The 54,253-nt window shown below is 60.0% G+C and carries 59 protein-coding genes (1 of these 59 cut by a window edge); 34 read left to right on the top strand and 25 right to left on the bottom strand.

Annotated features, from left to right (window positions below):
* On the top strand, window positions 1–518 hold the 3' portion of the coding sequence (locus AC3ZU9_RS24245) for a FadR/GntR family transcriptional regulator (RefSeq protein ID WP_012722208.1). The gene continues 232 nt to the left of window position 1, outside the view; 518 of the gene's 750 nt are visible here — the last part of the coding sequence; its start codon lies off the left edge, out of view; its stop codon occupies window positions 516–518.
* 24 nt (window positions 519–542) lie between these two features.
* Here the strand turns inward: AC3ZU9_RS24245 and AC3ZU9_RS24240 are convergent, their stop codons facing one another.
* Both AC3ZU9_RS24240 and AC3ZU9_RS24235 read right to left on the bottom strand, forming a co-directional pair.
* Window positions 543–737 carry a hypothetical protein gene (locus AC3ZU9_RS24240; RefSeq protein WP_102061581.1) on the bottom strand — a complete coding sequence of 65 codons (195 nt, stop codon included), beginning with the start codon at window positions 735–737 and terminating at the stop codon, window positions 543–545.
* A 186-nt stretch (window positions 738–923) separates the two neighbouring features.
* Entirely contained in the window at window positions 924–2,081 is a 1,158-nt protein-coding gene (locus AC3ZU9_RS24235; RefSeq protein ID WP_093542196.1) for a phospholipase, read from the bottom strand.
* A gap of 244 nt (window positions 2,082–2,325) precedes the next feature.
* Here AC3ZU9_RS24235 and kdgD point away from each other — a divergent pair, with 244 nt between their 5' ends.
* The 4 genes from kdgD (at window position 2,326) to garD (ending at window position 7,812) form a co-directional block, all read left to right on the top strand.
* Window positions 2,326–3,237 carry a 5-dehydro-4-deoxyglucarate dehydratase gene (kdgD, locus tag AC3ZU9_RS24230; RefSeq protein ID WP_012722210.1) on the top strand — a complete coding sequence of 304 codons (912 nt, stop codon included), beginning with the start codon at window positions 2,326–2,328 and terminating at the stop codon, window positions 3,235–3,237.
* 54 nt (window positions 3,238–3,291) lie between these two features.
* Window positions 3,292–4,737, top strand: a complete 1,446-nt coding sequence (locus AC3ZU9_RS24225) for an aldehyde dehydrogenase family protein (RefSeq protein WP_012722211.1) — start codon at window positions 3,292–3,294, stop codon at window positions 4,735–4,737.
* A gap of 145 nt (window positions 4,738–4,882) precedes the next feature.
* Entirely contained in the window at window positions 4,883–6,247 is a 1,365-nt protein-coding gene (locus tag AC3ZU9_RS24220; RefSeq protein WP_012722212.1) for an MFS transporter, read from the top strand.
* 11 nt (window positions 6,248–6,258) lie between these two features.
* On the top strand, window positions 6,259–7,812 hold the full coding sequence (gene garD, locus AC3ZU9_RS24215; protein WP_043204782.1) for a galactarate dehydratase: 1,554 nt from the start codon (window positions 6,259–6,261) through the stop codon (window positions 7,810–7,812).
* Window positions 7,813–7,827: 15 nt separating this feature from the next.
* Here the strand turns inward: garD and AC3ZU9_RS24210 are convergent, their stop codons facing one another.
* Genes AC3ZU9_RS24210 through AC3ZU9_RS24200 form a run of 3 tightly spaced genes read right to left on the bottom strand, consistent with a single transcriptional unit; the run spans window position 7,828 to window position 10,017 of the window.
* Complete coding sequence (locus AC3ZU9_RS24210; protein WP_012722214.1) at window positions 7,828–8,532, bottom strand: HAD-IB family phosphatase; 705 nt, start codon at window positions 8,530–8,532, stop codon at window positions 7,828–7,830.
* Window positions 8,529–9,392, bottom strand: a complete 864-nt coding sequence (locus AC3ZU9_RS24205; RefSeq protein WP_012722215.1) for a 1-acyl-sn-glycerol-3-phosphate acyltransferase — start codon at window positions 9,390–9,392, stop codon at window positions 8,529–8,531. Before AC3ZU9_RS24205 ends, AC3ZU9_RS24210 begins: the two co-directional genes overlap by 4 nt.
* Window positions 9,393–9,417: 25 nt before the next feature.
* Window positions 9,418–10,017 (bottom strand): GNAT family N-acetyltransferase, encoded by a 600-nt coding sequence (locus AC3ZU9_RS24200; RefSeq protein ID WP_012722216.1) that lies wholly within the window; start codon window positions 10,015–10,017, stop codon window positions 9,418–9,420.
* A 308-nt stretch (window positions 10,018–10,325) separates the two neighbouring features.
* Here AC3ZU9_RS24200 and AC3ZU9_RS24195 point away from each other — a divergent pair, with 308 nt between their 5' ends.
* Entirely contained in the window at window positions 10,326–11,267 is a 942-nt protein-coding gene (locus tag AC3ZU9_RS24195) for an AEC family transporter (RefSeq protein WP_490091445.1), read from the top strand.
* A gap of 107 nt (window positions 11,268–11,374) precedes the next feature.
* On the opposite strand, the gene AC3ZU9_RS24190 is transcribed toward AC3ZU9_RS24195, so the two are convergent.
* The 6 genes from AC3ZU9_RS24190 to gatC form a co-directional block, all read right to left on the bottom strand.
* Window positions 11,375–11,758 (bottom strand): carboxymuconolactone decarboxylase family protein, encoded by a 384-nt coding sequence (locus tag AC3ZU9_RS24190; RefSeq protein ID WP_012722218.1) that lies wholly within the window; start codon window positions 11,756–11,758, stop codon window positions 11,375–11,377.
* Window positions 11,755–12,801, bottom strand: a complete 1,047-nt coding sequence (locus AC3ZU9_RS24185; protein ID WP_012722219.1) for a calcium/sodium antiporter — start codon at window positions 12,799–12,801, stop codon at window positions 11,755–11,757. Before AC3ZU9_RS24185 ends, AC3ZU9_RS24190 begins: the two co-directional genes overlap by 4 nt.
* 58 nt (window positions 12,802–12,859) lie before the next feature.
* Window positions 12,860–13,231 (bottom strand): septal ring lytic transglycosylase RlpA family protein, encoded by a 372-nt coding sequence (locus AC3ZU9_RS24180; RefSeq protein WP_012722220.1) that lies wholly within the window; start codon window positions 13,229–13,231, stop codon window positions 12,860–12,862.
* Window positions 13,232–13,403: 172 nt separating this feature from the next.
* Window positions 13,404–14,849, bottom strand: coding sequence for an Asp-tRNA(Asn)/Glu-tRNA(Gln) amidotransferase subunit GatB (gene gatB / locus AC3ZU9_RS24175; RefSeq protein WP_046034322.1), 1,446 nt, complete (start codon window positions 14,847–14,849; stop codon window positions 13,404–13,406).
* Between the two features lie 10 nt (window positions 14,850–14,859).
* A complete protein-coding gene (gene gatA, locus AC3ZU9_RS24170) occupies window positions 14,860–16,311 on the bottom strand; it encodes an Asp-tRNA(Asn)/Glu-tRNA(Gln) amidotransferase subunit GatA (protein ID WP_012722222.1) in 1,452 nt (483 codons plus the stop codon).
* A 16-nt stretch (window positions 16,312–16,327) separates the two neighbouring features.
* Window positions 16,328–16,615, bottom strand: coding sequence for an Asp-tRNA(Asn)/Glu-tRNA(Gln) amidotransferase subunit GatC (gene gatC, locus AC3ZU9_RS24165; RefSeq protein WP_012722223.1), 288 nt, complete (start codon window positions 16,613–16,615; stop codon window positions 16,328–16,330).
* A gap of 210 nt (window positions 16,616–16,825) precedes the next feature.
* Here gatC and mreB point away from each other — a divergent pair, with 210 nt between their 5' ends.
* The 8 genes from mreB (at window position 16,826) to tldD (ending at window position 28,016) form a co-directional block, all read left to right on the top strand.
* Window positions 16,826–17,863 carry a rod shape-determining protein MreB gene (gene mreB, locus AC3ZU9_RS24160; RefSeq protein WP_002555108.1) on the top strand — a complete coding sequence of 346 codons (1,038 nt, stop codon included), beginning with the start codon at window positions 16,826–16,828 and terminating at the stop codon, window positions 17,861–17,863.
* Window positions 17,864–18,003: 140 nt separating this feature from the next.
* Window positions 18,004–19,104: a rod shape-determining protein MreC gene (mreC, locus tag AC3ZU9_RS24155; protein ID WP_490091447.1), complete on the top strand. Its 1,101-nt coding sequence runs from the start codon at window positions 18,004–18,006 to the stop codon at window positions 19,102–19,104.
* Window positions 19,104–19,592 carry a rod shape-determining protein MreD gene (gene mreD, locus AC3ZU9_RS24150; RefSeq protein ID WP_003171788.1) on the top strand — a complete coding sequence of 163 codons (489 nt, stop codon included), beginning with the start codon at window positions 19,104–19,106 and terminating at the stop codon, window positions 19,590–19,592. Before mreC ends, mreD begins: the two co-directional genes overlap by 1 nt.
* Window positions 19,593–19,643: 51 nt before the next feature.
* Window positions 19,644–20,240 carry a Maf family protein gene (locus AC3ZU9_RS24145; RefSeq protein WP_231809526.1) on the top strand — a complete coding sequence of 199 codons (597 nt, stop codon included), beginning with the start codon at window positions 19,644–19,646 and terminating at the stop codon, window positions 20,238–20,240.
* Window positions 20,241–20,310: 70 nt separating this feature from the next.
* Window positions 20,311–21,768 (top strand): ribonuclease G, encoded by a 1,458-nt coding sequence (gene rng / locus AC3ZU9_RS24140; RefSeq protein ID WP_012722226.1) that lies wholly within the window; start codon window positions 20,311–20,313, stop codon window positions 21,766–21,768.
* Window positions 21,769–21,844: 76 nt separating this feature from the next.
* Window positions 21,845–25,660, top strand: a complete 3,816-nt coding sequence (locus tag AC3ZU9_RS24135; protein WP_122810018.1) for a YhdP family protein — start codon at window positions 21,845–21,847, stop codon at window positions 25,658–25,660.
* 48 nt (window positions 25,661–25,708) lie between these two features.
* Window positions 25,709–26,557: a carbon-nitrogen hydrolase family protein gene (locus AC3ZU9_RS24130; protein WP_012722228.1), complete on the top strand. Its 849-nt coding sequence runs from the start codon at window positions 25,709–25,711 to the stop codon at window positions 26,555–26,557.
* A 16-nt stretch (window positions 26,558–26,573) separates the two neighbouring features.
* Window positions 26,574–28,016 (top strand): metalloprotease TldD, encoded by a 1,443-nt coding sequence (gene tldD / locus AC3ZU9_RS24125; protein WP_012722229.1) that lies wholly within the window; start codon window positions 26,574–26,576, stop codon window positions 28,014–28,016.
* A gap of 45 nt (window positions 28,017–28,061) precedes the next feature.
* Here tldD and yjgA read toward each other — a convergent pair whose 3' ends face one another.
* Window positions 28,062–28,583, bottom strand: a complete 522-nt coding sequence (gene yjgA / locus AC3ZU9_RS24120) for a ribosome biogenesis factor YjgA (protein ID WP_043204785.1) — start codon at window positions 28,581–28,583, stop codon at window positions 28,062–28,064.
* A gap of 108 nt (window positions 28,584–28,691) precedes the next feature.
* On the opposite strand from yjgA, the gene pmbA reads away from it, so the two are divergent.
* The 6 genes from pmbA to AC3ZU9_RS24090 all read left to right on the top strand — a co-directional run bounded on the left by pmbA (window position 28,692) and on the right by AC3ZU9_RS24090 (window position 33,951).
* A complete protein-coding gene (gene pmbA / locus AC3ZU9_RS24115) occupies window positions 28,692–30,038 on the top strand; it encodes a metalloprotease PmbA (RefSeq protein ID WP_043204787.1) in 1,347 nt (448 codons plus the stop codon).
* A 152-nt stretch (window positions 30,039–30,190) separates the two neighbouring features.
* Window positions 30,191–30,586, top strand: coding sequence for a hypothetical protein (locus AC3ZU9_RS24110; protein ID WP_012722232.1), 396 nt, complete (start codon window positions 30,191–30,193; stop codon window positions 30,584–30,586).
* Window positions 30,579–31,955 (top strand): class II fumarate hydratase, encoded by a 1,377-nt coding sequence (locus AC3ZU9_RS24105; protein ID WP_012722233.1) that lies wholly within the window; start codon window positions 30,579–30,581, stop codon window positions 31,953–31,955. Before AC3ZU9_RS24110 ends, AC3ZU9_RS24105 begins: the two co-directional genes overlap by 8 nt.
* A gap of 27 nt (window positions 31,956–31,982) precedes the next feature.
* The gene (locus tag AC3ZU9_RS24100) at window positions 31,983–32,411 is read left to right on the top strand and encodes a DUF2753 family protein (protein WP_012722234.1); all 429 of its coding nucleotides are present in this window, start codon (window positions 31,983–31,985) and stop codon (window positions 32,409–32,411) included.
* 1 nt (window position 32,412) lies between these two features.
* On the top strand, window positions 32,413–33,024 hold the full coding sequence (locus AC3ZU9_RS24095) for a superoxide dismutase (protein ID WP_012722235.1): 612 nt from the start codon (window positions 32,413–32,415) through the stop codon (window positions 33,022–33,024).
* Window positions 33,025–33,057: 33 nt separating this feature from the next.
* A complete protein-coding gene (locus tag AC3ZU9_RS24090) occupies window positions 33,058–33,951 on the top strand; it encodes a ZIP family metal transporter (RefSeq protein WP_490091444.1) in 894 nt (297 codons plus the stop codon).
* A gap of 36 nt (window positions 33,952–33,987) precedes the next feature.
* On the opposite strand, the gene AC3ZU9_RS24085 is transcribed toward AC3ZU9_RS24090, so the two are convergent.
* The 10 genes from AC3ZU9_RS24085 to AC3ZU9_RS24040 all read right to left on the bottom strand — a co-directional run bounded on the left by AC3ZU9_RS24085 (window position 33,988) and on the right by AC3ZU9_RS24040 (window position 41,084).
* The gene (locus AC3ZU9_RS24085) at window positions 33,988–34,260 is read right to left on the bottom strand and encodes an HPr family phosphocarrier protein (protein WP_012722237.1); all 273 of its coding nucleotides are present in this window, start codon (window positions 34,258–34,260) and stop codon (window positions 33,988–33,990) included.
* A 16-nt stretch (window positions 34,261–34,276) separates the two neighbouring features.
* Window positions 34,277–35,134: an RNase adapter RapZ gene (gene rapZ, locus AC3ZU9_RS24080; protein ID WP_012722238.1), complete on the bottom strand. Its 858-nt coding sequence runs from the start codon at window positions 35,132–35,134 to the stop codon at window positions 34,277–34,279.
* Between the two features lie 2 nt (window positions 35,135–35,136).
* The gene (gene ptsN / locus AC3ZU9_RS24075) at window positions 35,137–35,601 is read right to left on the bottom strand and encodes a PTS IIA-like nitrogen regulatory protein PtsN (RefSeq protein ID WP_012722239.1); all 465 of its coding nucleotides are present in this window, start codon (window positions 35,599–35,601) and stop codon (window positions 35,137–35,139) included.
* Between the two features lie 10 nt (window positions 35,602–35,611).
* A complete protein-coding gene (gene hpf, locus AC3ZU9_RS24070) occupies window positions 35,612–35,917 on the bottom strand; it encodes a ribosome hibernation-promoting factor, HPF/YfiA family (protein WP_003171804.1) in 306 nt (101 codons plus the stop codon).
* 162 nt (window positions 35,918–36,079) lie between these two features.
* Window positions 36,080–37,573 (bottom strand): RNA polymerase factor sigma-54, encoded by a 1,494-nt coding sequence (locus AC3ZU9_RS24065; RefSeq protein WP_012722240.1) that lies wholly within the window; start codon window positions 37,571–37,573, stop codon window positions 36,080–36,082.
* Between the two features lie 185 nt (window positions 37,574–37,758).
* Window positions 37,759–38,484 (bottom strand): LPS export ABC transporter ATP-binding protein, encoded by a 726-nt coding sequence (gene lptB / locus AC3ZU9_RS24060; RefSeq protein WP_003171806.1) that lies wholly within the window; start codon window positions 38,482–38,484, stop codon window positions 37,759–37,761.
* The gene (gene lptA / locus AC3ZU9_RS24055; RefSeq protein ID WP_012722241.1) at window positions 38,484–39,017 is read right to left on the bottom strand and encodes a lipopolysaccharide transport periplasmic protein LptA; all 534 of its coding nucleotides are present in this window, start codon (window positions 39,015–39,017) and stop codon (window positions 38,484–38,486) included. Before lptA ends, lptB begins: the two co-directional genes overlap by 1 nt.
* On the bottom strand, window positions 39,004–39,576 hold the full coding sequence (gene lptC / locus AC3ZU9_RS24050) for an LPS export ABC transporter periplasmic protein LptC (RefSeq protein WP_012722242.1): 573 nt from the start codon (window positions 39,574–39,576) through the stop codon (window positions 39,004–39,006). Before lptC ends, lptA begins: the two co-directional genes overlap by 14 nt.
* 8 nt (window positions 39,577–39,584) lie before the next feature.
* Complete coding sequence (locus tag AC3ZU9_RS24045; RefSeq protein ID WP_010213109.1) at window positions 39,585–40,109, bottom strand: KdsC family phosphatase; 525 nt, start codon at window positions 40,107–40,109, stop codon at window positions 39,585–39,587.
* A complete protein-coding gene (locus tag AC3ZU9_RS24040; protein WP_012722243.1) occupies window positions 40,110–41,084 on the bottom strand; it encodes a KpsF/GutQ family sugar-phosphate isomerase in 975 nt (324 codons plus the stop codon). It abuts the gene before it with no gap.
* Between the two features lie 322 nt (window positions 41,085–41,406).
* Between AC3ZU9_RS24040 and AC3ZU9_RS24035 the strand changes: the two genes are divergently transcribed.
* From AC3ZU9_RS24035 to hisC, 10 genes are all read left to right on the top strand, one after another.
* Window positions 41,407–42,216 carry an ATP-binding cassette domain-containing protein gene (locus tag AC3ZU9_RS24035; protein WP_012722244.1) on the top strand — a complete coding sequence of 270 codons (810 nt, stop codon included), beginning with the start codon at window positions 41,407–41,409 and terminating at the stop codon, window positions 42,214–42,216.
* Window positions 42,216–43,013, top strand: a complete 798-nt coding sequence (mlaE, locus tag AC3ZU9_RS24030; RefSeq protein WP_012722245.1) for a lipid asymmetry maintenance ABC transporter permease subunit MlaE — start codon at window positions 42,216–42,218, stop codon at window positions 43,011–43,013. Before AC3ZU9_RS24035 ends, mlaE begins: the two co-directional genes overlap by 1 nt.
* Window positions 43,013–43,480, top strand: a complete 468-nt coding sequence (gene mlaD / locus AC3ZU9_RS24025; protein WP_012722246.1) for an outer membrane lipid asymmetry maintenance protein MlaD — start codon at window positions 43,013–43,015, stop codon at window positions 43,478–43,480. Before mlaE ends, mlaD begins: the two co-directional genes overlap by 1 nt.
* An 11-nt stretch (window positions 43,481–43,491) precedes the next feature.
* Window positions 43,492–44,139 (top strand): MlaC/ttg2D family ABC transporter substrate-binding protein, encoded by a 648-nt coding sequence (locus AC3ZU9_RS24020; protein ID WP_012722247.1) that lies wholly within the window; start codon window positions 43,492–43,494, stop codon window positions 44,137–44,139.
* Entirely contained in the window at window positions 44,136–44,441 is a 306-nt protein-coding gene (locus tag AC3ZU9_RS24015) for an STAS domain-containing protein (RefSeq protein ID WP_490091443.1), read from the top strand. Before AC3ZU9_RS24020 ends, AC3ZU9_RS24015 begins: the two co-directional genes overlap by 4 nt.
* Before the next feature lie 114 nt (window positions 44,442–44,555).
* Window positions 44,556–44,795 carry a BolA family protein gene (locus AC3ZU9_RS24010; protein ID WP_003188597.1) on the top strand — a complete coding sequence of 80 codons (240 nt, stop codon included), beginning with the start codon at window positions 44,556–44,558 and terminating at the stop codon, window positions 44,793–44,795.
* A gap of 23 nt (window positions 44,796–44,818) precedes the next feature.
* Window positions 44,819–46,084 (top strand): UDP-N-acetylglucosamine 1-carboxyvinyltransferase, encoded by a 1,266-nt coding sequence (gene murA / locus AC3ZU9_RS24005; RefSeq protein ID WP_024073479.1) that lies wholly within the window; start codon window positions 44,819–44,821, stop codon window positions 46,082–46,084.
* Between the two features lie 234 nt (window positions 46,085–46,318).
* Window positions 46,319–46,954, top strand: a complete 636-nt coding sequence (gene hisG, locus AC3ZU9_RS24000) for an ATP phosphoribosyltransferase (RefSeq protein ID WP_003188599.1) — start codon at window positions 46,319–46,321, stop codon at window positions 46,952–46,954.
* A 374-nt stretch (window positions 46,955–47,328) separates the two neighbouring features.
* Window positions 47,329–48,651: a histidinol dehydrogenase gene (hisD, locus tag AC3ZU9_RS23995; protein WP_012722250.1), complete on the top strand. Its 1,323-nt coding sequence runs from the start codon at window positions 47,329–47,331 to the stop codon at window positions 48,649–48,651.
* 3 nt (window positions 48,652–48,654) lie between these two features.
* Entirely contained in the window at window positions 48,655–49,707 is a 1,053-nt protein-coding gene (gene hisC / locus AC3ZU9_RS23990) for a histidinol-phosphate transaminase (protein WP_320400239.1), read from the top strand.
* 66 nt (window positions 49,708–49,773) lie between these two features.
* Here the strand turns inward: hisC and AC3ZU9_RS23985 are convergent, their stop codons facing one another.
* Window positions 49,774–51,048 (bottom strand): uracil-xanthine permease family protein, encoded by a 1,275-nt coding sequence (locus AC3ZU9_RS23985; RefSeq protein WP_012722252.1) that lies wholly within the window; start codon window positions 51,046–51,048, stop codon window positions 49,774–49,776.
* A gap of 2 nt (window positions 51,049–51,050) precedes the next feature.
* Window positions 51,051–51,689 (bottom strand): uracil phosphoribosyltransferase, encoded by a 639-nt coding sequence (gene upp, locus AC3ZU9_RS23980; protein ID WP_012722253.1) that lies wholly within the window; start codon window positions 51,687–51,689, stop codon window positions 51,051–51,053.
* A gap of 164 nt (window positions 51,690–51,853) precedes the next feature.
* On the opposite strand from upp, the gene AC3ZU9_RS23975 reads away from it, so the two are divergent.
* From AC3ZU9_RS23975 to AC3ZU9_RS23960, 4 genes are all read left to right on the top strand, one after another.
* On the top strand, window positions 51,854–52,411 hold the full coding sequence (locus AC3ZU9_RS23975; protein ID WP_012722254.1) for a hypoxanthine-guanine phosphoribosyltransferase: 558 nt from the start codon (window positions 51,854–51,856) through the stop codon (window positions 52,409–52,411).
* 3 nt (window positions 52,412–52,414) lie between these two features.
* Window positions 52,415–52,882 (top strand): WbuC family cupin fold metalloprotein, encoded by a 468-nt coding sequence (locus tag AC3ZU9_RS23970; protein WP_093542176.1) that lies wholly within the window; start codon window positions 52,415–52,417, stop codon window positions 52,880–52,882.
* Between the two features lie 35 nt (window positions 52,883–52,917).
* Window positions 52,918–53,403, top strand: coding sequence for a hypothetical protein (locus AC3ZU9_RS23965; protein ID WP_093542174.1), 486 nt, complete (start codon window positions 52,918–52,920; stop codon window positions 53,401–53,403).
* Between the two features lie 130 nt (window positions 53,404–53,533).
* On the top strand, window positions 53,534–53,821 hold the full coding sequence (locus AC3ZU9_RS23960; protein WP_012722257.1) for a PA4642 family protein: 288 nt from the start codon (window positions 53,534–53,536) through the stop codon (window positions 53,819–53,821).
* Between the two features lie 69 nt (window positions 53,822–53,890).
* On the opposite strand, the gene AC3ZU9_RS23955 is transcribed toward AC3ZU9_RS23960, so the two are convergent.
* On the bottom strand, window positions 53,891–54,253 hold a 363-nt coding region (locus tag AC3ZU9_RS23955), incomplete at its 5' end, for a malate:quinone oxidoreductase (protein ID WP_490091442.1).

Genomic DNA, 54,253 nt, shown 5'->3' with positions numbered 1-54,253 from the left:
CTTTTGTGCTCGACACGCCAAGCCCGAGCGGCTTTCGCATCGATCCGGCCACGGTCGTTACCCTGCGCGATGTGCTGGCGATTCTGGAGCTGCGGATCAGCCTGGAAGTGGAGTCCGCCGGCCTCGCCGCGTTGCGCCGCAACGATGAACAATTGGCCGCCATGCGTGCGGCGCTCGATGCCCTGAATGAGAGCGCGGCCCACGCCGGCGATGCGGTGGCATCCGACTTTGCGTTCCACCTGGAAATTGCGCTGTCCACCGGCAACCGCTACTTCACCGACATCATGACCCACCTGGGCACGAGCATCATTCCGCGTACCCGCCTGAACTCGGCGCGCTTGGCCCATGACGACCAGCAGCACTACATGGGGCGCTTGAGTCGTGAGCATGAAGAGATTTACGAGGCGATTGCGCGTCAGGATTCGGATGCGGCGCGGGCGGCGATGCGGTTGCATTTGACGAATAGTCGGGAGCGGCTGCGCCATGCCCATGAAGAGGCGGAGGCGCAGCGGGGTTGATTCTGTCGGTTGGGGCTGGGTTAGTTAGGCCAAATCGAAATCGATTTGGTCGACAGCGCCATTGTTGATATGGAAGTTTTTGCCCACGACTTCCAGAGGTGGATCACCGTCAAGTTGGATGGTGTCACCAATATTGGGGAGATCAACAGCGTCAATGTTCTGAGTTCGCCCTTTTGATTTATTGGAGCGGGATTTAAAGGTGCACTTTTTAGTAGCCATGATATGCCTCATTGATTTCAAGATGAGTAAATGGCCTCCAAGGTGACAGCGCCTCTGAGTCGTGCAGAGGTAACCCGGCGGTCGAATGCAAGCTACTGGAGTTTTATTGGCTCTCGATACTGTCAGAGTTGACAGTGGCGATGAACGGGCCCATGTGTGCGTTTACACACATGGGCACTGATTAGCTCAAGTCTGCGGGGTGTTCGGCTTGTAATCCTTGAGCAACAAATACGTACTCCACCCCCACCAATCATTCGTCCAGTGCTTGTCGTTCAGGTCATTCACCTCCTTGCGGCGCAGCACCTTATCTCCCTCCATCTTGAACAGCGGCGAGAAGTTATTCGCCGGGTTCTGCGCCGCATTCAGGTCCGGAACATACAGCGGCGCCTTGAAATTGGCCGGGGAGGGCGCGACACCGCTGATAAATGTCTCGAAGACCTCATCCGCCGAAGCCTGCACCGCACGTTTGACCTGCACCCGATTGTCCGCATCAATCGCGTCGAAGTAGCGTTTATCCCCATAGGCGTGCCACTGATCGCCCATGGCGTTACGCACCTTGAGCCCGAACTTGCTGTCTTCGTCATGCATGAAACGGCTGATCAGCGAACCCAGTTCACCGGGTGTCACCACCGCTGCGAGTTGTTTGCGCGGCACACGTAAATGGCCTGCCGAAAACAGATCGGTCAAAAAGTGATCAGCAAAACCGTTCATGGCATACGCCAGTTCCAGCGCCTGATCGGTGCCGGTCTGGTGAGCCACGACAGCTTGCTGCAACGCCGCCGTATGCCCCGCCAGATAGGCCGACAGCGCCCACTCGCCGAAGTGGTCGGCATTGTCCGCCGCCAACTTCAAATAGCGCCCCAGTGGAATCAGCGCCGACACTGCGCTGCCTCCGCCGGTGATACGGTTCCATTCTCCAGACAACGTATCGCCCAGCGCGTCGTAAGCCTCATGGGCCTGCTTTCCCTCCTTGACCGCCTGCTGGACCGCAGAAATCTCCTTTTGCATCACGGCAAGGATCTTGTGTGCTTCTTCGCGCGCGGCGGGCAGCACGGCCAGGGAGTTGAAGGCTGCGGTAAAGCGTTGCACGCGTTCGGCAGGGGAGGTGCCATCGCTGATGGGCTGGCCAGGAATGCCATAGAAGTCGCCGCCCAGGGCGATGACTTGGCCATACGTCAGCGCCAGTCCGTTGGGCAGGTGCAGTTCGATCTGGCGCGCGGGAATCGGCGCGGCATCTTTGACGAAGCGCAACAGGGTGTCATCGCCGATGGCGGTGTGTTCACCCCCTTCAAAACGCAGGGTGGGCGGTTTTTTTTCGGGTGCTGCGAGTTCAAGACCTGACATGTTAGCTCCTTGCTATGTCGTATGAATCTTCCTTAAATGCTGTATGTATATACAGCTTTAGCGAGCATAGAGGAAAAAAGTCCCACGTCAAGAACAGCGGTTTTGAAGTGTTCCGCCCCTGCATCTGCGAACGGTCGATGAATTGCAGTTGACGAAATTATTTATAGTTGTACGATGACGTACGACATCACCAAAACCAACAACAACCTTTCAATAGAAAGTCTTCGCCCAGGGTGTTCGAATAATGAATCCACAAGAACTGAAGTCCATCCTCTCCCACGGTCTGCTGTCTTTCCCGGTGACCGATTTCAATGCCCAGGGTGACTTCCACCAGGCGGGCTACATCAAGCGCCTGGAATGGCTGGCCCCTTACGGCGCTACCGCCCTGTTCGCTGCCGGCGGTACCGGTGAGTTTTTCTCCCTCGCTGCCAGCGAATATTCCCAAGTGGTGAAAACCGCCGTTGATACCTGCGCCACCAGCGTGCCGATTCTTGCCGGTGTCGGCGGTGCAACCCGCCAGGCCATCGAGTACGCCCAAGAGGCCGAGCGCCTGGGTGCCAAAGGCCTGTTGCTGCTGCCGCACTACCTCACCGAAGCCAGCCAGGACGGTGTTGCCGCCCACGTTGAAGCCGTGTGCAAGTCGGTCAAGATCGGCGTCGTGGTCTATAACCGCAACGTTTGCCGCTTGACGGCGCCCCTGCTGGAACGCCTGGCCGAGCGCTGCCCGAACCTGATCGGCTACAAAGACGGCCTGGGTGACATCGAGTTGATGGTGTCGATCCGTCGTCGCCTGGGCGACCGTTTCAGCTACCTCGGTGGCTTGCCGACTGCAGAGGTTTACGCCGCTGCCTACAAGGCACTGGGCGTGCCGGTGTACTCCTCGGCGGTGTTCAACTTCATCCCGAAAACCGCGATGGACTTCTACCACGCCATTGCCCGCGACGATCACGCCACCGTCGGCAAGATCATCGACGACTTCTTCCTGCCGTACCTGGACATCCGTAACCGCAAGGCCGGTTACGCCGTGAGCATCGTCAAGGCCGGCGCGAAAATCGCCGGCTATGACGCAGGCCCGGTGCGCACCCCGCTGACCGATCTGCTGCCGGAAGAATACGAAGCCCTGGCCGCGCTGATCGACAAGCAAGGTCCGCAATAAATTATCCACAAGGCCGCTGAGCAATCAGCGGCCTTTTGCGTCAGGAGAAGATTCGTGTCTCAAGCTCAACGTTTTGATAACTACATCAATGGCCAGTGGGTGGCCGGCGCTGACTATTGCGTCAACCTCAACCCGTCGGAGTTGTCCGATGTCATTGGCGAATACGCCAAGGCTGACGTTGCTCAAGTCAACACCGCCATCGATGCTGCCCGCGCCGCGTTCCCGGCTTGGTCCACTTCCGGGATCCAGGCTCGCCACGATGCCTTGGATAAAGTCGGCAGCGAAATCCTCGCCCGCCGCGAAGAGCTCGGCACCCTGCTGGCCCGTGAAGAGGGCAAGACCCTGCCCGAAGCCATTGGCGAAGTGACCCGCGCCGGTAACATCTTCAAGTTCTTCGCCGGTGAGTGCCTGCGCCTGTCCGGTGACTACGTGCCATCGGTTCGCCCGGGCGTCAATGTCGAAGTCACCCGCGAAGCCCTGGGTGTGGTCGGTTTGATCACGCCGTGGAACTTCCCGATCGCCATCCCTGCGTGGAAAATCGCCCCGGCCCTGGCCTACGGCAACTGCGTGGTGATCAAGCCCGCCGAGCTGGTACCGGGCTGCGCCTGGGCGCTGGCAGAGATCATTTCCCGTGCCGGTTTCCCTGCCGGTGTATTCAACCTGGTAATGGGCAGCGGCCGTGTGGTCGGTGATGTGCTGGTCAACAGCCCGAAAGTCGATGGCATCAGCTTCACCGGTTCGGTGGGCGTCGGTCGCCAGATCGCCGTCAGCTGCGTGTCGCGCCAAGCCAAAGTGCAGTTGGAAATGGGCGGCAAGAACCCGCAGATCATTCTCGACGACGCCGACCTCAAGCAGGCCGTCGAGCTGTCCGTACAGAGCGCGTTCTACTCCACCGGCCAGCGTTGCACGGCGTCCAGTCGCCTGATCGTCACCGCCGGTATCCACGACCAGTTCGTCGCGGCCATGGCTGAGCGCATGAAGTCGATCAAGGTCGGTCACGCCCTCAAAAGCGGCACCGACATCGGTCCGGTGGTTTCCCAGGCCCAGTTGGACCAGGACCTCAAGTACATCGACATCGGCCAAAGCGAAGGTGCGCGGCTGGTCAGCGGTGGCGGCCTGGTGACCTGCGATACCGAAGGTTACTACCTGGCGCCGACGCTGTTTGCCGACAGCGAAGCCGCCATGCGCATCAGCCGTGAAGAGATCTTCGGCCCAGTGGCCAACGTAGTGCGCGTCGCGGACTACGAGGCGGCGCTGGCCATGGCCAATGACACCGAGTTCGGTTTGTCGGCGGGCATTGCCACGACGTCGCTGAAGTACGCCAATCACTTCAAGCGCCACTCCCAGGCCGGGATGGTGATGGTCAACCTGCCAACCGCCGGTGTGGACTATCACGTTCCGTTCGGTGGCCGTAAGGGTTCATCCTATGGTTCGCGTGAGCAAGGTCGCTATGCGCAAGAGTTCTACACCGTGGTGAAAACCAGCTACATCGGTTCGTAACACGCAACATCTGTGGAACCCGCTTTATGTTGGAGCCGGGCTTGCCTGCATCGCGGGTAAGCCCGGCTCCCACATAGGTCGGCACCCACAACAAAAACAGAAAACAATTACCCGCAAAAAAAATAATTAGTGGGAGTACTTCTAGATGCAAGCGACCAAGCCGACCCACGTCCGCTATTTGATCCTGCTCATGCTGTTCCTGGTGACCACGATCAACTACGCCGACCGGGCCACCATCGCCATCGCGGGCTCCAGCCTGCAAAAAGACCTCGGCATCGACGCGGTCACCCTCGGTTATATCTTCTCCGCATTCGGTTGGGCCTACGTGGCCGGGCAAATCCCCGGCGGCTGGCTGCTCGACCGCTTCGGTTCGAAAAAAGTCTATGCCCTGAGCATTTTCACCTGGTCGCTGTTCACCGTGCTGCAAGGCTATGTCGGTGAGTTCGGTGTCTCCACTGCGGTTGTCGCGCTGTTTATGCTGCGTTTCATGGTGGGCCTGGCTGAAGCGCCATCCTTCCCAGGTAACGCACGCATTGTGGCCGCCTGGTTCCCGACGGCCGAGCGCGGTACGGCATCGGCTATCTTCAACTCGGCGCAGTACTTCGCCACGGTGCTGTTTGCACCGCTGATGGGATGGATCGTCTACCGCTTCGGCTGGCAGCACGTGTTTATCGTGATGGGCGTGATCGGCATCGTGTTCTCGCTGATCTGGCTGAAAGTGATCCACAGCCCACGCCAGCACCCGATGATCAACGAAGCCGAGCTCAACCACATCGCCGCCAATGGCGCGATGGTTGATATGGACCAGGATAAGGGCAAGGGTAAGAAAACCGACGGTCCGAAGTGGGATTACATCCGCCAGTTACTGACCAACCGCATGATGCTCGGCGTGTACCTGGGCCAGTATTGCATCAATGGCATCACCTACTTCTTCCTGACCTGGTTCCCGGTGTACCTGGTGCAGGACCGTGGCATGACCATCCTCAAGGCCGGTTTCATCGCCTCGTTGCCGGCGATCTGCGGCTTCATCGGCGGCGTGCTGGGTGGGGTGATTTCCGACTACCTGCTGCGCAAGGGCCATTCGCTGACGTTCGCCCGCAAGGCGCCGATCATCGCCGGCTTGCTGGTCTCCAGCAGCATCATTGCGTGTAACTATGTCGATGTTGAATGGATGGTCGTGGGCTTCATGGCCTTGGCTTTCTTCGGCAAAGGCGTTGGCGCACTGGGCTGGGCGGTGGTGTCTGACACGTCGCCGAAACAAATCGCCGGTCTCAGTGGCGGCTTGTTTAACACCTTCGGTAACCTGGCCTCGATCACTACGCCGATTGTCATCGGCTACATCATCAGCACCACCGGTTCGTTCAAATGGGCCCTGGTGTTCGTCGGCGCCAACGCGCTGGTGGCAGTGTTCAGCTACCTGGTCATCGTTGGCCCGATCAAGCGTGTAGTACTCAAAGAGCCGCCAGCCAAGGGCCCTGAGTTGAACAACCTAACCGAAGCGCATTCCTGAGGGGCCGTGTGATGCAGTTGATTGAACATGCCGACTCGCCGCGCTCGATTCGTTTGCACGAGCGCGACAACGTGGTGATCGTGGTCAATGACCAGGGCGTACCGGCCGGGACGGAGTTCCCGGACGGCCTGGTGACCGTGGATTTCATCCCCCAGAGCCACAAGGTGACCCTGGAAGATATCCCCGAAGGCGGTCAGATTATTCGCTACGGCCAGACCATTGGTTACGCCTTGGCGCCGATTCCGCGCGGCAGTTGGGTCCAGGAAGATCAACTGCGCATGCCGACCGCGCCACCGCTGGACAGCTTGCCGCTGTCCACCGAGGTGCCTGAAACCCAGGCGCCGCTGGAAGGGTTTACGTTCGAGGGTTACCGCAATGCCGACGGCACCGTGGGCACGCGCAATATCCTCGGCATCACCACCACGGTGCAATGCGTTACCGGTGTGCTGGACCACGCGGTCAAGCGCATCAAGGACGAATTGCTGCCCAAATACCCCCACGTCGATGACGTGGTGGCGCTGACCCACAGCTACGGCTGTGGGGTGGCGATTACGGCGACGGATGCCTACATCCCGATCCGTACCGTGCGTAACCTGGCGCGCAACCCGAACCTGGGCGGCGAAGCCTTGGTGATCAGCCTGGGCTGCGAGAAATTGCAGGCCGGGCAGGTGATGCACGACAACGACAGCTCCGTCGACCTGAGCGAGCCGTGGTTGTACCGGTTGCAGGATTCCAGCCACGGGTTTACCGAAATGATCGAGCAGATCATGGCGCTGGCCGAGGTGCGCTTGAAGAAGCTCGACCAGCGCCGCCGGGAAACCGTGCCGGCGTCGGAGCTGATCCTGGGCATGCAGTGCGGCGGCAGTGATGCGTTTTCCGGCATCACCGCCAACCCGGCGCTGGGTTATGCCTCGGATTTGCTGCTACGGGCCGGGGCGACGGTGATGTTTTCCGAAGTGACTGAAGTCCGCGATGCCATTTACCTGCTGACTTCGCGTGCAGAGACGAAGGAAGTTGCCGAGGAGCTGGTACGGGAAATGGACTGGTACGACCGTTACCTGGCCAAGGGCGAGGCGGATCGCAGCGCCAACACCACGCCAGGCAACAAGAAAGGCGGGTTGTCGAATATTGTCGAGAAGTCCCTGGGCTCCATCGTCAAATCCGGCAGCAGCGCGATCAACGGCGTGCTGGGGCCGGGCGAGCGGTTCAAGGGCAAGGGCCTGATCTTTTGCGCCACGCCGGCCAGCGACTTTGTGTGCGGCACCTTGCAACTGGCAGCGGGGATGAACCTGCACGTGTTCACCACTGGGCGTGGCACGCCTTATGGGTTGGCCATGGCGCCGGTAGTGAAGGTCTCGACCCGTACGGAGTTGGCGCAGCGCTGGCCGGACCTCATCGATATCGACGCCGGGCGCATTGCCACCGGGCGCGCGACCATCGAAGAGTTGGGCTGGGAGTTGTTCCACTTCTACCTGGATGTGGCCAGCGGCAAGAAGCAAACGTGGGCGGAGCATCACAAGTTGCATAACGACATTACGTTGTTCAACCCGGCGCCGATCACCTAGGTCTTCTTGCTGGAATCAAGGCAGTGCCCTCATCAAGGCCTGGAGATGGGGGTAAACCTGTTTCGGGCTGTCAGCCCGGAGGATATGCCCGGACATCTCGGGCATAGGCTGCGTCGTGTAGTAGTCGGCGCAGACAAAGCCGTCAACCCAGCCATCGGCATACACCTGATGGTCGGAGCCAGCGTCTCCGACCATCAGGACGCTTCCCTGGAGCCGGCCGTTCTTGCGCCATTGCCGAACAATCTTGCTCTTGCCCCTGCTGGGGTTTATCAGTGGCGACGGTCGCGGGCACACGGCGCGTGATCCGGCCCAGAAAAGACGGTTGGCTTTAACGTCCTGTGCGTTGATATTCAGTGAGTGAGCAATGGGGGCAATCCACTCTGTGTATCCGCCGGAAAGGATATGCACTTGTGTACCTTCTTGCTGCAGGTTGTGCAGCGTTTGCACAAGCGCTGGGTCGAGGTTGCCAATGATCGCTTGGGTATAACGATGAACGTGATGCTTGCGCACGCACGCCAGGGTCTTCATCAAGTACAGCAATTCCCGGATATTGGCTTGGCCTGACAAGGCTTTGGGCACAATCAGTTTGAGTTGTTCCAGCGTTACCTGAGCGTTCGGGCTGTCGGCAATTGCCGATTTGACGATCTCAAGCGTGCTTTCGTGGTTCACCAAGGTCTGGTCGAAGTCGAAAATGACATGCGTTGCAGGGGGCGCTTTCATCGGCGTGCCTGCGCATCTATCTGGCGATAGCGGTGCTTATCCTCTCGGGTCCAGTGGGTCGCGGCAATTCCCAAGTGCTGGGCGATGCGTGCTTGTATCTGGTCGGCAAACGCTTGCCCGCTCTGATGCTCCTCGCGTTCCAGGCGTTCCAGATAGGTCATTTCGCAGACCATCCAGGGCATCATCAGCAAGCGTAGGAAACTCGCCAGGGCGGATGCATGAAGTGGGCTTGCGACCAGGCCGAACGGGAGAATCAGGCGCCCGGCCAGCGGTACGACGGGTAACTGGCGGCTCAACAGCCCAGCCCGAAAGCGATACAAGCCGTGGCCATTGTTAATGGTCGCTTCGGGGGTCGTGTAGAGAGCGGTCCCTTGGGGGTTGGTTCGCATCTTTTGCAGATTGCGGGAGAAGGTCTTCTTATCGGCACCGTTCCAGAAGTGCCCACCCGAGCATTTGATCAGCAGCAAAGCCATGAGGGCGACAACCCGGTTGTAGCCGCTGGACGCCACCAGCGTTGCTCCAGGCATCGCCAGGATTGCAAACGGATCAATCACGCTGACGTGGTTGGCGGCCACCACACAACCGCTGGTGAGCGTTGAGATTTGTCGCGGTGACAGGGCGCACTTGATGCGAATGCCCAGTATCCAGAGAAGACCTCGATACAGGATTCGCTTGGCGCCTACTGGAAGCGGCCAGGCGATCAGGCTCACTGCGATCATCGAGACCAGGCGCACACACGCCAGCACACAACCGAAGGGCAGGTAAAGTTGCCGTAGAACGCTGGGGAACGCCCAGGTTTTCCGAGTGCACAGGCCTGCTATAGAGTGAAGGGGGTCGAGTGGCGGCACTTTGTTGTTCATGGTGGCTTACTCTGCAGTGTTTTTTTCAAGCCAGCTTTTTCTGCTCGGCAGTTTTCATTCGGCGTGAGAACCGATTGATTCGCTCCAGGTTGGCAGGGCTTATTTCTTTGAAGCGTTCACACGTAAGGTCGATCTTTGTGTGAGGGCCAAAGGCGGTTTCCATCACCTCTCCTGTGAGCTCCGGCATGTGCAAGAATGCTTTGTTCATTTCCAGCGCACGGTGATGGTTGACGTTGGTCAGTGTGTAAATGCGGTCAAAACCCACGTGCAAAAACCCGTACTCAAGTGCCAGGTGGATGGCAATAAAGGGGTAGGGTGTGCCCCAGTATTTTTTGAGGAAACGATTGCCAAAGTTAATGCCATGCTCTTTTTTCGAGAATCCGGCATAACCAATAAAGGGGCCGTCCAGGCCAATGCTTACAGCCCAGCGCGACCAGTTCTGCTCGGCAATTTCTTTTTTGAACGTTGATATTTCGTTTATGGCAGCGGCCCTGTCTCGCGTGCTGCCGGCCGAAATGAACTTCATTGCCTCGGGGTCGCTGAGGAGTTCGGTATAACCCTCAACGTCTTGATCATCCCAACTTCTGATATACACGTTGTGTAAATGGTTGAAGGATTTACGCATGAGCCCCTCTCGCGCCTCGAAATAATGGTGGTTTGCTGCTGAGTTGTGATTTCGTTACAGAGGGATTTTCAGGGGCGGCAATTATGAAGAAGAGGTGTGGAGTCCCATTTATGCGTAGGAGTCTGTGTAGCGTTGTGTGCGAGGAATACGTGATGGGTGAGATCCCGTGGTTATTTCATACGAAATAGGCACAGTTCCGAGTTCAAGTTTTTTTAGTTTGTATTGATGTGTCGAAATGAAGTGCGAGCAACCAGCGCGACTGCTTTATAATCGCAACCCCTGATAACAGGACTTAAGGCTGATACAGCATGCTCGCCATTTTCCTTGCGACGCTCACCATCACCGCGCCGGTGTTTGCCATGCTGTTTCTCGGTGTGTTGCTCAAGCGCCTCAACTGGATCAACGACAACTTTATCCACACCGCCTCGTCCCTGGTGTTCAATGTCACCATGCCGGCGTTGCTGTTCCTCGGCATCCTGCATGCCGACCTGCATTCGGCGCTCAAACCGGGTTTGCTGATCTACTTTGCCGTCGCCACGCTGCTCAGCTTTGCCTTGGCCTGGGGCTGGGCGATTTTCCGTTGCAAGCGTGAAGACCGTGGCATCTATACCCAGGGCGCGTTTCGCGGCAATAACGGCGTGATCGGCCTGGCACTCGCGGCCAGTATGTACGGCGACTACGGTATCTCTCTCGGCGCGATCCTCGCCGCGCTGGTGATCCTGTTCTACAACACGTTGTCGACTATCGTGCTGGCGGTCTACAGCCCAGTCATCAAGTCCGACCCGTGGAGCATCTTCAAAAGTGTGGTGGCCAACCCGCTGATCATCAGCGTGATTGTGGCCGCCCCGTTCGCCTATTTTCAGATCGGCTTGCCGGGTTGGCTGGAAAAATCCTTGGGGTACCTGGCAGAAACCACGTTGCCGTTGGCGCTGATCTGCATTGGTGGCACCTTGTCGTTGGCCGCATTGCGCAAGAGCGGCAACATGGCCTTGAGCGCGAGCCTGATGAAAATGGTCTGGCTCCCGGTGGTCGCCACCCTGGGCGCCTGGCTGCTGGGGTTCCGAGGGCCGGAGTTGGGGATTCTGTTCCTGTATTTCGGCGCGCCGACGGCCGCTGCGAGCTTTGTCATGGCCAGGGCGGCCGAGGGCAATCATGAGCTGGCGGCGGCGATTATTGTGATCACCACCCTGATGGCGGCAGTGACCACGAATATCGGGATCTTTGTGTTGCAGGCGGGTGGTTGGATCTGAACGCTCGGGTGCCTGTGAGGGCCAATCGGGGGCAAGCCCCCTCCCACATGTGGATGGGTGAACACATTCATTGTGAGAGGGGCTTGCCCTCGATCGCTATCTGACCGTCACTGCTGATCTGCCTGATACGCCTCGATCACTTCCTGCGCCGCACGAAACGCATCAATCGCCGCCGGCACTCCGGCGTACACCGCGCAATGCAGCAGCGCTTCGCGGATCTCTTCCACGCTGCAACCATTGTTCAGCGCGCCGCGCACATGGCCCTTGAGTTCCTGCGGGCACTTCAGCGCGGTCAGGGCGGCGAGGGTGATCAGGCTGCGGGTTTTCAGCGACAACCCCTCGCGGTTCCACACACTGCCCCAGGCGTGCTCGTTGACGAAGTCCTGCAGCGGCTGGGTGAACTCGGTGGCATTGCCCAAGGCACGGTCGACGAATACATCCCCCATGACCTGGCGACGCATTTCAACCCCGGGCTTTTTTTGATCGGTCATTGCGATTCCCTCTTGTGTTGGCGGCGCCAGGCTCGCAGCGTGCTGAACAACAGAAACGCCACCAGCACTGGCAGGACGTAATACAGCATCAGTTGTTCAAGCTTGTTGGCCAGGGGCATGCCGGTGGTGAACGTCATTACATGCAGCCCGTACGCCAGGTACAGGCCCAGCAGCACAAGGCCTTCGGCACGGGTCACGCGGTAACCGGTGTAGAACACCGGCAGGCACAGCACCACCACGCCGAGCATCACCGGCAGGTCAAAGTCCAAGGCATTCGGCGAAACCGACAGCGGCGAGGGCGCGAGCAAGGCGGTCAGCCCCAAAACGCCGAGCAGGTTGAAGAGGTTGCTGCCGATCACGTTGCCCACGGCAATTTCCCGCTCGCCGCGCAGGGCGGCAATCAGCGAGGTGGCCAGGCAGGGCAGCGAGGTGCCGACACCGATCAGCGTCAGGCCGATGATGCGTTCCGACAGGCCCAGGTCGCTCGCCACGTCCACGGCAGCGCCGAGCAACAGATGCCCGGCCAGCACCAGAATCAGCAGCCCGCCTAGCATCAACAGCACGCTGCTCAGCCATGGCGCCCTGGCCACGGTGTCCAGCGTGCGTGGGCGTCGGGAGTGGCGCGTCTGGTAATGCAGCACGCCGAGGTAGGCGATCAGGGCCACGAGCAACAGCAGGCCGTCGACGGGTGTGAGCTCTTCATTGGCTGCCAGGGTAAACACCAGCAGGCCGGCCAGGATCATCACCGGGATATCCAGGCGTACCAGTTGCCGGGAGACCCGCAGCGGAATGATCAGCGCCGACAGGCCCAGGGTTACAAGGATGTTGAAGATGCTGCTGCCGATCACGCTGCCCACGGCGATATCCGTATTGCCGGCCAGGGTGGCCTGCAGGCTCACGGTCATCTGTGGCGCGCTGCTGCCGAAGGCGACGATGGTCAGGCCAATGATCAACGGCCGCACCTTGAGGCTCGCGGCCAGGCGTACGGCGGCCCGCACCAGGATTTCGGCGCCGACGATCAGCAGCAGGAGGCCGCTGACCAATTCCAGAAGGCTCCAGGGGGAGAGGGCGGTTAGTCCGAAAATGGCCGGGCCTCCATCGTCAGTTGCTCAAGGCTTGTACGCGCACGCGTGCGGTGCCGCTGCTGATCATACCCAGCTGCTCGGCGGCCTTGCGTGAAAGATCAATCAAGCGCCCACGGGTATGCGGGCCGCGATCGTTGATGCGCACAACCACGGATCTGTCGTTGTCGAGGTTGGTGACCTTGACCTGGGTGCCGAAGGGCAATCGCCGATGGGCGGCGGTCAAGGCGTTCTGGTTGAAAGGTTCACCGCTGGCAGTCTTGTTGCCATGGTGTTTGGCGCCGTAATAGGAGGCGGTGCCGGTTTCGTCGTAACCGTTGGGGTTGATGACGCCGCTGGCGCAGCCGGCCAGCAGGGAGGACAGGATCATCAGGCCGAGTAGGCGCTTCATTCAAGGTATCCCCATATCAAAGGTGGAAGGGGCTTACGTGGGAGGAGGCTTGCCCCCGATAGCGGTGTATCAGCCAAGCATTCGTCAGCTGATACTCTGCAATCGGGGGGCAAGCCCCCTCCCACCTTGGTCCGAGCCGAGCATGAGATCTCAGTCGGCCCCTTCATCGCTATCAGCCTTCAAGCTTGCTTTTCAGCAGCTCGTTCACCTGTTGCGGGTTAGCCTTGCCTTTGGAGGCTTTCATCGCCTGGCCCACAAAGAAGCCGAACATCTTGCCGCGCTTGGCTTCGTCTGCCGCACGGTATTGCTCGACCTGCTCGGCATTGGCCGCGAGCATTTCATCCAGCACGGCCGAGATGGCGCCGCTGTCGGTGACTTGCTTGAGGCCACGCTTCTCGATGATCTCGTCGGCACTGCCTTCACCGCTGGCCATGGCTTCGAACACGGTCTTGGCAATTTTGCCGGAGATGGTGTTGTCCTTGATGCGCAGCAGCATGCCGCCCAGTTGCTCGGCGGTGACGGGGGCTTCGTCGATTTCCAGGCCCTGTTTGTTCAGCAGGCTGCCCAGCTCGACCATCACCCAGTTGGCCGCCAACTTGGCGTCACCGGCGATGCTCACGACTTTTTCGAAGTAGTCGGCTTGTTCGCGGCTGGAAGCCAGCACGCTCGCATCGTAGACCGACAGGCCGAACTGCGCCTGGAAGCGTTCGCGTTTTTGCGGCGGCAATTCCGGCAGAGTAGCGCGGATGTCATTGAGGAACGAATCCTCGATCACCACCGGCAACAGGTCCGGGTCGGGGAAGTAACGGTAGTCGTTGGCTTCCTCTTTGCTGCGCATGGCGCGGGTTTCGTCTTTGTTCGGGTCGTACAGGCGGGTTTGCTGGATCACTTTGCCGCCGTCCTCGATCAGTTCGATCTGGCGACGCACTTCGGTGTTGATCGCCTTCTCGATGAAACGGAACGAGTTGACGTTCTTGATCTCGCAGCGAGTGCCGTACTCGGCCTGGCCTTTGGGGCGTACCGACACGTTGCAGTCGCAGCGCAGCGAGCCTTCGGCCATGTTGCCGTCGCAGATGCCCAGGTAACGCACCAGCGCGTGGATGGTCTTGACGTAGGCCACGGCTTCCTTGGCGCTGCGCATGTCCGGTTCGGAAACGATCTCCAGCAGCGGTGTGCCGGCGCGGTTCAGGTCGATGCCGGTGGCGCCGTTGAATTCTTCATGCAGGCTTTTGCCGGCGTCTTCTTCCAAATGTGCGCGGGTTACGCCGACGCGCTTGATGGTGCCGTCTTCCAGTGGGATGTCCAGGTAACCCTTGCCGACGATCGGCAATTCCATCTGGCTGATCTGGTAGCCCTTGGGCAGGTCCGGGTAGAAGTAGTTCTTGCGCGCGAACACGTTGTGCTGGCCGATCTCGGCGTCAATCGCCAGGCCGAACATCACCGCCATGCGCACCGCTTCCTGGTTCAGCACCGGCAGCACGCCGGGCATGCCCAGGTCTACCAGGCTCGCCTGGGTGTTGGGCTCGGAGCCGAACGTGGTGGCGCTACCGGAGAAAATCTTCGATTGGGTGGCGAGCTGGGTATGAATCTCCAGCCCGATCACAACTTCCCATTGCATAGTGTTCTCCTCAGAAGCCGGTAGGGGTGCGAGTGTGCCAGTCGGTGTTCAACTGGTACTGGTGCGCCACATTGAGCAGGCGGCCTTCCTGGAAATACGGGGCGAGCAATTGCACGCCGACCGGCAGGCCATCGACGAAACCCGCGGGCATGGACAAGCCCGGCAGGCCCGCGAGGTTGGCGGTGATGGTGTAGAGGTCTTCCAGGTACTCGGCAATCGGGTCGCCGGTCTTGGCGCCGATCTTCCAGGCCGGGTTCGGCGTGGTCGGGCCGAGGATCACGTCGACTTCTTCAAAGGCCGCCATGAAGTCGTTCTTGATCAGGCGACGGATTTTCTGCGCCTTGAGGTAGTACGCGTCGTAGTAGCCCGCCGACAGGGCGTAGGCCCCGACCATGATCCGGCGTTGTACTTCGGCGCCGAAGCCTTCGCCACGGGAGCGTTTGTACAGGTCGGTGAGGTCTTTCGGGTTTTCGCAGCGGTAGCCGAAGCGCACGCCGTCGAAACGCGACAGGTTGGAAGAGGCTTCCGCTGGCGCGATCACATAGTAGGCAGGAATCGCGTGCTGGTTGTTCGGCAGGCTGATTTCCTTGATCACTGCACCGAGGCCTTCCAGCGTCTTGACGCTGTTGTGCACCAGCTCGGCGATACGCGGGTCGAGACCGGCGCTGAAGTATTCCTTCGGCACGCCAATGCGCAGGCCCTTGATCGAGGTGTTCAGGCTGGCGCTGTAGTCCGGCACGGGCTCATCGATGCTGGTGGAGTCCTGTTTATCGAACCCGGCCATACCTTGTAACAAAATTGCGCAGTCTTCAGCAGTGCGGGCCAGGGGGCCGCCCTGATCCAGGCTGGAGGCGTAGGCGATCATGCCCCAGCGGGAAACGCGACCGTAGGTCGGCTTCAACCCGGTAAGGTTGGTGAACGCCGCCGGCTGGCGGATCGAACCGCCCGTGTCGGTGGCCGTGGCAGCCGGCAGGAAACGCGCGGCAACGGCGGCGGCCGAACCACCGGACGAACCACCGGGCACGTGGTCGAGGTTCCACGGGTTTTTCACCGCGCCGTAGTAGCTCGACTCGTTGGCCGAACCCATGGCGAACTCGTCCATGTTGGTCTTGCCCAGGGTCACAGCCCCGGCGGCAGCCAGCTTGGACACCACGGTGGCGTCGTAGGGGGCCTTGAAGTTGTCGAGCATCTTCGAGCCGCAACTGGTGCGAATGCCCTGGGTGCAGAACAGGTCCTTGTGGGCGATAGGGGCGCCCAGCAGTGCGCCCTGTTCACCGTTGGCGCGACGTGCGTCGGCAGCCTTGGCCTGGCTCAAGGCCAGCTCTTCGGTGAGGCTGATGAAGCTGTTGACCTTCGGATCGTGCTCGGCGATACGCGCCAGCAGGGTCTTGGTCAGCTCTTCGGAAGAAAACTTTTTGTCGGCGAGACCGCGGGCGATCTCGGCCAGAGTCATGTGATGCATTGCAGGCTCTTTCCCTTTAGTCGATGACTTTCGGAACCAGGTACAGGCCGTTTTCGACCGCTGGCGCGATGGACTGGTAGGCCTCGCGATTATTACTTTCGGTCACGACGTCTGCGCGCAGGCGCTGGCTGGCTTCCAGCGGGTGAGCCAGGGGCTCGATGCCGTCGGTATTCACGGCCTGCATTTGGTCGACCAGCCCGAGAATACTGTTCAGGGCTGCGGTGGTCTGTGGAAGATCGTCTTCATTCAGGCCAAGCGAGGCCAAATGCGCGATTTTTTCCACATCGGAGCGTTCAAGCGTCATGGGAATCTCCAGTGGAAAACAGAACGGAGGCTGTCCGTGTGTTAGATTGTCGGAACACTACCGCATTTCTACGGTCTTACGGCCGCGATTGTGGGGGTTGGTGCACAGAAAGTCGGCCAATTTAGCACATTGGCGCCTTGCCCAAAATCCCTGTCGTTGTTAGAGTTTGCCGCACTTTTTTACCCACGCGTTGCCTAGGGTCCCTTTCCCATGTTCAAGAAACTGCGTGGCATGTTTTCCAGCGATCTTTCCATTGACCTGGGCACTGCCAACACCCTTATTTACGTGCGCGAGCGCGGTATCGTCCTGAATGAGCCATCGGTTGTGGCCATTCGGACCCATGGTAATCAGAAAAGTGTCGTTGCCGTCGGCACCGAGGCCAAGCGCATGCTCGGCCGTACACCAGGCAATATTGCTGCCATTCGTCCGATGAAAGACGGCGTGATCGCCGACTTCAGTGTCTGCGAGAAGATGCTGCAGTACTTCATCAACAAGGTTCACGAAAACAGTTTCCTGCAGCCCAGCCCTCGTGTGCTGATCTGCGTTCCATGCAAATCCACCCAGGTTGAGCGTCGTGCCATCCGTGAATCGGCCCTTGGTGCCGGTGCTCGCGAAGTGTTCCTGATCGAAGAGCCGATGGCTGCTGCGATCGGTGCCGGCCTGCCGGTAGAAGAAGCCCGCGGTTCGATGGTGGTGGATATCGGTGGTGGTACCACTGAAATCGCCCTGATTTCCCTGAACGGTGTGGTGTATGCCGAATCCGTACGCGTAGGCGGCGACCGTTTCGACGAAGCGATCATCACTTATGTGCGTCGTAACTACGGCAGCCTGATCGGCGAATCCACCGCCGAGCGCATCAAGCAGGAAATCGGTACCGCTTATCCGGGCGGCGAAGTGCGCGAAGTCGATGTTCGCGGTCGCAACCTGGCCGAAGGCGTTCCACGTGCCTTCACCCTGAACTCCAATGAAGTGCTGGAAGCTCTGCAAGAGTCCCTGGCTACTATCGTTCAGGCCGTGAAGAGCGCCCTGGAGCAATCGCCGCCGGAACTGGCTTCCGATATCGCCGAGCGTGGGCTGGTGCTGACCGGTGGTGGCGCCTTGCTGCGCGACCTCGACAAGCTGCTGGCCCAGGAAACCGGCTTGCCGGTGATCGTCGCCGAAGACCCGCTGACCTGCGTCGCCCGTGGCGGTGGCCGTGCACTGGAAATGATGGATAAACACACCATGGACCTGCTTTCCAGCGAATAAGCATTTGCTGATTAGCCCATGTTTCGCCCGCAGGCAGCACTTTGCAGTGCTGCCTGTTGGCGTTTATCTTCTTCAATCTGCATCCAGGCCGGTTAGATGCCGTATGAATAAAGAGAACATTTGCCTGGGAGGAGCGGCTTATTAAACCGCTTTTCGCCAAAGGCCCCTCATTGGGCGTACGCCTGTTGGTGCTGGTCGTGCTTTCGGTCGCGCTGATGGTGGTCGATGCCCGCTTTGCACTGCTCAAGCCCGTGCGTAGCCAGATGTCGCTGGTGTTGATGCAGACTTACTGGATCACCGACCTGCCACAACGTCTCTACCAGGGCGTGGCCAGCCAATTCGGCAGCCGCACCGAGCTGGTCGCCGAGAACGAAAAACTCAAGACCGAAAACCTGCTGTTGCAGGGGCGCATGCAAAAGCTCGCGGCCCTCACCGAGCAGAACGTTCGGCTGCGCGAGCTGCTCAATTCCTCCGCACTGGTCAACGAAAAGGTCGAAGTGGCCGAGTTGATCGGCATGGACCCCAACCCCTTCACCCATCGCATTATCATCAACAAGGGTGAGCGCGACGGTGTGGTCCTTGGCCAGCCGGTGCTCGATGCCCGTGGCCTGATGGGCCAGGTGGTTGAGCTGATGCCCTACACCTCACGGGTGTTGCTGCTGACGGACACCACCCACAGCATTCCGGTGCAGGTGAACCGCAACGGCCTGCGTGCGATCGCCAGCGGCACCGGTAACCCTGAACGGCTGGAGTTACGCCATGTGGCCGATACTGCCGACATCAAGGAAGGCGACTTGTTGGTCAGTTCCGGCCTGGGTCAGCGTTTCCCGGCGGGTTACCCGGTGGCGACCGTCAAGGAAGTGATCCACGATTCCGGCCAGCCGTTCGCCATTGTGCGTGCCGTGCCTACCGCCGCCTTGAACCGCAGCCGCTACCTGCTGCTGGTGTTCAGTGACAACCGCACCCCGGAAGAGCGCGCCAACGACGCCGCCCAGGCCCAGGAGGCGGAAGACAAACAAAACGGTACAGCGCCGATCGTTCCCACAACCGTGCCGAAACCGGCATTCGTGGGGCCGCCCGCGCCTGTCGCTGCTCCGGCAGCGCCGGTGGCCACCCCGGTCAAACCGGCAGCCCACAGCGCCCGCCCGGTTAAACCGGCAACGACTAAGCCACCGGCCACCACGCCTGCAGCCAAGCCTCCGGCAAGCGCGCCGACCACCACGCGGCAGAGGGAGGAATAATGGCCGGTACTCATTCGCGCAATGGCTGGATCGTCTGGCTGACCTTCGCCATTGGCTTGTTGCTCAGCGTTTCGCCGCTGCCGCAGTTCATGGAAATCCTGCGCCCGCTCTGGCTGGCTTTGCTGCTGGCCTTCTGGTCGCTGAACCTGCCGCACAAAGTGGGTATGGTCACGGCGATGTTCCTGGGCTTGGCCGAGGATGTGCTCTATGGCACCTTGCTGGGCCAGAACGCGTTGATCCTGACCCTGATCACCTTCCTGGTGCTGTCGTTGCAGCAGCGCCTGCGCATGTTCCCGATGTGGCAGCAGTGCCTGGTGATCCTGGTGATCTTCGGCCTGGCACAGCTTGTTCAACTGTGGCTCAGCGCCTTGACTGGCAATCGCCAGCCAACCCTGGCGCTGGTGCTGCCGGCCCTGGTCAGTGCCTTGCTGTGGCCGTGGATCAGTTTCGGTCTGCGCGGGCTGCGTCGTCGTTATAAAATCAATTGAATGGATTGCGAGGCTCTGCCTGGTTATCGAACCCTACAGGGAGAGTCTGCAATGAATTCGCTTTACTTGGCCTCGGGCTCTCCGAGGCGGCGTGAACTGCTGACCCAGATCGGTGTGCCCTTCACCGTGGTCAGCGCCGCCATTGATGAAACGCCTCTTACAAACGAAACCCCTGTTTCCTACGTCGAGCGCCTTGCGCGCGGCAAGGCAACGGCGGGTTTTGCTGCGCTTGAGCACACAACAGGCGCCTGCGTGCTGGGCGCCGATACCGCCGTGATTGTCGATGGCAAGATCCTCGGCAAACCGGTGGATCAGGCCGATGCCCTGGCCATGTTGACGGCCTTGGCGGGACGGGAACATGAAGTCCTTACCGCCATCGCGCTCACTGATGGCCAGCGCTGCGAAACGCGATGTGTCAGCAGTCGAGTGCTTTTCCGTGGGATTTCCGTCGAGGAGGCCACAACCTACTGGCACAGTGGCGAACCTCATGACAAAGCGGGCGGCTATGCTATCCAAGGCCTGGGTTCGGTGTTTGTGGCCGGGCTCAATGGCAGTTATTCCGCTGTGGTAGGCCTGCCGGTGTGTGAAACCGCGCAACTGCTCGATCAATTCGGCATACCCTGTTGGCAAAACATCACCGCGCGCTGAACGCCGTACGCCAGCGCCCAGCCTTAAGCGATCGGTCACTATTGTGAAAACGCCTGAACGAGACCCAGCCATGAGTGAAGAGATTCTGATCAATATCACGCCGATGGAATCGCGCGTGGCGGTGGTAGAGAACGGTGTTCTGCAAGAAGTGCACGTGGAGCGAACCCAGAAGCGCGGAATTGTCGGCAATATCTACAAAGGCAAGGTGGTGCGCGTATTGCCGGGCATGCAGGCGGCATTCGTCGACATCGGCCTGGACCGCGCGGCGTTTATCCATGCTTCGGAAATTTCCCTGCGCGAAGGCCCTGCGGTAGAAAGCATCAGCGCCCTGGTGCATGAAGGGCAAAGCCTGGTGGTACAAGTCACCAAGGACCCCATCGGCTCAAAGGGTGCACGCCTGACCACTCAGCTGTCGATTCCGTCGCGTTACCTGGTTTATATGCCGCGCACTGCCCATGTCGGCATTTCCCTGAAAATCGAAGACGAAGCCGAGCGCGAACGCCTGAAGAAAGTGGTCAGCGACTGCGTGGCGGCCGAAGGCATCAAGGAGGCGGGCGGTTTTATCCTGCGTACCGCCGCCGAAGGTGCCGGTGCCGATGAGATCCTGATGGACATCCGCTACCTGCGACGCCTGTGGGACCAGATCGATGCCCAGATCAAGACCATCAGTGCGCCAAGCGTTATTTATGAAGACCTGGGCCTGGCCCTGCGCACGCTGCGCGATTTGGTCAGCCCCAAGATTGAGAAAATTCGCATCGACTCGCGGGAAACTTTTCAGCGCACCACGCAGTTTGTTGCCGAGCTGATGCCGGAAATTGCCGACCGCCTGGAACATTACCCTGGCGAGCGACCGATCTTCGACCTGTATGGCGTCGAAGACGAAATCCAGAAGGCCCTTGAGCGCAAAGTGCCGCTCAAATCCGGCGGCTACTTGGTGGTCGACCCGGCGGAGGCCATGACCACCATTGACGTCAACACTGGTGCGTTTGTCGGCCATCGCAACCTTGAAGAGACCATCTTCAAGACCAACCTCGAAGCGGCGACCGCGATTGCCCGCCAGCTGCGCCTGCGTAACCTGGGCGGCATCATCATCATCGACTTCATTGACATGGAAGACGAAGAGCACCAGCGCCAAGTGTTGCGTACCCTCGAAAAGCAGCTGGAACGCGACCACGCCAAGACCAATATCATCGGCATCACCGAGCTGGGCCTGGTGCAGATGACCCGCAAGCGCACCCGCGAAAGTCTCGAGCAAGTGCTGTGCGAGCCGTGCAGCAGTTGCCAGGGGCGCGGTAAGTTGAAGACCCCGGAAACGGTTTGCTACGAGATTTTCCGGGAAATCTTACGAGAGGCACGTGCCTACCAGGCCGAAGGTTATAGAGTGCTCGCCAACCAGAAAGTGGTCGACCGGTTGCTGGACGAAGAGTCCGGTAACGTGGCCGAACTGGAGGGGTTTATCGGGCGCACCATTCGTTTCCAGGTTGAAACCATGTATTCACAGGAACAATACGACGTGGTGCTGCTCTGATCCTCATTCGTTTACTTTTCAAGAGACCGGCAGACCTTGATCTGCCGTCCGACTACCGCCTTGAGGGTCGCCTGACATGGAGCGTCTGATACGCTTTTTTGCCGCTTTGACCCGTTGGGGCCTGGGCCTCTGCGCGTTGCTGCTGGTATTGGCGGCGGTGTACGTGAGCCTCGGTCGTGAGTTGACCCCGCTGGTGGCCGAGTACCGTGCCGAAGTCGAGGCCAAGGCCCAGGCTGCGGTACAGATGCCTTTGCACATCGGCAGCCTCGAAGGCCGCTGGAGCGGCTTCGCGCCGGTATTGCTGGCCCATGATGTGATGGTGGGCGAGGGCAGCAGTGCCTTGCGCCTGGACCAGGTCGAAGTGGTGCCGGATATCTGGGCCAGCCTGATGGCCCGCGAAGTCCGCATTGCGCATCTGCAGGTCAGTGGCCTGCAACTCAGCGTCAAGGAAGATAAGGACGGGCGTTGGGCACTGCAAGGCCTGCCGGTGCAGGACGACCAGCCGCTGGACCCGGAGCAGTTGCTCAAGCGCATGCAAGTGGTCAAGCGCGTGTCCCTGCTCGACAGCCAGGTGACGTTGCAACCGTTTGACCATGCACCGGTGACCCTTACCTATGTCGGCCTGAGCCTGCACACCGGCGCCACCCGCCAACGCCTGGACGCGCGCCTGACCCTGCCCGACGGCCAGCCCCTTGCCGTCAACCTGCGCACCCGTATTCGCGCCAGCCAGTGGAAGGAGGGTGAAGTCCAGGCCTACCTGAGCCTGCCGCAAAGCGATTGGGCCAAGTGGATTCCGGCCAAGCTGACCCAACAGTGGAAACTCACCCAATTCAAGGCCGGCGGCGAATTCTGGCTGAACTGGGCCAAGGGCACCGTGCAGAGCGCGGTGGTGCGTCTCAACTCGCCGCAGGTGAAGGGCAGCTACGCCGACCGTAAGCCTGTCCATATCGAAAATCTCGCGCTCACCGCTTACCTGCAACGCAGTGACACCGGCCTCAAGGTGCTGTTCGACTCGCTGGCGATGAACCTGGGGGAGACCCGCTGGGAATCTCGCCTGCAAGTGCAACAGCGCCTGGCCACCGACAAGGAGCAGGAAGTCTGGAAGCTCCAGGCTGACCGCCTGGACCTGACGCCGATCACACCACTGCTCAACGCCCTGGCGCCGCTGCCGGAAGGTTTTGCCAAGACGATCCAGCACCTCAAGGCCACAGGCCTGCTACGCAATGTGCTGGTGGATTTTCGGCCTCAAGACACTACCGATCAAAAAGTCAGCTTCGCCGCTAACCTCGAGCGCATCGGTTTTGATGCCTACTTCGGCGCGCCGGCTGCGCGTAACGTGTCCGGCAGCATCAGCGGCGACCTGGGCCATGGCGAGTTGCGCATGGACAGCAAGGACTTTTCCCTGCACCTCGATCCGATCTTTGCCAAGCCCTGGCAGTACATCCAGGCGAATGCGCGCCTGACGTGGAAACTGGACAAAGAGGGGTTCACCCTGATTGCGCCGTATATCAAGGTGCTGGGGGAAGAGGGCAAGATCGCCGCCGATTTCCTGATTCGCCTGCATTTTGATCACAACCAGGAAGACTACATGGACCTGCGGGTCGGCATGGTCGATGGCGATGGGCGCTTCACGCCCAAATACCTGCCGGCGGTGTTGAGTCCTGCGCTGGATGAGTGGCTACGCACCGCGATCCTCAAGGGCGCAGTGGATGAAGGCTTCTTCCAGTATCAAGGTTCGTTGAACCACGATGCGCTGCCGGCCTCGCGCAATATCAGCCTGTTCTTCAAGGTGCATGATGCCGAACTGGCCTTCCAGCCGGGCTGGCCTCATGTCAGCAAGGTCAAGGGCGAGGTGTTCGTCGAGGAAAGTGGTGTGCGTATCCTGGCCAGCAAGGGCCAGTTGCTCGACACCAAGGTCAAGGACATCTACGTCAATATTCCCCACGCACCTGAAGGCAAAGACAGCCATCTGCTGCTCACGGGTGGGTTTGCCGGTGGCTTGGGCGATGGTCTGAAAATCCTCCAGGACGCGCCGATCGGCACGGCATCGACGTTTGCCGGCTGGAAAGGTGAGGGCGACTTGCAAGGCAGCCTTGACCTGGACATTCCGCTGGCCAAGGGCGCAGAGCCGAAAATCGTGGTGGACTTCAAAACGGATAAGGCGCGCCTGCAACTGGCTGAGCCCACCTTGGACCTGACCCAGCTCAAGGGCGACTTCCGTTTCGACAGCGCCAAGGGCCTCAGTGGCCAGAACATCACAGCCCAGGCGTTCGACCGGCCAATCACCGCGCAGATCTTTGCCGACGGCAAACCGGGCAACATCAGCACACGCGTGGTTGCCAAGGGCCAGGTGACGGTCAAGCGGCTGACGGATTGGCTGAAAATTACCCAGCCGTTACCGGTGTCCGGCGATATTCCGTACCAGTTGCAACTGACTCTGGACGGCGCCGACAGCCAGTTGATGGTCAGCTCCAACCTCAAGGGCGTGGCAGTGGACTTGCCGGCGCCGTTCGGCATGCCGGCCAGCCAAGGGCGTGACAGTGTGTTCCGCATGACGTTACAAGGGGCCGAGCGCCGTTATTGGTTCGATTACGGTGAGTTGGCCAACTTTACCTTTGCTGCGCCGCCGGACAAATTCAATGACGGTCGCGGTGAGCTGTTCCTTGGTGATGGCGACGCCGTGCTACCGGGTGCCAAAGGATTGCGCATTCGCGGTGTGTTGTCGGAGCTCGATATCGATCCCTGGAAGAAACTGGTGGAGCGCTATGCCGGGAACGATCCGGGCGGCAGCGCCAAGCAATTGCTGAGCGGCGCCGACTTCAAGGTAGGCAAGCTGACTGGGCTTGGCACCCAGTTCGATCAGGTCACTTTGCAGCTGGACCGCAAACCTGCGGCGTGGGGTTTGCAACTCGACAGCCAGCAGGCCAAGGGCACGGTTAACGTGCCCGACGCCAAAGGCGCGCCGATTGCGATCAACCTGCAATACGTGAAGCTGCCGGCGGTGGACCCAACGGTGCAAGCGGACGAAAACGCGCCGGACCCCTTGGCGAGTATCGATCCCAAGGATATTCCCGCGCTGGATATCGCCATCGACCAGTTGTTCCAAGGCCCGGACCTGATAGGTGCGTGGTCGCTGAAGATTCGCCCGACGGCCAAGGGCCTGGCCTTCAACAACCTGGACCTGGGCCTCAAGGGCATGCAGCTCAAGGGCGCCGGTGGTTGGGAAGGTGCGGCGGGTGACAGCAGCAGTTGGTACAAGGGCCGCTTGGACGGCAAGAACATTGGCGATGTGCTCAAGGGCTGGGGTTATGCGCCTACCGTCACCAGCCAGGACTTCCACCTGGATGTGGACGGACGTTGGCCCGGTTCGCCGGCCTATGTGGGGCCCAAGCGTTTCTCCGGCAGCCTGGATGCGGCATTCCGCAATGGCCAGTTTGTGGAAGTGGAAGGCGGCGCCCAGGCCCTGCGGGTATTCGGCCTGCTGAACTTCAACTCCATCGGGCGCCGGCTGCGCCTGGACTTCTCGGACTTGCTCGGCAAAGGCTTGAGTTATGACCGGGTAAAAGGCTTGTTGGCGGCCAGTAACGGTGTGTTCGTGACCCGTGAGCCGATCACCATGACCGGGCCTTCCACTAATCTGGAACTGAATGGCACTCTGGACCTGGTGGCTGACCGCGTTGATGCCAAGTTGCTGGTAACGCTGCCGGTGACCAACAACCTGCCGATCGCGGCGTTGATCGTTGGCGCGCCCGCGATTGGCGGTGCGTTGTTCCTGATCGACAAGTTGATTGGTGATCGGGTTTCCCGCTTCGCCAGCGTGCAATACAAAGTGGAAGGGCCATGGAAGGACCCGAAAATCACCTTCGACAAGCCATTTGAAAAGCCAAACTGAGAGCCTGTGGAGTAGCATGGCCGTACGCCCCTTACGGAGAGTCGGCCCATGTCCTTTGCGGTAATTCAAATGGTCAGCCAGAGCGATGTGCTGGCCAACCTGGCCCAGGCCCGTCGTTTGCTGGAGCAGGCTGCGGCAGGCGGTGCAAAGCTGGCGGTGCTGCCGGAAAACTTCGCTGCCATGGGCCGCCGCGACGTGGCGGATATCGGTCGCGCCGAGGCGTTGGGCGAAGGCCCGATCCTGCCATGGTTGAAACAGACCGCCCGCGACCTCACCTTATGGATAGTGGCGGGGACTTTGCCGCTGCCGCCGAAGGATCAACCGCACGCCAAGTCCAACGCTTGCTCGCTGCTGGTCGACGATCAGGGCGAAATCGTTGCCCGTTACGACAAGCTGCACCTGTTCGATGTGGATGTCGCCGATGCTCGCGGTCGTTATCGCGAATCCGACGACTATGCTTTCGGGGGCAATGTGGTGGTGGCGGATACGCCCGTCGGTCGCTTGGGCCTGACGGTGTGTTACGACTTGCGCTTCCCCGAGCTGTACAGCGAATTGCGCGCGGCGGGGGCCGAATTGATTACTGCGCCGTCGGCGTTTACGGCAGTGACCGGCGCGGCGCACTGGGATGTGCTAATTCGCGCTCGTGCCATCGAGACCCAGTGCTACCTGCTGGCGGCCGCCCAAGGTGGTGTGCATCCGGGGCCACGGGAAACCTATGGCCATGCAGCGATTGTCGACCCCTGGGGACGCGTGCTGGCACAACAGGATCAAGGCGAAGCGGTGCTGCTGGCCGAACGCGATAGCAGTGAACAGGCGTCGATAAGGGCGCGCATGCCGGTGGTCAACCATCGGCGCTTTTTCTCGCAGGGCGCACAGCGACCTGCTTCGGAACGATGAATTTAAGGCCCTACCTATGAGCGAGTTGTTGTCCTCAGTCAGTGAACACCTCCTGGCACCCGGTGGCGTGACCATCGAAAGTTTGCAAACCGTGCTGGGCGATCTCGCCGGGCCCGGCATCGACGCGGCCGACCTGTATTTCCAGGGCCAGATCTCCGAGTCCTGGGCCCTTGAAGACGGGATCGTCAAGGAAGGCAGCTTCAACTTGGATCAAGGGGTGGGTGTCCGTGCGCAATCCGGTGAAAAAACCGGTTTTGCCTACAGTAACGCAATCACCCTGGAAGCCTTGGGCCTGGCGGCGCGTGCCGCGCGTTCGATCTCCCGTGCCGGGCAAAATGGCACGGTGCAGGCATTCAGCACCCAGGACGTGGCGCAGTTGTACGCGCCGGATAATCCCCTGGAAGTGATCAGCCGTGCGGAAAAGGTCGAGTTGCTCAAGCGTATCGACGCCGCCACCCGTGCCCTTGACCCGCGTATCCAGCAAGTCACCGTCAGCATGGCGGGTGTGTGGGAACGAATCCTGGTGGCGTCCACCGATGGTGGCCTGGCGGCTGATGTGCGGCCGTTGGTGCGTTTCAATGTCAGTGTGATCGTCGAACAGAACGGTCGCCGCGAACGCGGTGGGCATGGCGGCGGCGGGCGTACCGACTACCGTTATTTCCTCACCGACGACCGTGCCATGGGCTACGCCCGTGAAGCGTTGCGCCAAGCATTGGTCAATCTGGAAGCCATTCCGGCGCCGGCCGGTACCTTGCCGGTGGTGCTGGGTTCGGGCTGGTCCGGCGTGCTGCTGCACGAGGCCGTCGGCCATGGCCTGGAAGGTGACTTCAACCGCAAGGGCAGTTCGGCCTACAGCGGGCGCATGGGCGAGATGGTTGCGTCCAAGCTCTGCACGATCGTGGATGACGGCACCCTGGCCGGGCGCCGTGGTTCGCTGAGCGTCGATGACGAGGGCACGCCGACCGAGTGCACCACCTTGATCGAGAACGGTGTGCTCAAGGGCTACATGCAAGACAAACTCAACGCCCGCCTGATGGGCGTGGCACGCACCGGTAACGGTCGCCGTGAATCCTACGCGCACCTGCCGATGCCACGCATGACCAACACCTACATGCTCGGTGGCGAAAGCGATCCTGCGGAAATCATCGCCTCGGTGAAACGCGGCATCTACTGCGCCAACCTCGGTGGCGGCCAGGTGGATATCACCAGCGGCAAGTTCGTGTTTTCCACCAGCGAGGCGTACCTGATCGAAGACGGCAAGATTACCGCGCCGGTCAAGGGCGCAACGTTGATCGGTAATGGTCCGGAAGCCATGAGCAAGGTGTCGATGGTGGGTAACGACCTGTCGCTGGACAGCGGCGTGGGTACGTGCGGGAAAGATGGGCAGTCGGTGCCGGTGGGTGTCGGCCAGCCAACGCTGAAGATTGATGCGATCACCGTGGGTGGCACGGGGTCGTAAGCGGTGGAGCTTCGGGTGGCGAAGACCGCCACCCGGGGAAGGGCATCAACGCAGACCGCGTTGAGTCTCGTCCAGCTCACGGATGTATTTGAAGATTTTACGGCTGGTGGCCGGCGCCTTGTTATGCGCCTGCTCGTGCTGGGCTTGACGGATCAGGGAACGCAGTTGCTGGCGGTCCGCGTCCGGGTAGTCCAACACGAATTTCTCCAGCACCCCGTCATCGCCCGCGATCAGGCGGTCACGCCAACGCTCCAGGTTATGGAAGCGTTCGTTGTACTGGCGAGTGGAGGCATCGGTTTGATCAAGCAAAGCCAGAATGGCGTCAGTGTCCTGATCGCGCATGAGTTTGCCGATAAACATGATGTGCCGTTTACGCGCGATATTCGCGGTGTGCTTGGGTGCGTCCGCAAGAGCCCGGCGCATTTCGTCGGTCAGTGGCAGTTTTGCAATCAAGTCTTTCTTGAGCGTTGTAAGGCGCTCGCCCAGGTCAACCAGAGCATGCAGCTCACGTTTGACCTGGGTTTTGCTTTTCTCCCCATCGAGGGAGTCGTCGTAAGAATCAACCATGGTGGCAGTCCGCAAAGAAACGCCGCCATGATAACCAGTCGGGGGCCGCTTGTCCGGCCCGGTCGCTCGATGGCCTTAACCGAAAGCAGAATTTGAGTGGAGAAAACCATGAGTGCAGCCCAAAGCGTCGGTCCACAAGCGTTACCGGCACTGCAGGAACAAGTCGAGCAGATCCTTGCCGAGGCCAAGCGCCAGGGGGCCAGTGCCTGTGAAGTGGCGGTATCGCTGGAGCAGGGGTTGTCGACATCGGTTCGTCAGCGGGAAGTGGAGACGGTTGAGTTCAACCGCGACCAAGGCTTTGGCATCACTTTGTATGTCGGACAGCGCAAAGGTTCTGCCAGTACCTCGGCCAGTGGCCCGGAAGCGATTCGCGAGACCGTCGCGGCGGCGTTGGCGATTGCCAAGCACACCTCTGAGGATGAAAGCTCGGGTTTGGCCGACAAGGCACTGATGGCCAAGGACTTGAAGGATTTTGATCTGTTCCACGCCTGGGACATCACGCCCGAGCAGGCCATCGAGCAGGCGCTGACGTGTGAAGCGGCGGCGTTCGATGCCGATGCCCGCATCAAGAACGCTGATGGCACCACGTTGAGCACCCATCAGGGCTGTCGCGTGTATGGCAACAGCCATGGTTTTATCGGCGGTTATGCGTCGACTCGTCATAGCCTGAGCTGCGTGATGATCGCCGAGGCCAACGGCCAGATGCAGCGCGATTACTGGTATGACGTGAACCGCCAGGGTGATTTGCTGGCAGACCCGGTCAGTATCGGCCAGCGTGCTGCACAGCGTGCGGCGAGCCGCCTGGGCGCGCGCCCTGTGCCGACCTGTGAAGTGCCGGTGCTGTTTTCGGCGGAACTGGCCGGTGGCTTATTTGGCAGTTTCCTGGGAGCGATCTCCGGTGGCAACCTGTACCGCAAGTCCTCGTTCCTGGAAGGGGCGATTGGCCAGAAACTGTTTCCCGAGTGGCTGACCATCGATGAACGTCCCCACCTGATGCGTGCTATGGGGAGCACGTCGTTTGATGGCGATGGCTTGGCGACTTATGCCAAGCCGTTCGTCGAAAGCGGCGAGTTGGTCTCCTACGTCCTGGGCACTTATGCCGGGCGCAAACTGGGCCTGCCAAGCACTGCCAACTCCGGCGGGGTGCATAACCTGTTCGTCACCCATGGCGATGAAGACCAGGCGGCGCTGTTGCGGCGGATGGGGCGTGGCCTGCTGGTGACTGAGTTGATGGGGCACGGGCTGAACATGGTCACGGGCGATTATTCCCGTGGCGCGGCGGGTTTCTGGGTGGAAAACGGCGAGATTCAGTTTGCCGTCCAGGAAGTGACAATTGCCGGCAACATGCGCGATATGTTCAAGCAGATCGTTGCCGTCGGAAACGACCTGGAATTGCGCAGCAATATCCGTACGGGTTCGGTGTTGATCGAGCGGATGACCGTCGCCGGTAGCTGATCCTTCCAACACGCTTCAACAAAAAAGGCGTGCCATCTTCAAGATGGCGCGCCTTTTTTTGTGGCCGCGTGTCAGTGGGATTAACGTGTCACTCTTGTTTTGATTCTCAATATCATTTAATAATAAATATCATTACCGAATGAGTGTGGATCATGAGTTCTGTCCTGCATGAGGATCCTTACCTTGAAAGCTGGCGCTGGATGAGTCGCCAGATTCGCTGCGGCCTCGATCCCAACGAGCCGCGCCTGATCGAACATTACCTCAATGAGGGTCGATACCTGGCGTGCTGCACCGCGACCCATCCGTGGACGATCGCTGAAACCTCATTTCGCCTGTTGCTCGACACCGCCAGCGATATTGCACTGCCCTGGCACTGGCGCTCCGTGTGCCTGGACCAGGCCTGGCGCCCCCTACGTGACCTGGAAAAACTCTCCCACTGTGCCTGCCGCCTCAAGCGCTGGCAGACCTTTGCCTGGCAATTGGCGACCTGCGAATTGCTGCCGTCTATTTCTGTTTCTGACCTGGTGCAAGGATCTAACGATGAGTAACACCCGTATCGAACGCGACAGCATGGGCGAACTGCAAGTGCCTGCCGAGGCCCTGTATGGTGCGCAAACCCAACGCGCGGTGAACAACTTTCCGATCAGCAACCAACGCATGCCGGCGCAATTCATCCGCGCCCTGATCCTGGCCAAAGCCGCTGCTGCCAAGGTCAACGTCGATCTCAAGCAAATCAGCGAAGGGCAGGGCAAGGCCATTGTCGATGCCGCCCAGGGCTTGCTGGAAGGCGACTTCATGCAGCACTTCCCGGTGGATATCTTCCAGACCGGCTCCGGCACCAGCTCCAATATGAACGCCAACGAAGTGATTGCGACCCTCGCCAGCCGTGTGCTGGGCGAGTCGGTCAACCCGAACGACCACGTGAACTGCGGCCAAAGCAGCAACGACATCATTCCAACCACCATCCACGTCAGCGCCGCGTTGGTCTTGCACGAGCAAACGCTGCCGGCCCTGCTGCACCTGGTGCAGGTGATCGAGCGGAAGGCTGAAGAGGTTCACCCGTTCATCAAGACCGGCCGCACGCACCTGATGGACGCCATGCCGGTGCGCATGAGCCAAGTGCTCAACGGTTGGGCGCAGCAGCTCAAGGCCAATATCGGTCATCTGCAGGACCTTCTGCCGAGTCTTCAGGCGCTTGCCCAGGGCGGCACGGCGGTCGGTACCGGGATCAACGCCCACCCTGAATTTGCTGCGCGTTTCAGCCAGCAACTGAGCAGCCTGACCGGCGTGAAATTCACCCCCGGCAAAAACCTGTTCGCCTTGATTGGCTCCCAGGACACTGCCGTCGCCGTGTCCGGCCAATTGAAGGCCACCGCCGTGTCGCTGATGAAAATCGCCAACGACCTGCGCTGGATGAACTCCGGTCCGCTCGCCGGCTTGGGTGAAATTGAGTTGGAAGGCCTGCAGCCTGGCTCTTCGATCATGCCTGGCAAGGTCAATCCGGTGATTCCTGAAGCGACTGCCATGGTCGCCGCGCAAGTCATCGGGAATGACACGGTGATCACCGTCGCCGGTCAGTCGGGCAATTTCGAGCTGAACGTGATGCTGCCGATCATCGCGCAGAACCTGTTGAGCAGTCTTGAGCTGCTGGCCAACGCCAGCCACCTGCTGGCGGACAAGGCCATCGCCAGTTTCAAGGTCAATGAAGCGAAGCTAAAAGAAGCGCTGTCGCGCAACCCGATCCTGGTCACCGCACTCAACCCGATCATCGGTTATCAAAAAGCTGCTGAAATCGCCAAGAAGGCCTATCAGCAAGGCCGTCCGGTGATTGACGTCGCTCTCGAGCACACCGACTTGCCGCGTAGCCAACTGGAGATCCTGCTGGACCCGGAAAAGCTCACGGCCGGCGGCGTGTAATCACCGACCCTGCTTTGGAGGCTCACCATGGAGCACTGGAAACGCACGATCGAACGGGCCAATCGCTGCTTTATGGCAGGCGAGCTGGTCGACGCTCGCGAGGCCTATTTGCAAGCCCTGGCCCTGGCCCAAGTGTTGTTCGAACGCTGGGCGGATGCCGACGAAGCAGTGGCGGCGTGCGTCATTTCCCATCACAACCTGGCGGACCTGCACCTGCGCCTGAACCAGCCGGAGGAGAGCGCGGAATACCTCTGCGCTATCCACCAGCGCCTGCTGCAGACCATGCAGGACCCGCGACTCAGCCCGCAGTTGCGGGAAGCGGCCCTGCGCCAGAGCAGCAAAACCTACGTCGAGCTGTTGAATTTCATCAGCGATCACGGCGAGTACCCGCGTACTCATCGCTTGCTGGGCGGCACTGCGGCACAGCCGACCACTCCTCAATACGGAGCACATTGATATGACTTACACCTTGCCTGCCTTGCCTTACGCGTACGACGCCTTGGAGCCGCATATTGATGCGCAAACCATGGAGATCCACTACAGCAAGCATCACCAGACTTACATCAACAACCTCAACGCTGCGGTAGAGGGCACTGAATTCGCTGGCTGGCCGGTCGAGAAGCTGGTGTCCAGCGTGCAGCAACTGCCGGAAAAACTGCGTGCCGCCGTGATCAACCAGGGCGGCGGCCATGCCAACCACTCGTTGTTCTGGGCGGTGATGTCGCCCAAAGGTGGTGGCAAACCCGAAGGTGCATTGAGCAAAGCCATTGATGAACAGCTTGGCGGTTTTGATAGCTTCAAGGAGGCCTTCACCAAAGCGGCGTTGACGCGTTTCGGCAGCGGTTGGGCGTGGCTGAGTGTCACCCCGCAAAAGACCCTGGTGGTGGAGAGCAGCGGCAACCAGGACAGCCCACTCATGAACGGCAACACGCCGATCCTCGGCCTGGACGTGTGGGAACACGCCTATTACCTGCTGTACCAGAACCGCCGCCCGGAATACATCAACGCCTTCTACAGTGTTATCAACTGGCCAGAAGTTGCAGACCGCTACCAGGCCGCCGTGGCCTGACATCCACCTTCATAACAAGACCTAAGGCCGACTATGGGCACTGAAACACTGGCGATCAGCAGCGGGCGAATGTTTCGTTATGCGTTTGGCTCGCTGCTGCTACTGGCAGGTACTGCATTGCTGGTGGCCCACGGGCTGGCCTGGCTGGACCTGGAACCGCGGATTCTACGCGCCCTGCAGGGCGGCTCCATTTGCGCGCTCGGCACTGCGCTCGGTGCGGTCCCGGTGCTGGTGATTCGCCATATGCCGGTGGCGTTGAGCGATACATTGCTGGGCTTTGGTGCGGGGGTCATGTTGGCGGCGACGGCGTTTTCGCTGATCGTGCCGGGCATTGCCGCGGCAGAAGGCTTGGGGCTTTCGCCCTGGAGCGCCAGCGGCTTGTTCAGCTTCGGCATCATGCTGGGAGCGTTCGGGCTGTATCTGGTTGACCGCAAGGTCTCCGGTGCCAGTCCGGAAATGCTGGTCGGCACGCCGGATAAACCGGTGATCCCGCCGCGTATCTGGCTGTTTGTGTTTGCCATCATCGCCCACAACATTCCCGAAGGCATGGCGGTCGGTGTATCCGCTGGCGGCGGTATGCCGGATGCCGACAGCCTTGCCATGGGGATTGCCCTGCAAGACGTGCCCGAAGGCCTGGTGATTGCGTTGGTCTTGGCCGGGGCAGGCATGTCGCGGGTCAAGGCGTTCCTGATCGGCGCGGCGTCAGGTCTGGTGGAGCCCGTGTTTGCTGTGCTCTGTGCCTGGCTGGTAAGCCTGGCAGAAGTGCTATTACCGTTGGGCCTGGCCCTGGCCGCTGGTGCGATGCTGCTGGTCGTCACTCACGAGGTGATCCCCGAGTCGCGCCGCAATGGTCACGAAAAGCTCGCCAGCCTGGGTTTATGCATCGGTTTTTGTTTGATGATGGTGATGGACACGGCGCTGGGGTGAGGTCGTTGCGACTTCATCCCGCTTCAAAGGGTGAGTTTACTCACCCTCATCGAAGTAGTTATTGATCAGCGCCACCAGGGCGTCCATCGCTTCCTGCTCTTGCTCACCTTCTGTCTTCAAGTGAATCTTGGTGCCTTTGCCGGCGGCCAGCATCATCATGGCCATGATGCTTTTGCCATCGACCATGGACTCTGGCGTGCGTCCGGCGCGGATCTGGCAAGGAAACTGTCCGGCAACGCCGACGAACTTGGCTGACGCCCGGGCGTGCAAGCCCAGCTTGTTGATGATTTCAATTTCCAGAGCGGGCATCGCGCAGGTGTTCCTTTCAGCTGAGGTCGCGGTGGCGGACCTGGACGTTCTTGAGGGTTTTTTGCAGCACCTGGCCCAGGCGCTCGGTCAGATAGACGGAGCGGTGGTGACCGCCGGTGCAGCCGATGGCAATGGTGACATAGGCCCGATTGCTGGCAGCAAATCGGGGTAACCATTTGAGCAAGTAGCTGGAAATGTCCTGGAACATCTCCTCCACATCCGGTTGTGCAGCCAGGTAATCGGCGACGGGCTGATCCAGTCCGGACTGATCACGCAGTTCCGGCTTCCAATAAGGGTTGGGCAGGCATCGCACATCGAATACCAAGTCGGCGTCGACCGGCATGCCGCGCTTGAAACCAAACGACTCCACCAGAAACGCCGTGCCTGGCTCCGGTTGGTTCAGCAGGCGCAGCTTGATGGCATCGCGCAGCTGGTACAGGTTAAGGCTGGTCGTGTTGATCTTGAGGTCGGCGAGGTCAATGATCGGTCCCAGCAGCTTGGTTTCATCTTCGATGGCTTCTGCCAGCGAGCGATGAGGGCTGCTGAGGGGGTGACGCCGGCGGGTTTCGGAGAACCGCTTGAGCAGTGTCTCTTCGTCGGCATCCAGGTACAGCACATCGCAATGAATGTGCTTGGCCCGCACTTCCTCGAGCAATTGCGGGAATCGCTCCAGGTGGCTGGGCAGGTTGCGGGCATCAATCGAAACGGCGACCAGGGGTTGAGCCAGTTCGGTGTGGATCAACGCGCGTTCTGCCAATTCCGGCAGCAGGCCGGCGGGCAGGTTGTCGATGCAATAGAAACCGTTGTCCTCAAGAACATTGAGGGCGGTACTTTTACCCGAGCCGGAGCGGCCGCTGACGATGATCAAGCGCATGGTTACTGCCCGTTCTGTTCATCCAGGACAACCTGGTACAGCGCCTCATTGCTGCTGGCGCTGCGCAGTTTGTCGCGTACGTCCTTGCGGTCGAGCATGCTGGCGATCTGCCGGAGCAGTTCCAGGTGCGCATCGGTGGCAGCTTCCGGGACCAGCAGAACGAACAGCAGGTCGACCGGGGCACCGTCGATGGCGTCGAAATCGATAGGGGCGTCCAGGTGCAGCAGGGCGCTGACAGGAGTCTCGCAGCCTTTGAGGCGGCAGTGGGGAATGGCGATGCCGTTGCCAAAACCGGTCGAGCCAAGTTTTTCACGGGCAATCAGTGCCTCATACACAGCTTGCGTATCCAGTTCGGGCACTTCACGGCCGATCAGGTTGGCAATTTGTTCGAGGGCGCGTTTTTTACTGCCGCCCGGCACGTTCACGAGGGAACGGCCGGGGGTCAGGATGGTTTCAAGTCGGATCATGGGGGGAGAGTTAACGACCTGTACCTTGCATCAGGTGCAGATTCTTTTCCTTATGCTTTATGAGTTGGCGGTCCAGCTTGTCGTAGAGCGAGTCGATCGCCGCGTACATGTCTTCATGTTCCGCATTGGCGACGAGCTTGGCATTCGGAACATGCAGGGTGGCCTCGATTTTCTGCTTGAGCTTGTCGACCTCCATGATGACCTGCACGTTGGTGATCTTGTCAAAATGCCCCGCAAGCTTGTTCAACTTGCTTTCGGTGTACTCACGCAGGGGCTTGGTAACTTCCAGTTGGTGTCCACTGATGTTGACTTGCATACAGCTTCTCCTTCGTTGCCAGTGCATAACGCGACGGGTAGGAATACCCGCCACTGGTCTGCATTTTAAAACTGCCTGCGCGTCGATCACGCTGCGTTAAAAACAGGCTGATCGCCGCTCGGCGAGTTTTAAAACGCATCCCGGAACGCTGTGGCCCGTCCGTCACATCAAACGCTTACGCTCGCTGGAAGGCGCGATCCCGAGGGATTCGCGGTACTTGGCGACGGTTCGACGGGCGACCTGAATGCCTTGTGCCTCCAGTAAACCAGCGATCTTACTGTCACTCAATGGCTTTTTCTGATTTTCAGCAGCAACCAGTTTTTTGATGATCGCGCGGATCGCCGTGGACGAGCATTCACCGCCTTCGGAGGTGCTGACGTGGCTGGAGAAAAAGTATTTCAGTTCATAAATACCCCGAGGGGTATGCATGAATTTTTGCGTGGTCACCCGGGAAATCGTTGATTCATGCATGCCGACCGCTTCGGCGATGTCATGCAGCACCAGCGGTTTCATCGCTTCGTCGCCGTACTCCAGGAAGCCGCGCTGATGCTCGACGATCTGGGTGGCGACTTTCATCAGGGTTTCGTTTCGGCTTTGCAGGCTCTTGATGAACCAGCGCGCTTCCTGCAACTGGTTGCGCATGAAGGTGTTGTCGGCACTGGTATCGGCGCGACGTACGAAGCCGGCGTATTGCGGGTTCACCCGCAGGCGCGGCACCGATTCCTGGTTCAGCTCTACCAGCCAGCGCTCGTTGTCCTTGCGCACGATCACATCGGGAACCACGTATTCGGCTTCGCTCGATTCGATTTGTGAGCCAGGACGCGGGTTGAGGCTCTGTACCAGCTCGATGACCTGGCGCAGGTCGTCTTCCTTGAGCTTCATGCGGCGCATCAACTGGCTGTAGTCGCGGCTGCCCAGCAGGTCGATGTAATCGGTCACCAGGCGCTGGGCTTCGGCGAGCCAGGGGGTCTTGGCCGGTAACTGGCGCAATTGCAGCAACAGGCATTCGCTGAGGGTGCGTGCGCCGATGCCGGCGGGCTCGAACTGTTGGATGCGGTGCAGGACGGCTTCGATCTCGTCCAGCTCGATATCCAGCTCCGGATCGAAGGCTTCAAGAATTTCTTCGAGCGTCTCGTCCAGGTAACCCTGATTGTTGATGCAGTCGATCAGGGTCACGGCGATCAAGCGATCGGTGTCCGACATCGGCGCAAGGTTCAGTTGCCACAGCAGGTGGCTCTGCAGGCTCTCGCCAACGGAGGTGCGGGTGGTGAAGTCCCACTCATCATCGTCATTGCTGGGCAGGCTGCTGGCGCTGGTCTGGTAGACGTCTTCCCAGGCCGTGTCGACCGGAAGCTCGTTGGGAATGCGTTCGTTCCATTCGCCTTCCTCAAGGTTATCCACCGTAGGGGCGGTTTCCTGGTAGGAGGGTTCCTGCACGTCGGGATTGGGTTTTTGCTCGATATTATCGGCCAGCGGGTCTGCATTATCGAAGTCGTCGCCTTCCTCCTGGCGTTCGAGCATCGGATTGGACTCCAGGGCCTCCTGGATTTCCTGTTGCAGGTCCAGGGTCGACAATTGGAGCAGGCGGATGGCCTGTTGCAGCTGCGGTGTCATCGTCAGCTGCTGGCCCATTCTCAGGACTAGCGATGGTTTCATGGCAGGGGCTTAACACCTTATTCGCCGGCGCAATGCGCCATCCACGACAGGGCGCGTGAGCGCCAAACATAAGCAAATTATATGCCTGATGTCGGGGGCTTTGCCTAGAGCGCGGTAACAATAAAAATCCGGAGGTTTTCATTGACTCCCGCGCACCTTGGCGAACAGCCGTGACACCACGGTGTTTACAGGCGGAACTCGTGACCCAGATACACTTCCTTGACCAGCTCGTTGGCCAGGATGGTGGCGGAATCACCTTCGGCGATCAGCTGGCCATCGTTGACGATATACGCTGTTTCGCAGATATCGAGGGTCTCACGGACGTTGTGGTCGGTGATCAGCACGCCAATGCCCTTGGCCTTGAGGTGATGGATGATCTGCTTGATGTCGCCCACCGAGATCGGGTCGACGCCCGCAAACGGTTCGTCCAGTAGGATGAACTTGGGCGCAGTGGCCAGGGCGCGGGCGATTTCCACACGGCGACGCTCACCGCCGGACAGGCTCATGCCGAGGTTGTCGCGGATATGGTTGATGTGGAACTCCTGCAGCAGGCTTTCCAGCTCCTTGCGACGGCCGTCACGGTCGAGCTCCTTGCGGGTCTCGAGGATGGCCATGATGTTATCGGCGACCGACAGTTTGCGGAAGATCGACGCTTCCTGCGGGAGATAGCCGATACCGGCGCGGGCGCGGCCGTGCATCGGCTGGTGGCTCACGTCCAGGTCGTCGATCAGCACGCGGCCCTGATCCGCCTGGACCAGGCCGACGATCATGTAGAAGCAGGTGGTCTTACCGGCGCCGTTAGGGCCGAGCAAGCCGACGATCTGGCCGCTGTCGATCGACAGGCTGACGTCGCGCACGACCTGACGGCTTTTATAGGCCTTGGCCAGATGCTGGGCTTTCAGGGTTGCCATTACTCGGCCTTCTTCTTCGGCTGGATGACCATGTCGATCCGTGGACGAGGTGCAGTGACCTTGTTGCCATTGGCGCGACCGGCGTTAGCGATCTGTTTCACGGTGTCATAGGTGATCTTTTCACCTTCCGTGGAGTTGCCGTCCGGGCTGAGTACTTTCGCCTGGTCGATCAGTACGATGCGGTTCTGCTGGGCGTGATACTGGATGGTCTTGCCGTAGCCCTTCATCGGACCGGTATCGGCAGCGGACTGCTTCTGTTCGAAGTAAGCCAGGTTGCCGACCGAGGTCACCACATCAATGTCGCCAGCCGGGGTGCGAGTCAGGGTCACGGTATTGCCGGTGATCTTCATCGAACCTTGGGTGATGATCACGCCGCCGGTATAGGTGGCGACGCCTTGTTTATCATCCAACTGCGCATCGTCAGCCGAGATGTGGATCGGTTGCTGGCTATCGTTCGGCAGAGCCCAGGCGCTCACGCTTCCCAGTGCTGCGCCCAGACCGAGCAAAATAGGGAGAGTTTTAACGAGCCTCATACTGTCCTCTTACGTTCGATAGCAGGTGTATCCTGCTTTCTTTCAAATACGCTTTCATTCCCTTGCCAGTCGATACACCGCCAGCGCCGTCGATTCTAACGTCTTGCTCGGTCTGCGCATATTGCTTCTGCGGGAATACGGTCATGCGACTGCTGGTAATCACGGTCTCACGTTTTTTATCGTCAGTGCGCGCAACGCGCACCGAGTCGATCAGCTCCACCTCGGTACCGTCCGGGTTGACCTCGCCACGTTTGCTGGTGACGTGCCATGGGAACTCGGTACCGCGGTAAATGTTCATGTCGGGGTTGGTCAGCAGGGTGACTTCGCTGGCCTTGACATGTTCGACCTTGTCCGAGGTCATCTCGTACTGCACTTTGCCGTCGGGCAGGAACTGCACGCTCTTGGCATTGGTGGCGTAATAGTCGATAGCGCCTTCGTCAACCTGCGCGGCAGGCTGGTCGAGAAAGCGCTCCGGGCTGATATTCCAGTAGCCCACCGCCAGGAACAGTGCGGCGATGACCCCGAATAACAGGAAGTTGCGAATCTTTTTGCTCAGCATAAAACGCTCTATAAGTAGGCGGCGTGGGCCGCTTCAAGGCTACCCTGGGCTCGCAGGATCAGCTCGCAGAACTCGCGTGCGGCGCCTTCACCGCCACGGGCGGTAGTGATGCCATGGGCGTGCTCGCGAACAAAGGCTGCCGCGTTGGCGACCGCCATGCCCAGGCCCACTCGGCGGATCACCGGCAAGTCGGGCAAGTCATCGCCCAAGTAGGCGACCTGCTCATAGCTTAGGTTGAGTTGGCCAAGAAGCTCGTCCAGAACCACCAGTTTATCCTCGCGGCCCTGATACAGGTGAGGAATCCCCAGGTTTTGTGCGCGACGTTCCACAACGGGGGTTTTTCTGCCGCTGATAATCGCCGTTTGCACGCCCGACGCCATCAGCATCTTGATGCCCTGGCCGTCGAGGGTGTTAAAAGTCTTGAATTCACTGCCGTCTTCGAGGAAGTACAAGCGGCCATCGGTCAGCACGCCGTCAACGTCGAAAATCGCCAGCTTGATGTTTTTACCGCGTTGCAACAGGTCGCTGGTCATTTACATCACTCCCGCACGCAGCAAGTCGTGCATGTTCAGGGCGCCAATCGGGCGGTCGTCGCCATCGACCACCACCAGTGCGCCGATCTTGTGGTCTTCCATGATTTTCAAGGCCTCGGCTGCCAGCATTTCGGGGCGCGCGGTCTTGCCGTGAGGTGTCATCACTGCGTCGATGCTGGCGGTGTGGATATCGATGGTGCGGTCCAGGGTGCGGCGCAAGTCACCGTCGGTGAACACCCCTGCCAGGCGGCCATCGGCTTCCAGGATCACCGTCATGCCCAAGCCCTTGCGAGTCATTTCCATCAGCGCGTCCTTCAGCAGGGTACCGCGCTGGACATGGGGCAACTCATCACCCGAGTGCATGACGTTTTCCACTTTCAGCAGCAGGCGGCGGCCCAGGGCGCCCCCCGGGTGCGAAAACGCAAAGTCCTCGGCGGTAAATCCACGCGCCTCCAGCAGTGCCACGGCCAGGGCATCACCCATCACCAGGGCGGCGGTGGTGGACGAAGTCGGCGCCAGGTTCAGCGGGCAGGCTTCGTGGTCCACGTGAACGTTGAGGTTGACTTCGGCGGCCTTGGCCAGCGTCGATTCCGGGTTGCCGGTGATGCTGATCATCTGGATGCCCAGGCGCTTGATCAGCGGCAACAGGGTCACGATTTCGTTGGTGCTGCCGGAGTTGGACAGCGCCAGGATGATGTCATCCTTGGTGATCATGCCCATGTCGCCGTGACTGGCTTCGGCGGGGTGCACGAAAAACGCGGTGGTCCCGGTGCTGGCCAGGGTGGCGGCGATCTTGTTGCCAACGTGGCCTGACTTGCCCATGCCGACCACGACAACGCGGCCCTTGCTGGCCAGAATCATCTCGCAGGCGCGTACGAAATCTGCGTCGATATGCGCCAGCAAGCCTTCTACGGCTTCAAGCTCGAGGCGGATTGTGCGTTGTGCGGATTGAATAAGGTCGCTGGATTGGCTCATGTCTGAAATCGTATAGCCTGACGAAAAGTCGGCGATTATAACGGTAATGATCAATTCCCTCACGCAAGTTCGTCAGGGTTTGTTCGCGGTGCGCTTGGGATTCCCTCCTTAGTAACATAGCTGGCAACGTTTTTTCCCTGTCCTGGATCTGAACAAGCACTGTTCCGGCCTTGGGCGCCCTGTACCAGCAGTGATATAGTTCGCCGCCAGTTCGGTCCGCTCTGCCCATGTGGCCATCGATTGCGCAACTATTGTGCGGCTGATGCAAACGTTTGTCGCAAGCGTGGTGTCTGAGTGAGAGGCTGCATCCCAAGGAGTTTAGATGAGTGCCGATAACGCCTACGCGGTCGAGCTGAAGGGACTGACCTTCAAGCGCGGGACGCGCAGCATCTTCAATAACGTCGATATCCGCATTCCGCGCGGCAAGGTCACGGGCATCATGGGGCCTTCCGGTAGTGGCAAGACCACCCTGTTGCGCCTGATGGGCATGCAATTGCGGCCCAGTGCCGGCGAAGTGTGGGTAAACGGCCAGAACCTGCCGACGCTGTCGCGCAGCGATCTGTTCGACGCGCGTAAGCACATGGGTGTGCTGTTCCAGAGCGGTGCGCTGTTTACCGACCTTGATGTGTTCGAGAACGTGGCGTTTCCGCTGCGTGTGCATACCCAACTGTCTGACGAAATGATTCGTGACATTGTGTTGCTGAAACTGCAGGCCGTAGGCCTGCGCGGTGCCATCGACCTGATGCCCGACGAACTGTCCGGCGGTATGAAGCGTCGCGTGGCCCTGGCCCGCGCCATTGCCCTCGACCCGCAGATCCTCATGTATGACGAGCCCTTCGTCGGTCAGGACCCGATCGCCATGGGCGTGTTGGTGCGCCTGATCCGCTTGCTCAACGATGCACTGGGCATCACCAGCATCGTGGTCTCCCATGATCTTGCAGAAACCGCGAGTATTGCCGATTACCTCTATGTCGTCGGCGATGGCCAGGTGCTGGGGCAGGGCACGCCCGAAGAACTGATGAACGCTGATAACCCGCGCATTCGCCAATTCATGACCGGCGATCCTGATGGCCCCGTGCCTTTTCACTTTCCGGCAGCGGATTACCGCTCAGATCTTCTGGGGAAGCGCTGATGCGCAAGACATCTCTTATCGAAAAGGTTCGCCTTTTCGGTCGCTCGGGCATCGACATCGTCGAAGTGCTGGGCCGTTCGACGATTTTCCTGTTTCACGCCTTGCTCGGCCGCGGCGGCATAGGTGGCGGCTTCGGCCTACTGGTCAAGCAGTTGCATGCTGTGGGTGTGATGTCCCTGGTGATCATCGTGGTCTCCGGGGTGTTCATCGGCATGGTGCTGGCGCTGCAGGGCTTCAATATTCTGTCCAGCTATGGTTCGGAGCAGGCGGTGGGGCAGATGGTCGCCCTGACGTTGTTGCGAGAGCTGGGGCCGGTGGTGACCGCTTTGCTGTTCGCCGGGCGTGCGGGTTCTGCGCTGACCGCCGAAATCGGCAACATGAAGTCCACCGAGCAGCTGTCCAGCCTGGAAATGATCGGCGTGGACCCGCTCAAGTACATTGTTGCCCCGCGTCTGTGGGCCGGCTTCATTTCCCTGCCACTGCTGACGATCATCTTCAGCGTGGTGGGTATCTGGGGTGGTTCGTGGGTGGCGGTGGACTGGCTGGGCGTCTACGACGGCTCTTACTGGGCCAACATGCAAAACAGCGTGACGTTCACGGGCGACGTGCTCAACGGCATCATAAAAAGCATCGTCTTCGCCTTTGTAGTGACCTGGATCGCCGTATTCCAAGGCTACGACTGTGAGCCCACTTCAGAAGGGATCAGTCGTGCCACCACCAAGACCGTTGTGTACGCCTCGCTGGCGGTACTGGGCCTTGACTTCATTTTGACCGCCTTGATGTTTGGAGATTTCTGATGCAAAACCGCACTGTGGAAATCGGTGTCGGCCTTTTCTTGCTGGCTGGCATCCTGGCTTTACTGTTGTTGGCCCTGCGAGTCAGCGGTCTTTCGGCCAGCCCCACCGCCGATACTTATAAACTTTACGCGTACTTCGACAATATCGCCGGTTTGACTGTCAGAGCTAAAGTGACCATGGCCGGTGTGACGATCGGCAAGGTCACTGCAATCGATCTGGACCGCGACAGCTTCACCGGTCGAGTGACAATGCAGCTGGATAAGAAGGTTGATAATCTGCCGACCGACTCCACTGCATCTATCCTCACTGCGGGGCTGCTGGGCGAGAAGTACATCGGTGTCAGCGTGGGCGGGGAATCAGCCCTGCTCAAGGATGGCTCGACAATCCACGACACACAGTCGTCGCTGGTGCTTGAAGACCTGATCGGTAAATTCCTGCTTAATACGGTCAATAAAGACGCCAAATGAGGAATCTGTACATGATCTCTACCTTGCGACGTGGCCTTCTGGTACTGCTTGCAGCGCTGCCGTTGATGGCCAACGCAGCGGGTTCTGCCCACGATCTGGTGCAGGACACGACCAACAAGATGTTGGCTGACCTGTCGGCCAACAAAGAAAAGTACAAACAAGACCCGAGTCAGTTCTACAACGCGCTCAATACCATTGTGGGGCCGGTGGTGGATGCTGAAGGCATCTCCAAAAGCATCATGACGGTCAAGTATTCGCGCAAGGCTACGCCGGCGCAGATGCAGACCTTCCAGGAAAACTTCAAGAAAGGCCTGTTCCAGTTCTACGGCAACGCTCTTCTTGAATACAACAACCAGGGCATTACCGTCGCTCCTGCCGGGGATGAGTCGGGTGATCGCACCAGCGTCAACATGAGCGTCAAGGGCAACAATGGCGCGGTCTACCCGGTGCAGTACACGCTGGAGAAGGTCAACGGCGAGTGGAAGCTGCGTAACGTGATCATCAACGGCATCAACATTGGCAAGCTGTTCCGTGACCAGTTCGCGGATGCGATGCAGCGCAATGGCAACGACCTGGACAAAACCATCAATGGTTGGGCCGGTGAAGTCGCCAAGGCCAAGGAAGAGACCGATAAAGCTGCTGGGAAGCCCGCGCAATGATCGAGTCGGCTGTTCGTCTCGGCGACGCCGGCGAGCTGTTCATCAGTGGCGTGCTGGATTACCGCACCGGGCCTGACCTGCGCAAGCAGGGTCAGGCACTGATCAAGACCAGCACTTCGCCTGCGTTGGTGCTGGACTGTTCGGCCGTGACCAAGTCCAGCAGCGTCGGCTTATCGCTGTTGCTGTGCTTCATGCGCGATGCCGAAGCGGCCAAAAAAGCGGTCAGCGTTCGGGCGTTGCCCGAAGACATGCGCGAAATTGCCGAAGTTTCCGGTCTGACCGAGCTGCTGGCGCACCCCTAATACACATTATTAAAGAGGCCCCCCGTCAGAGTCCTGCTATGCGGGGTTCGCAGGCGCGGGGCTTTTTTGTATGATGTGCGACCCGCGCGCACTGGGCGCCGATAGAGGTTGAGCATGCAGGCCCTAGAAGTTAAGAGCTTTCTTGAAGGAAAGCTGCCGGAAACGACCGTAGAAGTTGAAGGCGAAGGCTGCAACTTCCAGCTGAACGTGATTAGCGATGAACTGGCGGCACTCAGCCCGGTCAAGCGTCAGCAGCAGATCTATGCCCATTTGAACCCGTGGATCACCGATGGCAGCATCCATGCGGTCACTATGAAATTTTTCAGCCGCGCGGCCTGGGCCGAGCGCACCTGAGCCCCCAAGGCGTCGAGATTCTTATGGATAAATTGATTATTACCGGCGGTGCCCGCCTTGATGGCGAGATTCGCATCTCCGGTGCAAAAAACTCCGCCTTGCCGATCCTGGCAGCGACCCTGCTGTGCGATGGCCCGGTCACCGTGGCCAACTTGCCGCACCTGCACGACATCACCACCATGATCGAGTTGTTCGGTCGCATGGGTATCGAGCCGGTTATCGACGAGAAATTGTCGGTTGAAATCGACCCGCGCACCATCAAGACCCTGATCGCTCCGTACGAACTGGTGAAAACCATGCGTGCGTCGATCCTGGTGCTGGGCCCGATGGTTGCCCGTTTCGGTGAAGCCGAAGTGGCCCTGCCTGGTGGTTGCGCCATCGGCTCGCGTCCGGTGGACCTGCACATCCGTGGCCTCGAAGCCATGGGCGCGACCATCGACGTCGAAGGCGGCTACATCAAGGCCAAGGCGCCGGAAGGCGGCCTGCGTGGCGCCAACTTCTTCTTTGATACCGTCAGCGTGACCGGTACCGAGAACATCATGATGGCCGCTGCCCTGGCCAACGGCCGCAGCGTCCTGCAAAACGCCGCGCGCGAGCCGGAAGTGGTCGACCTGGCCAACTTCCTGATCGCCATGGGGGCCAACATCACCGGCGCCGGCACCGACACTATCACCATCGACGGCGTAAAACGTCTGCACCCGGCCACCTACAAGGTGATGCCGGACCGCATCGAGACCGGTACCTACCTGGTTGCCGCCGCCGTTACCGGTGGCCGCGTCAAGGTCAAGGACACCGATCCGACGATCCTGGAAGCGGTCCTGGAAAAGCTGCGCGAAGCGGGTGCCGAAATCACCACCGGCGAAGACTGGATCGAGCTGAACATGCACGGCAAGCGTCCTAAAGCCGTCAACGTGCGTACCGCTCCGTACCCGGCGTTCCCGACCGACATGCAAGCGCAGTTCATTTCCTTGAACGCCATTGCCGAAGGCACCGGTGCCGTGATCGAGACCATCTTCGAAAACCGTTTCATGCACGTGTACGAACTGCACCGCATGGGCGCGAAGATCCAGGTTGAAGGCAACACCGCCATCGTCACCGGCACCGAGAAGCTCAAGGGCGCGCCAGTCATGGCCACCGACCTGCGGGCTTCGGCCAGCCTGGTGATCTCTGCGCTGATCGCCGAAGGCGACACCCTGATCGACCGCATCTACCACATAGACCGTGGCTACGAGTGCATTGAAGAAAAACTGCAGATGCTCGGCGCGAAAATCCGCCGCGTACCGGGCTAGTCCCCGGCGCTGCAAACACCTTAACCGTGGCGAGGGAGCTTGCTCCCGCTGGACTGCGCAGCAGTCCCGCTTTTGAGGGCCGCTTCGCGACTCAGCGAGAGCAAGCTCCCTCGCCACAGGAAGGTGTTTGTTGTTAAATGGTTTGTTTCAAATCGGGGCTGTAATGGCCTCGATCTGTGTCTGGCGCCGTTCGCGACCGGACAGCAATAGCCTGATGAAGGACTGACGTTTCCCATGTTGACCATCGCACTGTCCAAGGGCCGCATCCTTGACGACACGTTGCCGCTTCTGGCTGAAGCGGGCATCGTGCCGACCGAGAATCCGGACAAGAGCCGCAAGCTGATCATCCCCACGACCCAGGACGACGTTCGCCTGTTGATCGTGCGGGCTACCGACGTGCCGACCTACGTTGAACATGGCGCGGCCGACCTCGGTGTCGCGGGTAAAGACGTGCTGATGGAATACGGCGGCCAGGGCTTGTACGAGCCATTGGACCTGCGTATCGCCTTGTGCAAGCTGATGACCGCCGGCCGTGTCGGTGATGTCGAGCCCAAGGGCCGCCTGCGCGTGGCAACCAAGTTCGTCAACGTCGCCAAGCGCTACTACGCCGAGCAAGGTCGTCAGGTCGACATTATCAAGCTGTACGGCTCGATGGAGCTGGCGCCGCTGATCGGCCTGGCCGACAAGATCATCGACGTGGTCGACACCGGCAACACCCTGCGTGCCAACGGTTTGGAGCCGCAGGATTTCATTGCCGATATCAGCTCACGCCTGATCGTCAACAAAGCATCGATGAAGATGCAGCACGCCCGTATCCAGGCGTTGATCGACACCCTGCGCAAGGCAGTGGAGTCGCGACACCGCGGTTGACCTACCTGCGTAGCTGAAAAGCTACGCCCGTCTATCCGCCTCATAGCCAGAATTCTCAGGTGCCCAAGCGGAAACGACTGCTGGAAAGGTGCGCTGACGTTCAATAACGAAGCGCGCCTTACCCCAAAAGGCAACTTATGTTAGTAGAAGATTCTTTTTCAATAATTAGCGACGCGTAGCAGCCTGCCTTTTGAGGGGCCCTGCGGGTTGGCACTGTGGTCGCGCCATGCTGCGTTGCGGGACTTGGTAAGGAAACTACCCTTACCAGCCCCGCGCCTTGCCTGGCACAACCACAGTACCAACGCGCTTCGTTATTGAACGTCAGCGCACCTTCGGGCGCCTGAGTTTTTGCCAATTCTATTGAGGCCCTCGCTATGACCACGTCCACTGCAATTGCCCGACTCAACGCTGCCGACCCGGATTTCGCCCATCATCTGGATCATCTGCTGAGCTGGGAAAGCGTGTCCGACGACTCGGTCAACCAGCGGGTGCTCGACATCATCAAGGCCGTGCGCGAGCGCGGTGATGCGGCGCTGGTGGACTTCACCCGCCAGTTCGACGGCCTGGACGTCAAGTCCATGTCTGACCTGATCCTGCCACGCGAACGCCTTGAGCTGGCCCTGACACGCATCACCGCACCGCAGCGCGAGGCCCTGGAAGTGGCGGCGTCTCGCGTGCGCAGCTACCACGAAAAGCAGAAACAGGACTCCTGGAGCTACACCGAAGCTGACGGCACGGTGCTGGGCCAGAAGGTCACGCCGCTGGACCGTGCCGGTTTGTACGTGCCTGGCGGTAAAGCGTCGTATCCGTCATCGGTGTTGATGAACGCAATCCCGGCCAAAGTGGCGGGCGTGACCGAAGTGGTCATGGTGGTACCGACCCCGCGCGGTGAAATCAACGAGCTGGTGCTGGCTGCCGCTTGCATCGCCGGTGTCGACCGCGTGTTCACCATCGGTGGCGCCCAAGCCGTCGCCGCCCTGGCCTATGGCACCGAAAGCGTACCGAAAGTCGATAAAGTGGTCGGTCCCGGCAACATCTACGTCGCCACTGCCAAGCGCCACGTGTTTGGCCAGGTCGGTATCGACATGATCGCCGGCCCTTCGGAAATCCTCGTGGTATGCGACGGCCAGACCGATCCGGACTGGATCGCCATGGACCTGTTCTCCCAGGCCGAGCACGATGAAGACGCCCAGGCGATCCTGGTCAGCCCGGACGCCGAGTTCCTCGACCAAGTGGCGGCCAGCATCAATAAGCTGCTGCCGACCATGGAGCGCGCCGAGATCATCGAGAAGTCGATCAATGGCCGTGGCGCATTGATCCTGGTGCGCGACATGGACCAGGCCATCGAAGTGGCCAACCGCATCGCGCCGGAGCACTTGGAGTTGTCCGTAGCCGACCCACAAGCCTGGCTGCCGTCGATTCGCCACGCCGGTGCGATTTTCATGGGCCGCCACACCAGCGAAGCCCTGGGTGACTACTGTGCGGGCCCGAACCACGTGCTGCCGACCTCCGGCACCGCGCGTTTCTCGTCGCCGCTGGGCGTGTATGACTTCCAGAAGCGTTCGTCGATCATCTTCTGCTCGCCGCAAGGCGCCTCCGAGCTGGGCAAGACCGCTTCCGTGCTGGCCCGAGGTGAATCCCTGAGTGCCCACGCCCGCAGCGCCGAATACCGCATCCTTGAAGAGAAGGGGAACTGAAACATGAGTAAATTCTGGAGCCCTTTCGTCAAGGACTTGGTGCCTTACGTACCCGGCGAACAACCCAAGCTGACCAAGCTGGTCAAGCTCAACACCAACGAAAACCCCTACGGCCCATCGCCCAAGGCGTTGGCGGCGATGCAGGCCGAGTTGAACGACAACCTGCGCCTGTACCCGGACCCCAACAGTGACCTGCTCAAGCAGGCGGTGGCCAAGTATTACGGGATCGACGCCGGTAAAGTTTTCCTCGGCAACGGTTCCGATGAAGTCCTTGCACACATCTTCCACGGTCTGTTCCAGCACGATTTGCCGCTGCTGTTCCCGGACATCAGCTACAGCTTCTACCCGGTTTACTGCGGTCTTTATGGCATCAAGTCCGACCCGGTGCCGCTGGACGAGCAGTTCCAGATCCGCGTGGCGGACTACGCCAAGCCCAACGGTGGGATCATCTTCCCCAACCCGAACGCGCCCACTGGCTGTGTGCTGGCGCTGGACGCGGTGGAGCAGATCCTCAAGGCCAGTCCTGATTCGGTGGTGGTGGTCGATGAAGCCTATATCGACTTCGGCGGCGAAACCGCGATCAGCCTGGTAGACCGCTACCCGAACCTGCTGGTGACCCAGACCCTGTCCAAATCGCGCTCACTCGCCGGTCTGCGCGTGGGCCTGGCCGTGGGCCACCCGGACCTGATCGAAGCGCTGGAGCGGGTCAAGAACAGCTTCAACTCTTACCCACTGGATCGCCTGGCGATTGTCGGTGCAGCGGCGGCGTTCGAAGACCGTGAGTATTTTGAGAAGACGTGCCGGTTGGTCATCGATAGCCGTGACAAGCTGGTCGCTCAATTGGAGGAGAAGGGTTTTGAGGTGTTGCCGTCGGCAGCCAACTTCATCTTTGCCCGCCACCCTGAGCACGACGCTGCCAGCCTGGCGGCCAAGTTGCGGGAGCAAGGGGTGATCGTACGGCACTTCAAGCAGGCGCGGATTGCCCAGTTCCTGCGGATCAGCATCGGCACGCCTGAGCAGAACCAGGCGTTGATCGATGGTCTCGGTGAGCTCTAAGCCACACTGAAGAGCAAAATGTGGGAGGGGGCAAGCCCCCTCCCACATTCAGTTTTGCAGTACTGGTTAGATCAGTGGCTCGTCAGGCTTTTTGTTCTTCCAGCCATCATTGCCTGGCAGCAGCAGGTTCAAACCAATCGCTACCACCGCGCACAGGGCGATGCCCTTGAGGCCGAAGTCATCCGGGCCGGTGCCGGTACCCACCAGCACACCGCCAATCCCGAACACCAACGTCACCGACACGATCACCAGGTTGCGTGCCTCGCCCAGGTCGATCTTGTGGCGGATCAGTGTGTTCATCCCCACCGCAGCAATCGAGCCGAACAGCAGGCACAGAATCCCGCCCATCACCGGCACCGGGATGCTCTGCAGCAGCGCGCCGAACTTACCGATAAACGCCAGGCTGATGGCAAACACCGCCGCCCAGGTCATGATCTTCGGGTTGTAGTTCTTGGTCAGCATCACCGCGCCGGTCACTTCGGCGTAGGTGGTGTTCGGCGGGCCGCCAAACAGGCCGGCGGCCGTGGTGGCAATGCCGTCACCCAGCAAGGTACGGTGCAGGCCGGGCTTCTTCAGGTAGTCGCGACCGGTCACGCTGCCCACTGCAATCACACCGCCGATATGTTCGATCGCCGGGGCCAGGGCCACCGGGACGATAAACAGGATCGCCTGCCAGTTGAATTCCGGCGCGGTGAAGTGGGGCAGGGCGAACCAGGGGGCGGCGGCGATCTTCGCGGTGTCGACCACGCCAAAGTAGAACGACATGGCAAAACCCACCAGCACGCCGGAGATGATCGGCACCAAGCGGAAAATACCCTTGCCGAACACCGCCACGATCAGGGTGGTCAGCAGCGCCGGCATCGAGATCAGCATCGCCGTCTGGTAGTGGATCAGCTCGGCACCGTCGCCGGATTTACCCATCGCCATGTTGGCGGCAATCGGCGCCATGGCCAGGCCGATCGAAATGATCACCGGGCCGATGACCACTGGCGGCAGCAGCCGGTCTATAAACCCGGTGCCCTTGATCTTCACCGCCAGGCCCAGGAAGGTATAAACGAAACCGGCCGCCATCACCCCGCCCATCGTCGCCGCGAGGCCGAACTGGCCCTTGGCGAGAATGATCGGGGTGATGAAGGCAAAGCTCGACGCCAGGAAGACCGGCACCTGTCGCCCTGTCACCACCTGAAACAGCAAGGTACCCAGGCCCGCGGTGAACAGTGCGACGTTTGGATCAAGGCCTGTGATCAGCGGCATCAACACCAGCGCGCCAAATGCTACGAAGAGCATCTGTGCGCCAGACAGGATCTGGCGCCAAAGCGGGTCGTTGAATTCATCCTGCATGCTCACGCGTCCTTCTGCTTGGTGCCGAAGATCTTGTCACCGGCATCGCCCAGGCCTGGGATGATGTAGCCGTGTTCGTTGAGGCGCTCATCGATGGACGCGGTGTAGATCTGCACGTCCGGGTGGGCCTTCTCGACGGCAGCGATGCCTTCGGGCGCGGCAACCAGCACCATGGCGCGGATGTCCTTGCAACCGGCTTTCTTCAGCAGGTCGATGGTGGCAACCATGGAACTGCCGGTGGCGAGCATCGGGTCGATGATCATCGCCAGGCGCTCGTTGATTTCCGGGACCAGTTTTTCCAGGTAGGTATGGGCCTGCAGCGTTTCTTCATTGCGGGCCACGCCGACGGCGCTGACCTTGGCGCCCGGGATCAGGCTGAGTACGCCTTCGAGCATGCCGATACCGGCGCGCAGGATCGGCACCACGGTGATTTTCTTACCGGCGATCTTCTCGACTTGGACGGTACCGGCCCAGCCTTCGATATCGTAGGTTTCCAGGGGTAAATCTTTGGTGGCTTCGTAAGTGAGCAACGCTCCGACTTCCTGAGCAAGCTCACGGAAGTTCTTCGTGCTAATGTCGGCGCGGCGCATAAGGCCGAGCTTGTGTCGGATCAGCGGGTGGCGGATCTCGCGAGTGGGCATGGGAAAGGCTCCGGCGGCGGGCAAAAAAACCGGCCTAGATTAATCTATCCGAGGGTGTTGTCCTATAGACATCTAGTACGTTAGTCCATTAAGGCTTGCTCGGAGCGCATGAGAAGCGTACCTTCGCCCGCTTTTCTTGCCACAGCACCCCCTTGGAGAGCGCCATGTCCGCTGATCTCGAGCATATCCGTCAAATCATGCGCGAGGCTGACTGCCTGTACACCGAAGCGCAAGTCGAAGAGGCGATCGCCAAGGTTGGCGCGCACATCACCCGCGAGATGGCCGACACTAACCCGGTGGTCTTCTGCGTGATGAACGGTGGCCTGATCTTCGCCGGCAAATTGCTCACCCACCTGCAATTTCCGCTTGAAGCGTCCTACCTGCACGCCACCCGCTATCGCAACGAAACCAGCGGCGGCGACCTGTTCTGGAAAGCCAAGCCGGAAGTCTCCTTCATTGATCGCGACGTGCTGATCATCGATGACATTCTCGACGAGGGGCACACCCTGGGCGCGATCATCGACTTCTGCAAACACGCCGGCGCGCGCAAAGTGCACACCGCCGTGCTGATCGACAAAGACCACGACCGCAAGGCCCGCCCTGAGCTCAAAGCCGATTTCGTCGGCCTGCCGTGCATCGACCGTTACATCTTCGGCTATGGCATGGACTACAAGGGCTACTGGCGCAACGCCAATGGCATTTACGCCGTCAAAGGGATGTAAGCCATGACCCGTTTTCTTGATCAGACGCTGTTTGCCGAACTGGCCGAGAAAGCGGGCGCCAGCCCTCGTGGCCGGCACCACCACAACTTCCACCAGATGGAAGAACCCTGTCATCGCCTGGCCGTGGGCCTGCAACCTGACACCTATGTCCCGCCCCATCGGCACCTGAGCGCGGATAAGGCCGAAACCTTGTTGGTGCTGCAGGGCCGTTTGGGCTTGCTGGTTTTCAGCGACACCGGCGAAGTGCTCGCCAAGCGCGTCATGCAGGCGGGTGGTGAATGCTCGGGCGTTGATCTGCCGCCGGGTGTATTCCATGGCCTGGTGGTGCTGGCGCCCGACACGGTGATGTTCGAGTGCAAGGCCGGGCCTTATCGTCCGGTGGGCGAGGGTGAGCTGGCCGACTGGGCGCCCCGCGAAGGCGAGGCCGGCGTGGCCGAGTATCAACGCTGGATGCTTGCCCAGTTCAGTTGAGCTACAGTGCTGGGCTACCTCGCACGGAGCGGCCCATGAGCCTGTTGATTCGCACCTGCGCCGCCTTGGCGCTGACCCTCAGCTTACCCCTGGCAGCGGCGCCTGCGCCGATGCACAGCCAATTCCTGCCGGCGGACGACCTCACCCTGCGTGCCGAAATCCCTGACCAGCAGCAACTGCTGCAAGTCACTGAGTACGCAGTGGTGGTGGGCAACCAGCGCCAATCCAACCAGCAACCGATCCCGGTGACCTCGCCGCTGATGATCCGCCTCAAGGGCAAGTCCTTGAACAAAGGCGCGACAATCAGCCAAGTGGTGCTCAATTTTGATGCTGAAAGCAAAAGCCTGAAAAAACCGGTGTATGACGACTCGAGCAAAACCCTGACGCTGTCTTACCCCTTGGCCCAATACCGGGTGATTGTCGACCTGCTGCGCAATGACACGGTGTATGTGCAGTTCCTCAGTTATGCCAATGGGCATATCTGGGCGGATTTGCATACCGGTGCGGTGCGTACCCAATAGCAAAAACACTGAAAAGCTAATGTGGGAGGGGGCAAACCCCCGCCGACATTGAATCTCCAGCGCTTTCGAAGCCTGCGTCGCACAGGTAGACTTCAAACCCCGTGTAAATGTCTGCAGGCTGGAGTCGGTAATGCGTAAAGATAAGAAACAGGTGATTGGTGACGAGATCGGTGACGATCAGATCAAGTTGTTCCTGGACTTCGAGCCGGTCGACGCGACTTCACCGTCCCTGCACAAACTGATCAAGGCCTACCGTGGCCTGCGTATCGACGACTTCGAACGGTTCCTGGGCTTCTTCAAGGAAGCTGGCCTGGACCTCGACGGCAAGGATGAGCATGGCCAGACCTTCGTCGATCTGATCAAGGATCAGCGTCACGCGGACGAGTACATCGAACTGATCGAAAACGCTCGCGGCTGATTATCCGAGACATAAAAAAACGCCCCGTTCTCATCACGAGAGCGGGGCGTTTTTTATGGCGTCACGACCTCAAGCGTAGCTCTCGGTCTCGGCGGCAGGTGCAACCAGCTCCAGGCTGATGTTGTTCTGCATGTTGATCTTGCGATACAGCTCGGCGTCGGTCTCCAGGACTTTCTCCCGCGCCGGGAAGATTTCCTGCAACTTGGTCGCCCATTCCCCGGCGGTTTTTTCCGGGAAGCAGCGTTCGATCAGTTCCAGCATGATCGAAACCGTCACCGAAGCGCCTGGGGATGCGCCCAAGAGTGCTGCCAGCGAACCATCTTTGGCCGCGACCAGCTCGGTACCAAATTGCAGCACGCCGCCTTTCTTCGGGTCTTTCTTGATGATCTGCACCCGTTGGCCGGCCACTTCCAGGCGCCAGTCTTCGGCTTT

The organism is Pseudomonas sp. A39, from assembly GCF_058145955.1.
Note: the sequence above shows the minus strand (reverse complement) of the source record. Positions and strands in the feature narration are given on the sequence as shown.

What these genes read in the sequence shown, in the direction of transcription:
- AC3ZU9_RS23985 (WP_012722252.1), bottom strand. Translation starts at nt 51,048, where the DNA reads ATGCAGGATGAATTCAACGACCCGCTTTGGCGCCAGATCCTGTCTGGC.
- gatB (WP_046034322.1), bottom strand. Translation starts at nt 14,849, where the DNA reads ATGCAATGGGAAGTTGTGATCGGGCTGGAGATTCATACCCAGCTCGCC.
- AC3ZU9_RS24110 (WP_012722232.1), top strand. Translation starts at nt 30,191, where the DNA reads ATGAGTTCTGTCCTGCATGAGGATCCTTACCTTGAAAGCTGGCGCTGG.
- AC3ZU9_RS24135 (WP_122810018.1), top strand. Translation starts at nt 21,845, where the DNA reads ATGGAGCGTCTGATACGCTTTTTTGCCGCTTTGACCCGTTGGGGCCTG.
- garD (WP_043204782.1), top strand. Translation starts at nt 6,259, where the DNA reads ATGCAGTTGATTGAACATGCCGACTCGCCGCGCTCGATTCGTTTGCAC.
- upp (WP_012722253.1), bottom strand. Translation starts at nt 51,689, where the DNA reads ATGCCCACTCGCGAGATCCGCCACCCGCTGATCCGACACAAGCTCGGC.
- rapZ (WP_012722238.1), bottom strand. Translation starts at nt 35,134, where the DNA reads ATGCGCTTGATCATCGTCAGCGGCCGCTCCGGCTCGGGTAAAAGTACC.
- AC3ZU9_RS23975 (WP_012722254.1), top strand. Translation starts at nt 51,854, where the DNA reads ATGTCCGCTGATCTCGAGCATATCCGTCAAATCATGCGCGAGGCTGAC.
- AC3ZU9_RS24085 (WP_012722237.1), bottom strand. Translation starts at nt 34,260, where the DNA reads ATGCCCGCTCTGGAAATTGAAATCATCAACAAGCTGGGCTTGCACGCC.
- AC3ZU9_RS24220 (WP_012722212.1), top strand. Translation starts at nt 4,883, where the DNA reads ATGCAAGCGACCAAGCCGACCCACGTCCGCTATTTGATCCTGCTCATG.
- mreD (WP_003171788.1), top strand. Translation starts at nt 19,104, where the DNA reads ATGGCCGGTACTCATTCGCGCAATGGCTGGATCGTCTGGCTGACCTTC.
- AC3ZU9_RS24130 (WP_012722228.1), top strand. Translation starts at nt 25,709, where the DNA reads ATGTCCTTTGCGGTAATTCAAATGGTCAGCCAGAGCGATGTGCTGGCC.
- yjgA (WP_043204785.1), bottom strand. Translation starts at nt 28,583, where the DNA reads ATGGTTGATTCTTACGACGACTCCCTCGATGGGGAGAAAAGCAAAACC.
- AC3ZU9_RS24210 (WP_012722214.1), bottom strand. Translation starts at nt 8,532, where the DNA reads ATGAAAGCGCCCCCTGCAACGCATGTCATTTTCGACTTCGACCAGACC.
- AC3ZU9_RS24095 (WP_012722235.1), top strand. Translation starts at nt 32,413, where the DNA reads ATGACTTACACCTTGCCTGCCTTGCCTTACGCGTACGACGCCTTGGAG.
- gatA (WP_012722222.1), bottom strand. Translation starts at nt 16,311, where the DNA reads ATGCATCACATGACTCTGGCCGAGATCGCCCGCGGTCTCGCCGACAAA.
- hpf (WP_003171804.1), bottom strand. Translation starts at nt 35,917, where the DNA reads ATGCAAGTCAACATCAGTGGACACCAACTGGAAGTTACCAAGCCCCTG.
- tldD (WP_012722229.1), top strand. Translation starts at nt 26,574, where the DNA reads ATGAGCGAGTTGTTGTCCTCAGTCAGTGAACACCTCCTGGCACCCGGT.
- AC3ZU9_RS24010 (WP_003188597.1), top strand. Translation starts at nt 44,556, where the DNA reads ATGCAGGCCCTAGAAGTTAAGAGCTTTCTTGAAGGAAAGCTGCCGGAA.
- AC3ZU9_RS24015 (WP_490091443.1), top strand. Translation starts at nt 44,136, where the DNA reads ATGATCGAGTCGGCTGTTCGTCTCGGCGACGCCGGCGAGCTGTTCATC.
- lptC (WP_012722242.1), bottom strand. Translation starts at nt 39,576, where the DNA reads ATGCTGAGCAAAAAGATTCGCAACTTCCTGTTATTCGGGGTCATCGCC.
- AC3ZU9_RS23960 (WP_012722257.1), top strand. Translation starts at nt 53,534, where the DNA reads ATGCGTAAAGATAAGAAACAGGTGATTGGTGACGAGATCGGTGACGAT.
- gatC (WP_012722223.1), bottom strand. Translation starts at nt 16,615, where the DNA reads ATGACGCTTGAACGCTCCGATGTGGAAAAAATCGCGCATTTGGCCTCG.
- AC3ZU9_RS24200 (WP_012722216.1), bottom strand. Translation starts at nt 10,017, where the DNA reads ATGCGTAAATCCTTCAACCATTTACACAACGTGTATATCAGAAGTTGG.
- mreB (WP_002555108.1), top strand. Translation starts at nt 16,826, where the DNA reads ATGTTCAAGAAACTGCGTGGCATGTTTTCCAGCGATCTTTCCATTGAC.
- AC3ZU9_RS24240 (WP_102061581.1), bottom strand. Translation starts at nt 737, where the DNA reads ATGGCTACTAAAAAGTGCACCTTTAAATCCCGCTCCAATAAATCAAAA.
- mlaD (WP_012722246.1), top strand. Translation starts at nt 43,013, where the DNA reads ATGCAAAACCGCACTGTGGAAATCGGTGTCGGCCTTTTCTTGCTGGCT.
- AC3ZU9_RS24105 (WP_012722233.1), top strand. Translation starts at nt 30,579, where the DNA reads ATGAGTAACACCCGTATCGAACGCGACAGCATGGGCGAACTGCAAGTG.
- AC3ZU9_RS24205 (WP_012722215.1), bottom strand. Translation starts at nt 9,392, where the DNA reads ATGAACAACAAAGTGCCGCCACTCGACCCCCTTCACTCTATAGCAGGC.
- AC3ZU9_RS24145 (WP_231809526.1), top strand. Translation starts at nt 19,644, where the DNA reads ATGAATTCGCTTTACTTGGCCTCGGGCTCTCCGAGGCGGCGTGAACTG.
- lptB (WP_003171806.1), bottom strand. Translation starts at nt 38,484, where the DNA reads ATGGCAACCCTGAAAGCCCAGCATCTGGCCAAGGCCTATAAAAGCCGT.
- ptsN (WP_012722239.1), bottom strand. Translation starts at nt 35,601, where the DNA reads ATGATCCGACTTGAAACCATCCTGACCCCCGGCCGTTCCCTCGTGAAC.
- mlaE (WP_012722245.1), top strand. Translation starts at nt 42,216, where the DNA reads ATGCGCAAGACATCTCTTATCGAAAAGGTTCGCCTTTTCGGTCGCTCG.
- AC3ZU9_RS24090 (WP_490091444.1), top strand. Translation starts at nt 33,058, where the DNA reads ATGGGCACTGAAACACTGGCGATCAGCAGCGGGCGAATGTTTCGTTAT.
- rng (WP_012722226.1), top strand. Translation starts at nt 20,311, where the DNA reads ATGAGTGAAGAGATTCTGATCAATATCACGCCGATGGAATCGCGCGTG.
- AC3ZU9_RS24180 (WP_012722220.1), bottom strand. Translation starts at nt 13,231, where the DNA reads ATGAAGCGCCTACTCGGCCTGATGATCCTGTCCTCCCTGCTGGCCGGC.
- AC3ZU9_RS24190 (WP_012722218.1), bottom strand. Translation starts at nt 11,758, where the DNA reads ATGACCGATCAAAAAAAGCCCGGGGTTGAAATGCGTCGCCAGGTCATG.
- AC3ZU9_RS23965 (WP_093542174.1), top strand. Translation starts at nt 52,918, where the DNA reads ATGAGCCTGTTGATTCGCACCTGCGCCGCCTTGGCGCTGACCCTCAGC.
- AC3ZU9_RS24100 (WP_012722234.1), top strand. Translation starts at nt 31,983, where the DNA reads ATGGAGCACTGGAAACGCACGATCGAACGGGCCAATCGCTGCTTTATG.
- AC3ZU9_RS24235 (WP_093542196.1), bottom strand. Translation starts at nt 2,081, where the DNA reads ATGTCAGGTCTTGAACTCGCAGCACCCGAAAAAAAACCGCCCACCCTG.
- lptA (WP_012722241.1), bottom strand. Translation starts at nt 39,017, where the DNA reads ATGAGGCTCGTTAAAACTCTCCCTATTTTGCTCGGTCTGGGCGCAGCA.
- AC3ZU9_RS24035 (WP_012722244.1), top strand. Translation starts at nt 41,407, where the DNA reads ATGAGTGCCGATAACGCCTACGCGGTCGAGCTGAAGGGACTGACCTTC.
- AC3ZU9_RS24195 (WP_490091445.1), top strand. Translation starts at nt 10,326, where the DNA reads ATGCTCGCCATTTTCCTTGCGACGCTCACCATCACCGCGCCGGTGTTT.
- AC3ZU9_RS24045 (WP_010213109.1), bottom strand. Translation starts at nt 40,109, where the DNA reads ATGACCAGCGACCTGTTGCAACGCGGTAAAAACATCAAGCTGGCGATT.
- hisD (WP_012722250.1), top strand. Translation starts at nt 47,329, where the DNA reads ATGACCACGTCCACTGCAATTGCCCGACTCAACGCTGCCGACCCGGAT.
- pmbA (WP_043204787.1), top strand. Translation starts at nt 28,692, where the DNA reads ATGAGTGCAGCCCAAAGCGTCGGTCCACAAGCGTTACCGGCACTGCAG.
- hisG (WP_003188599.1), top strand. Translation starts at nt 46,319, where the DNA reads ATGTTGACCATCGCACTGTCCAAGGGCCGCATCCTTGACGACACGTTG.
- AC3ZU9_RS24020 (WP_012722247.1), top strand. Translation starts at nt 43,492, where the DNA reads ATGATCTCTACCTTGCGACGTGGCCTTCTGGTACTGCTTGCAGCGCTG.
- AC3ZU9_RS24040 (WP_012722243.1), bottom strand. Translation starts at nt 41,084, where the DNA reads ATGAGCCAATCCAGCGACCTTATTCAATCCGCACAACGCACAATCCGC.
- AC3ZU9_RS24065 (WP_012722240.1), bottom strand. Translation starts at nt 37,573, where the DNA reads ATGAAACCATCGCTAGTCCTGAGAATGGGCCAGCAGCTGACGATGACA.
- hisC (WP_320400239.1), top strand. Translation starts at nt 48,655, where the DNA reads ATGAGTAAATTCTGGAGCCCTTTCGTCAAGGACTTGGTGCCTTACGTA.
- kdgD (WP_012722210.1), top strand. Translation starts at nt 2,326, where the DNA reads ATGAATCCACAAGAACTGAAGTCCATCCTCTCCCACGGTCTGCTGTCT.
- murA (WP_024073479.1), top strand. Translation starts at nt 44,819, where the DNA reads ATGGATAAATTGATTATTACCGGCGGTGCCCGCCTTGATGGCGAGATT.
- AC3ZU9_RS23970 (WP_093542176.1), top strand. Translation starts at nt 52,415, where the DNA reads ATGACCCGTTTTCTTGATCAGACGCTGTTTGCCGAACTGGCCGAGAAA.